The organism is Actinosynnema sp. NPDC002837 (genome assembly GCF_040295345.1).
Taxonomy (GTDB): Bacteria; Actinomycetota; Actinomycetes; order Mycobacteriales; family Pseudonocardiaceae; genus Actinosynnema.
In genome coordinates this window covers 1-40,488 of sequence record NZ_JBEOVG010000082.1, presented here as the reverse complement: position 1 = coordinate 40,488, position 40,488 = coordinate 1, and the positions used below count along the sequence as shown (strand labels likewise).

Below are 40,488 nucleotides of genomic sequence, written 5' to 3'. Positions count from 1 at the left end.
CGGCAGCCAGGGCCACGCGGCCCTGGCTGCCGGCGAACGGTGGACCGCGTCGGCTACGCCAGCGTGATCGCGTACACCTCCACCCGCGGGTCGTCGGGCAGGGTCACGGAGTGCACCGCCTTGGCCGGGTCGAGCGGCAGGGAGAGGCCGAACAGGCGCACCGGCGGGCCGTCCACGCCCTGACCCGCCTTGATGCGGTGGGGCATCTCCAGCACCACCGTGCTGCCGGAGCCTGCCCAGTCGCCGACCGTCATGGCCGCCTCCGCCGTGCTGCCGTCGGCGTACCGGACGGTCACCGCCGTGGTCACCGGGCCGTTGTGCGACGCCGCCACGAGTCGCAGCGCCGAGTGCCGGCCGCCGGGCAGCAGCATCGCCTGCCCGCGTGCCTCGACGAAGTTCGCCGCCGTGCCGGACGCGTCCGGCGCCTGGTAGGTCACGCCGCCCAGCACCACCGGGCCGGGTGCGGGCAGCAGCGCGGCGTCGTAACTCCAGCCCGAGCCGTCGAAGTTGCCCTGGTGGGACGCGGCGACGGTGGCCGTGCCGTCGTGGTTGAGCTCACCGGCCAGGTCGACCGCGCACTGCGCGCCCGCCACCGCGCACGTCGCCGCCTTCCGGACGTCCACCACCGCCTCGCGCACCACGGTGTTCGGCCCCGCGACGGTGACCCGCACCGGGTAGCGGCCGATCGGCGTGCCGGCCGGCACCGTCACCACCACCCCCACCGACCGCTGGGTCGGCAACCGGCCCGACTTGATCACCAGCTGCCCGGTGGTCGTCACCGACCAGCCGTCCGGCGCGGTCGCCGTGATGCCGACCGGCACCGTGCCGGGCGCCTGGACGAGCACGTCCAGGGTCAGCTCGACGGTCTGCGGCGCGTCCGCCGTCGGCACGACCGCCGACGCCTGGCGCAGCGACGCGTCCACGTGCCGCCGCCCGTCGGCCTGCGCGCGGTTGACCGACGGCGGCTCGGCGCCGGGACCGGTGCCCCAGGAGGACGGCGCGGTGCCGAGCCGGTGCGCCAACGTGCCGCCGCCCGCCACGGTGTCCCAGTCCAGCCACGTCTTGCGCACGTCCTGGCCGTTGAACGACACCTGCTGGACGTACCGGTTGGCGTCACTGGCCCCCGGCGCGGTGATGGTCAGCGTCTTCTGCCCCGTTCGGACGGTCGCGCCCGGGAACTGCGGGCTGGACAGCGCGAGGAAGTCGCCGCCGCTCATCGTCGGGTACAGGCCGAGCGACGAGAACACGTACCAGGCCGACATCGTGCCCAGGTCGTCGTTGCCGGTCATGCCGTCCGGACCGGTGGTGAACAACGTCATCGCCGCGCGCACCACGGTCGCCGTCTTCGACGGCGTGCCGGTGGACAGGTAGAAGTACGGCGCGAGCAGGTCGGGTTCGTTGTTCGGGTTGTACGTCGGCTTGCCGTAGTAGTCGTACGGCTGCGTGATCCAGTCCTCGCGCACGGTCCCGGCAGGGTCGGCGAGCAGCTCGTCGTAGGCGAAGAACGCGTCCAGCCGCTGCTCGGTCGCCCGCCGGCCGCCCATCAGCTGCACCAGGCCGTTCGGGTCCTGCGGCACCAGCCACTGGTACTGGAACGCGCCGCCCTCGTGGAACTGGTGACCGGCGTCGACCGGGTTGTACGGCGTCACCCACGTGCCCTCGGCCGTGCGGGGCCGGAAGTGGCCGGTCGAGGCGTCCCACAGGTTGCGGTACCACTGCCCGCGCTCGGCGAGCACGCGCGCGTCGTCGTGCTTGCCCAGGCCGCGCGCCATGATGGCGAGCGACGCGTCGGCCGCCGCGTACTCCAGCGTCGCCGACGCCGGGTGCACGCAGTCGTTGTCGCCGCCCTTGTGCGCGCAGTCGACGCCGAGCTTCAGGCCGGACGGGATGTAGCCGCGGTCGAGGTAGAAGTCCACACCGGACCGCCCGTTGTACGGCGAGTCGGCCGGCGGGACGCTGGTGGCGTTGCGCTTGAGCAGCTCGTACGCCTCTTCCTCGTGCCCGGCGAGCAGGCCCTTCGACCACGCCTCGACCAGGAACGGCGTCACCGGGTCGCCGGTCATGATGTTGGTCTCGCTGTTGACCAGCGCCCAGCGCGGCAACCACCCGCCGTCGCGGCCGCTCGCCACCACCGACAGGGCCACGTCCCGGGCGACCTCGGGTTCCAGCAGCTCCAACAGCTGGTTCTGCGGCCGGTAGGTGTCCCACAACGACAGGTTCTGGTAGGGCGTGAAGCCGTCCGCGACGTGCGCTCGGCCGTCGAAGCCCAGGTACCGGCCGTCCACGTCACCGGCCAGGTTCGGGTGCAGCAACGAGTGGTACAGCGCGGTGTAGAACGCGGTCCGCCGCTCCGGCGCGCCACCGTCGATCTTGATGGAGTCCAGCCGCCGCACCCAGGTCTGGTGCGCCCGGTCCTTCGTCGCGTCGAAGTCGTAGGAGTCGCCGGTCTCGGCGGCGAGGTTCTTCCGCGCGCCGTCCATCCCGGTGTAGGACAGGCCGACCTTGAGCACCACGTCCCGGTCGGCCGTGGCGTCGAAGGTCACCCAGGCGCCGTTGCCGCCCTGGCCCGCCGCGTCCGGCACGCCCGGCGCGCGGGTCGTGCCGCGCCACGTGCCGAAGCTCGCGAACGGCCGGTCGAACGTGGCGGTGAAGTACACGGTGTGCTCGTCGTGCCCGGCGCAGAACCGCCCGGCCTTGATCCGGCCCTCGACGGTCCGGTCGCCGACGACGTGCACCTCGGAGTCCAGCACCTGCTGGTTGGCCTTGCCGGTGTTGAACAGGACGTTCGCCTGCGTACCCGCCGGAAACGTGTGGCGCTGCCAGCCGGTGCGCGGCGTGGCGGTCAGCTCGGCGTTCACCCCGTAGCGGGACAGCCCGACGCGGTAGTAGCCCGGCCGCGCCTCCTCGTCGCCGTGCGAGTACCTCGACCGGTAACCGGCGGTGTCAACGTTGTCCACCGGGCCGGTCGTCGGCATGACCGGCAGCTCGCCCGCGACGCCGCAGCCGACGCCGGACAGGTGCGTCTGGCTGAAGCCGTGGATCTCCTGCTGCTCGTAGTCGTAACCGCCCTGGCCACCGGTGTCCGGGCTGACCTGCACCATGCCGAACGGCAGGCTCGCGCCGGGGAAGGTGTTGCCGAAGTTCTGCGTGCCGACGAACGGGTTCACCAAGGTGGTCGGGTCCACGTCGGCGGCAGCGGCGGGCGCCGCGACCACCGGTGCGCCCATGAGGGCCAGCGCGGCGGCGAGCAGGAGCGTGTTGCCTCGTCTGAGCGGCATCGGCAGGGTGACCTCTCTGGGTGACAACGTTGTCAGGCGACCCGCGTGCCCGGGTCACCGGCCTCGACTCTCGCGCACCACTCCCCCGGTCGTCCAGCCCTGCCGCACACCCTGACCGGTCAAATTCCGAACCGCGTGGCGTGCGGGCACGGCGGCGGTAGCTTGGGCGCGTGGCCGAGGACCGGTGGGACTTCTTCATCGCTTACGCCGGCCCCGACCGGGAGGCCGCGGCGACCCTGCACGACCTGCTCAGCCCCCTGTTCCGGGTGTTCCTCGACCACCGGAGCCTGCTGCCGGGCGACGATTGGGGCGCCCGGCTCTCCGCCGCGCAGGGCCGGGCCGCCGTCACGCTCGTGCTGATCTCCCCGCGCACGGACGCCGCCTACTACCAGCGCGAGGAGATCGCCAGGGCGCTCGACCTCGCCCGCCGCGAGGACGGCCACGAGGACGACCGCGGGCACGGCGCGCACCGCGTCGTGCCGATCCTGCTGGACGAGCCGGGCCTCACCGTCGACCTGCCGTACGGCCTGCGCCTCAAGCACGGCATCTCGGTCGCCGAGTCGGGCGGGCTCACCGGTGTCGCCGATCGCCTGACGAGCGCGCTGCGGTCCCGGCTGGCCATGTCGGCGGCGGAGATCCGGCGGCGGCACGTCGCCCGTGCGGCGGTCCGGCGGGCCGTCCGCCTCGTGCCGACCGCGAGCTTCGACCGGGACGGCCGGCTCGGGCTGCCCGCTCGCGCGTACGTGTTCATCGGCGACCACGACGAACAACGCCACCGCACGCTGCGGCAGGTGCTGTCCAACCTGCTGATCGGCGACGCCTTCGACCGGGTCGAGAACTCCGACGTGCCGTGGACGGCCCTCACGTTCGAGGTCGGCGACCTGAACCGGCGCAAGCTCGACCTGATGCCGGGCACCTGGAAGGCCGCGTTCCGCATCCTGTCCGACCCGAGGCGCGCGGCCCGCTTCACCGCGACCGCGGAGGAGCTCGCCGCCCTCGGCCGCCCGCCGCGCGATTACTACTCCCCCGACCAGTCCCGGTGGTACGGCAGCTGCACGACAGGGGAACGCCGGTACACCCCGCACGGCGCCGACCACTTCCTGTACGACGTGCTCGGCATCGACGACCTCTGCTTCGACGGCAGCGGCATCACGCCGTCGACCGGGACGCCGTCGAGGGTGTTCTTCGTGCGCAACGTGCCGCTGTCCACGATCACCTACCGGGTCCGGCACCTCGGCCGGCCGGGGGACGACGTCGTCCTGGACTAGGCACGACAGGCAAGCCCTCACTTGCAGGCAAGCGGTCACTTGCCTATGGTGGGGTCGTGGCGGAGGAACTCTTCAAGGCGCTGGCCGACCGCACCCGTCGACGCATCCTCGACGAACTGGTCGAACGCGACGGCCAGACCCTGTTCGAGATCTGCGCGCGGCTGCTGACCAAGTACGACCTCGGGCTGACCAGGCAGGCGGTCAGCCAGCACCTGGCCGTGCTGGAGGCGGCGGGCCTGGTCCGGTCGCGGCGCGAGGGCCGCTACAAGTTCCACGAGTTGAACACCGATCCGCTCGAGCTCATCGTGACGCGGTGGCTCAGGCCCGAAGCACCGGAGAACACCCCATGAGGATCCACCTGTCCAGCGTCTTCGTCGACGACCAGGCCAAGGCCCTGAGCTTCTACACCGACGTGCTGGGCTTCGTGAAGAAGAACGACGTCCCGGTGGGCGAGGACCGCTGGCTGACCGTGGTCTCGCCCGACGATCCCGACGGCACCGAACTGCTGCTGGAGCCCAGCGGCCACCCCGCGGTGAAGCCGTACAAGGACGCGCTGGTCGCGGACGGCATCCCGGCCACCGCCTTCGCCGTGGACGACGTGCGCGCCGAGTACGACCGGCTGCGCGGGCTCGGCGTCCGGTTCACCCAGGAGCCCTTGGAGATGGGCCCCGTCGTCACCGCGGTGCTGGACGACACCTGCGGCAACCTGATCCAGATCGCCCAGTACAAGTAGGCCCTGCCCGGACCACGCGACACCGGCCGGTCAAAAGGCAGTTCGGGCCGGTGTCGCGAGCCTGTCCGCGTCGCGGTGTCGATGAGGCCGCTGCGGCCACCACTTCCGGGGGAAGAGCATGACCGAGTACCGCGGCTACGCGGCGAGACAGAGGTTCCGCTCCGACGTCGCCCAGTCGCCGGACGGCGCAACCGTCGCGTACGCCGCCGACATCGACGGGCAGCACCACCCGCACGTGGCGCCTGTGCCCGGCGGGCCGAGCTCGGCGACTTCGAGCACGCGGTGGCACGCCGGGATGGCCCGCCCGGTTGGCGACGCCTCCGAGAGCCGGTCGGCATGACGGCGCGCGGCTTGCTGCTGCTGGACGTGGACGGACCGCTGAACCCGTACGCCGCGAACCCGCACCGCCGCCCCGCCGGCTACCGGACGTTCCGGCACACCCGGCGCGGGACCTGGCACTCCGGCCGTGACGCGCGCCGGTACAAGGGGTTGCGGGTGTGGCTGAACCCCGAGCACGGCGCCCTGCTCCGGGCGTTGGCCGAGGACACCGGCCTGGAGCTGGTGTGGGCCACGACGTGGATGCACCTGGCGAACGCGCTCGTCGCGCCCGCCATCGGTCTGCCCGCGTTGCCGGTGATCGAGTTCCCGGACTTCGACGACGGGTGGCGCCCCGACGGGGACTGGAAGTGGCGGGCCGTCGCGGGTTACGCGGACGGGCGGCCGCTGGCGTGGTTCGACGACGAGCACGACGTCGGGTACGACGACGCTCGGGCGTGGTTCGTCCGGCACCGGGCGGGCGTGCCGACCAACCTGTGCCACGTCGACCCCCGCCGCGGGCTGGGACCCGAGCACCTGGACGACGTCCGGGCGTGGGCCGCGACCATCCGGTAGGTCCACAGTGGACGGCCGGTGGACCGTTCCGCCGGGAGGTAGCCTGGGTGATCGGGACACGACGGGCAGGAAGGGGTTGCCGTGCCGGGACTTCGGCGGATCGCGCTGATCGGGGTGCTGCTGGCGTCCCTCGGAGCGTGCACCGAGGCGCCCACCACGACTCCCACGACGACGGAGCGTTCCACCGGCACGCCGGCCGGCGAGCGCGTGTACGTGTCGTTGGGCGACTCCTACGCCACGGGCTACCGGCCGCCGAACGCGCCCGCCGGCGGCGACGGCTTCGCCTACCTCGTCGCCGAGCGGTCGGACCTGCGGTTGATCAACCTAGCGTGCAGCGGCGCCACGTCCGCGCAGCTGCGCGCCGAGCCGGGCTGCGCGCCCGGCAACCGGGGCCCCGGCGCGCCGGACCCCGCGGGCCGCACCCAGCTCGACGCGGCCGTGCAGGCGCTGCGCGAGCACCGGGGGCGCATCGGCCTGGTGACCGTGGTGATCGGCGGCAACGACCTGGCGCCGTGCGCGCAGGCGCGGGACGCGTTGACGTGCGCGTCCCAGGCGGTGGCCGCCGTCCGGACCAACCTGGCCGCCACCCTGCCCGCCCTGCGCGAGGCCGCCGGCGACACCCCGATCGTGGGCCTGACCTACCCGGACGTGTTCCTCGGCGCGTGGGTCTCCCCCGCGTTCCCGAACGGCCAGGACCTCGCGCGCCTGTCGGTGTCGCTGTTCCGCGACTTCTTCAACGCCGCCCTCAAGTCCGAGTACGAGAAGGTCGGGGCGCGGTTCGTCGACGTCACCGCGACGACCGGCGGCTACGGCCCGTTGACGGAGACCACCCAGGACCCGGTCTACGGCGCGATACCGACCCCGGTGGCGAAGGTGTGCGAGCTGACGTACTTCTGCGAGCACACCGACGTGCACCCCACGCCCGCCGGCCACGAGGCGATCGCCACCGCCGTGCTCGCCGCCCGCTAGCGCTCACGTCCGCCGAACGCGGCGCGCACCCGCCGACCGGCCAACCGCACCGGCTCGACCACCGACTCGCGCACCCACCGCGCCGGAGCGACCACGACGGCGCGCCACACGTGCCTGATCGCGCGGCCGACGGGCGCCAGCACCACCCGGTAGACCCACCGGACCGGCGGCACGACCACCGCGCGGAACACCCGCCCCAGCAGCCGCCAAGCCCAGACCAGGGCGTCCCCGGCCACCCGCGCGACCATCGCCAACCCCCGCCCCACCAGGCGGAACGCCCAGCCCAGCGCCCTCGCGAAGAGCCGCACCAGCCACCAGAGACCCCGCGCGACGCGCACGACCACTTCGCGCCACAACCACCGCGCGGGCCCCACGACGAGCGTCCGCCAGCACCACGCCAGCGGCCGGCGCACCACCACCCGCAGCACCCACCCGACCGCGCCGACGACCCGGCGCACGAAGTCCTCGACGGCCACGTCCGCCGTCCGCAACCACCGGCCGACCGGCGCGAACACCCGGCCCAGCCCGCGACCGGCGGGTCGCAGCACGAATCGCGCCAAGGCCCGGAACACCCACCGCACCCCGGCGCCCACCACCGCGAGCACCCGGTCCACCGCACGGAAGACGGCCCGCAGCACCACCCCGAGCGGCCTGAACACGAACCGCACCAGCGTCCTGCCGACCCACCGCAGCGCGGAGCCGAGCGCGCCCACCACCCACCGCACCCCGGCCCCGAGCGGCACGAGGACCCACCGCCGCACCCACCGACCCATCGCGCGAACGACGGCCCAGACCCACCTGGCCACCGCCGCCAACGGACGCAGCACGGCCCGGCCGACGACCTTCAACCACTCCCACGCCACCCGCACCGGCACCACGATCACCACGGCGACGGCACGTGCCACCCACACCGCCCAACGCGGCGGCTGCGGCTGCTCTTCGATCTCGTTCCCCCCGTTCACACCCACTTGAACGCGCCGCCGCGGCGCGCGGTGCCGTCCCACCTCACCAGAACACGAGCGGTCGTCACCGGTGCGCGGTCCGTCACGGGCGTCCACGTATCGTTGCGCGGTGTTCGATCGCATCAAGGGCAACGCCCGTGCCGCGGAACTGCTGGCGACCGTCTTCGACTTCGACCTCGACCGGGCCGAGCACGGGGAACCCGTGTGGCCGTCGTGGGACGGCGAGTTCCGCCCCGTCGCCGGTGACGCGGCGGGCGGCACGTTCTACGCGTGCGGCGGGCCCGTGCTGTACGCGAGCTCCGAAGGTGAGGCGGGCGTCCTCGCCGCCGACCCGACCGCCGCGATCCAGCTGGTCGTCGGCGTGCCGACGTGGCACGACGTGGTGACGCGGGCACCGGACCTCGACGCCATGCGCGCCGCCTTCGCGTCGACCCTCGCCGAGTTCCTCGAGCACGAGCCGGACCTCGACCGGCACCAGGCCGAGGTCTCGGCGGAACTCGGCCTCGACCGCGTCCCCGTCGACGAGTTGCTGATCCGGCTGCGCGCCGCCCTGACCGAGCTGTCGCCCGACTTCCGGCTGCTCAACGAGGAAGGCGAGGAGTACGACCCCCTCTAGTTCTCTCGACCGGTGGTGTTCCAAGGCCGCCCGGTCACCTTCGAGACCGTCGCCCGCGCTCTCGGGCAGCACCGGGCAGTCGGGGCCGCCCGAGAAAGGAAACCGTTGACCCCACAGGATGATCAAGAGCGTCTTTTGGAAGCGCCACGCCTGCGTCTCGACCGCGCTCGGCGGGACCGCTCGACCTGGGCGGAACTGGCGTTCGCCCCGGCGCGCAACGACCAAGGGCACGCCTACGACCTCAACAGAGAGGCGAGGTTCGGCGTGCTGTGGGCACTGCAGTACGACCGGAGACCGCAGGACCTGCCGCTGCTGAGGTTCCTGCTCCAGCAGGAGATCAGCCGCTACCGGCAGACCGTGCCGTCGGGTCTGGCCCCGGACTTGCAGCTGGCGGGTTTCCTGGTGGCCGAGCACCGCCGACTCGACGACGTGTGGCTGCACTGGCAAGCCAAGAACATCAGCTTCGACACCGCGCTCGGCTACCGCGCCCACCACCTGTTGACGGCAGGTGTCGACGCGACGGTGGAGGCCGTGCGGTCCAGCTCCCACCCGGATCGGGAAAGCATCCTGCACGAGATCGCCAGTCCGCGGAATCCGGACGGCACACCCCACTACACCGACGCCGTCGTCGAAGAGTGGCTGGAGGCCCAACGGGCGCGCTTCCCGTCGGATCCCGCCGCCGAGAGCCTGCGGACCTGGGCCAACCACGCGACCCGCCTCGGCGAGCACGACGCGTCCCGCCGCTTCCTGCTCGCGTGGGCCGACCACCAGCCCCGCACCGAGCGCACCCTCAACACCCTCCAGTTCCACCTCGCCCAGCTCGGGTTCCTCGACGAGGCGATCGAGGTGCAGAAAGAAGCCGTCGCCGTGGCAGGACCGGGCTGGACGAGGGCCGTCGGGTTGCTCACCCTCGTCGAACTACAGCGGAGATCCGGCGACTTCACCCACGCGTGGGAAACGCTGCGCGAATGCGCCGGCGCCATGCCTTCCGACCGGTCCTCGAAGGAAGCGGGGCTCTGGCGGCACTTCGTCAGGGCGCACTTCCAGCTCGTCCCGATGGCGCCCGACCGGGCCACCGCCCGGACGGTCCTGGCGGAAGGCGACCGGCAGATGCACGGCGTCTCCCGGCTGTGGATGGACCGCGTGCTGGACGCCGCGATCACCGCCGTCGAGCACGTCGGAGACCTCCGGATGCGCGCCCGCTACCTGGCGATCCGGGAGGCCGAGCTCCGCGCACGCGAGCAGGAGATGACGAAGGCCGGCAGCCGCGAGACCACCGCGGGGATCGAGGACGATCGCGACACCACCAGCACCTGAAGCTCACGCGGAACAGCCACGCCACCAGAACTCGGCAATGCTGGACAAAGCATCGAGAGGCTGACGATCGGCCGCCGTCCGACACGCGCCCACTCTCAGGGGAACGCGGCCTCGTCGCCGGGCAAGGTCTCAATCGCAGCGGCGCAAGGCATCCTCCACGAGTCGGTCCGCGACCTCGTCCCAGTCGGCCCGCCGGTCCGGCGTGGTCTCGTCGTCGGCCGTCCGGGCGATCTCGTCCAGCACCTCGGGCAGGTCCGCGATCCCGGTGTCGTGCCCGGCGTAGCGGCGCAGGGTGTCCGCGGCGTGGTAGCGGACCAGGTACTCCGGATCGCGGGCCGCCTGGCTGAGGGCCTCGACCAGCCGTGGGGTCGGGGCGAAGTCGGCGAGGGCGGTCGCCGCGTCGAACCGCACGCGCTCGCCCAGGTCCGAGGCCAGGACCGAGACGATCGGGTCGGCCCACGACTCGTCACCGGTCAGCACGCGCAGCGCTTGGGCGACGCGGACCAGGAGAGGTCCTGCCGCACCCGACGCCGCGTCACGCAGCAGCGCCACCGAGCCCTCGGGTGCCTTCCCCCCGGCGGCGAGCACGGCGATCGACCACGCGGCCACCGGGTCACCGGCTCGGACGCCCGTCGTCACCATCCGCGCCACCTCGGCCGGAGCGGTGCCGGCCAGGTCGAGCAACCGGGTGAACCGGGGCCCGTCGTGCGCGACCAGGTGAGGAGCGCCGAACACCCTCCTCCGCCACCGGACCCACGCGCGGACGGCGACCATGAGCAGCCCTTCTCGACCGAGCAGCGGCCGATCCGGCTCATCCCCCCGGCCGGTGGAACCGGATCGTCGGCGCGAGCACCAGGTGGACGAGCACAGCGTCCCACGCCGAGGCCCGCACCGGGGGCACGTCCCGGGCCGAACCCGGCGGCGCGGCGAGGGTGCGCCGCGCCGCCCGGGGTTCAGCCCCAGGCGCCCGCCACCTGCTTGGTGGCCGCGTTGAGGCGGTTCCACACGTTCACCGTGGCGATGGCGACCAGCAGGGCCGAGAGCTCCCGCTCGTCGTAGTGCTTCGCGGCCTCCTGCCAGACCTCGTCCGACACGGGTTCGGGCCGGTCGGACAGCCGGGTCACGGCCTCGGCCAGCGCCAACGCCGCCCGCTCCGCCTCCGTGTAGTACGGCGTGTCCCGCCAGGCGCCGACCGCGAAGATCCGCTCGTCGGACTCACCCTGCTTCCGCAGGGCCTTCCCGTGCATGTCGACGCACACGCCGCACCCGTTGATCTGCGACGCGCGCAGGTTGACCAGCTCCAGCAGCGACTCCGGCAGCCCGACCCGCGTGGCGGTCTCCCCCAGCGCGAGCAGCGCCTTCATCGTGCCGGGCACCGTCGCGGCGGGGTGGTTCATGCGTGGTTCCACGTCGTTCGCTCTCCTCTTCCATCGTCCTCGCTCGCTCTGTCACGCCCTGACGAATGGGACGCGGACGATGTGACCGCGATCGACGACGACCCTGCCGACGCGGTCCCGGCGACCGGTCACGCTGCGGTTGCGGGTGGCAACGGCCTGTGGTCCTCTGGGCGGCGAGTTCGGCGCGCAGAGAGTGGACGAAGCCGGTGGATGATGTGCCTCAGGTCGTCTGGTGGCTGACGATCGCCGCGATCGCCGGCCTGCTCCTGTTCGACTTCGTGGCGCACGTGCGCAAGGCGCACGCGCCGAGCCTGCGCGAGGCGGCGCTGTGGTCGGCCCTCTACGTGGGGATCGCGATCCTCTTCGGAGTCGGGGTGTTCGTCTTCGGCGGCCCCAAGATGGGCACGGAGTACTTCGCCGGGTACGTGACGGAGAAGGCCCTGTCGGTCGACAACCTCTTCGTCTTCCTGATCATCATGTCCAGCTTCAAGGTGCCCCGCGCCGACCAGCAGAAGGTCCTGCTGTTCGGGATCGTCTTCTCGCTGATCGCCCGCACCGGCTTCATCCTGCTGGGCGCCGCGCTCATCAACCTGTTCGCCTGGGTCTTCTACCTCTTCGGCCTGATCCTGCTGATCACCGCCGGCAACCTGCTCAAGCCGGAGGGCGAGGACAGCCACTCGGCGGACAACATCGTCATCCGGGTCGCCCGGAAGCTGTTCCACACCACCGACACCTACGACGGCGACCGGCTGTTCACCACAGTGGACGGTCGGCGGGCCATGACGCCGATGCTGCTGGTGATGGTCGCCATCGGCGGCACGGACATCCTGTTCGCGCTGGACTCCGTCCCGGCCATCTTCGGGCTGACGCAGAACGTCTACCTCGTGTTCACCGCCACCGCGTTCTCGCTGCTGGGGCTGCGCCAGTTGTACTTCCTCATCGACGGGCTGCTGAACCGGCTGGTCTACCTCGCCTACGGGCTGGCGGTGATCCTGGCGTTCATCGGCGTGAAGCTCATCCTGCACGCCCTGCACGAGAACAACGTGCCGTTCATCAACAACGGGCAGCCGGTCCACGTGGTGGAGATCAGCACCGGGCTGTCCCTGAGCGTGATCATCGGCGTCCTGTTCGTCACCGTCGTCGCCTCCATGACCAGCCCGTGGGGCCGGGCGCAGAACGTGATCGCCTCGGCCCGCCGGCACGCCGTCGAGTACCTGGACATCGAGACGGACCCCGCCCGCCGCAGGGAGGTCTTCGACGCGCTGCTCGCCGAGGAAGCGACGCTCAAGCAGCTCCCGGAGAAGTACCGCGCCCGGATCCGGGAAGAGGAGAAGCTGATGACCCTGCTCAAGCGCGCACACGAGGCGCACGCCAGGACCTAGCCCGGTGGGCGGTCACCCTCGCGGTCCGTTCCGCCGTCGGTCCCGCGCGCGTCCCGGCCGCCGAGGCGGTGGGCGGCACGGGCCAGCGCGTGGCCGGCCACCGGCGAGGTGAGCACGACGAACGCGATCGCGAGCACGGCGAAGGTGATGATCGTCGCGTCCTCGGTCGCGATCGAGGACGCCAGGATCGCGATCACCCCGGGTCCGGTGGCCAGTCCCTGGGCGTGCAGCTGGACGAAGGTGTCGGGCAGCCGGAGGACGCCGGCGAGGCTGACCGTGAGCAGCACCAGGCCCAGCAGAAGCAGTGCGCCCCCGAGCACGTCGAGCAGGACCGAGATCATCCGAACGGACCTCCCGAGTCGAGGTAGCGGGCCGCCGCCACGGTGGCGATGAAGGACAGCAGGGCCAGGGCCACCGCCGCGTCCAGGTAGTAGGCCTGCCCGCGCAGGTAGGACAGCAGGGCCAGGAGCGCGATGACGATCGTCGCGAGGAGGTCGAGCGCCACGACGCGCTGGAGCACGTCCCGGGCGCGGACCAGCGACAGTCCGCCGGCGACCAGCAGCAGCGTCACCCAGAAGAGGGCGGGGACGACGATGACGGCGGGCACGGCGGTCAGGGGAAGACGCGGCGCTGGCGCCGCCGGTAGGAGTCGAGCTGGGCGGCGACCACGGCCTCGGGGTCCCGTGCGTCGAGCACGTGCAGCAGCATCCGCCCCCGCTCCTCGTCGACCTCGACCACCACGGTGTCCGGCACGAAGCCGACCCGCACCGCCCAGGCCGCGGCCGGCACGGGCCCGGTGCGGGGTATGGGTACCTCGACGAGCCCGGGGGCGGTCGAACCCCGGCGGACGAGGGTGACGGCGGTCTGCCAGGTGCCGACCACCAGGTCGACCAGCGTCCCGCCGATCAACGCCGGCACCCCCGCGAGCCGGCGGCCCAGCTCCGCGAGCGGGGTCCGCGGCGGCCCGTTCGGGCGGACCCGTCCGGCCACGACGACGAGCGAGGTGGACAGGAGGAGTCCGATGAGGACGTCCCCGGGCCGCAGGCTCGTCAACGCCAGCAGGTAGACCGAGGTGAGCGCGACGACGCGCAGCAGCAGGCTGATCATGGCGACCTCCGTGGTCATTCGGTGCCCCCGGCCAGCAGGGCGTCGACCGCCTGGCCGCTGAGCAGGAGCAGCGGCTCGGGCCACAGCCCGGCGGCGAGCACCAGCAACGCCAAGGCCGCCGTGAACAGCCGCTGGGGCAGTGGGCTCGCCGCACCCGTCGCCCGCGGGTCGGGACGCCAGAACCGGCGCTGGTACACCTGGAACATGTAGACGAGGGAGAGAGCGCTGCCCACCAGGAGCAGCACGACGAGGGCGACGCTGCCGGCCGCGATCCCGGTGCGGAACAGCTCCAGCTTGCCGATGAACCCCGCCGCCGGCGGCACGCCCGCCACGCTGAGCGCTCCGACCGCGAACGCCGCCGCGACCACCGCGCCCCGCACCCCCGAGGCCAGGAACAACAGCGCCTTGTTCAGCGAGTTGATCACGCTGTAGAGCACGGCGGCCATCAGGCCGACGGGCCCGCCGACGCCGAGGGCGACCAGCACGTACCCGACCTGCCCGATCGCGGAGTAGGCCAGCGTCTCGGCGGCGTCGCCGCGGGCGACCGCCAGCACCCCGCCGTAGACGATCGAGGCGGCGCCCAGGACGACGAGCGCGACGCCGGCGAGCCGCAACTGCTCGGGAAACAGGTCGGCGCCGAAGCGCAGCAGGCCGTAGGCGCCGATGTTCGCCACGGCGCCGCTGAGGACGGCCGCGACCGCGGGGCGGGCGCCGGCGTAGACGGTGGGCAGCCAGAAGTGGAAGGGGAACAGGCCGAGCTTCACGCTGAACGCGATGAAGAACCCGGCCGCGATCAGGACCGCCGCGTTGGGGTTGACCGCGAGCATCCGGGCGGCCACCTGGTCCATCGCCAGTGCCCCGGTCACCCGGTAGGCGCCCGCCACGGACAGCAGGAAGGTGAACGAGCCCAGCAGGTTGACCGCGGTGAACACCAGCGCCGCCCGCAGCTGGCGCCGCTTGCCACCGTAGGCGCTGAGCGCGTACGAGGCGGTCATCGCGAGCTCGAAGAAGACGTAGAAGGAGAACACGTCGGCCGTGACGAACAGTCCGGTCAACCCCGCGCCCAGCAGCACGACCAGGCCGGGGAACGTCCGCGACCGCACCCCGCCCGCCGCCTCGTGCGCGGCCGCGGCCAGCAGGACGAGCACCGACAGCAACGCGAAGGCGACACCCAGGGCGTCCGCGCGCAGCACGATGCCCACGCCCGCGGGCCAGCCGCCCGTCACGACCTGCCGATCACCCCCGGCGAACACGTCCGCCGCGAGCACGCCCAGCACGGCGAGGGTGACCGCGAGCGACGCGACCGCGAGCCAGGCGACCGCCCGCCGCCGCCCGTCCAGCGCCACGAGCACGGCGCCCGACACCCAGGGCACGAGGAGGACGGTCGACAGCAGCATCAGCGGGCCCGCCCGCGCTCGGCCCGCAGCTCGTCGGCCAGGAGGGCCTCGGTCTCCTCGCGGTCGGCCTGCCGCTCCCGCTCCAGGCCCGCCGCGTGCCGGGCCTCGGTCGCGGCCAGCTCGTCCTGCTCGGCGGTCCGGAAGACCACGATGGCCCGGTGCACCAGGGCGAGCAGCAGCGCCACCGTGGCGAGCCCGATGACCAGCGCGGTCAACGCCAGCGCCTGCGGCAACGGGTCGCTGACGTCGTCGCCGGGGACCACCGCGATCGCCGCCCGACCGCGGCTCAAGCCGGCGGCGATGATCGTGACGACGGCGCTCTGCGAGATCAGCATGATGCCCGCGACCATGCGGATCAGGTCGCGCTTGAGCAGCAGGTAGGCGCCGGAGCCGAACAGCACGGCCGCGGCGACGGCGACGGCGAGGATCACCGCTTCCCCTCCCCCAGCGGCCGTGCGAGCTGGTGCACCAACGTCGTCAGCACGCCGACGACCAGCATGAACACCCCGAGGTCGAGCAGCAGGGGGGTGAACAGCTCCAGCGCGCCGATCTTGGTGACGTGCTCGCCCGGGCCGGGGCGGTGGGTCACCGGCGGCTCGCCGAGCGCGAGGGGGAAGAACCCGCTCGCGAGCGCCAGGAGCAGGCCGCCGACCGCGAGCTTCGGCGCGTGGCGCAGCGCCGGCAGGGCCGACTCGGCGCCCTCGGCCCCGAACGCCACGTAGATCAGCGCGATCGCCAGCGCGACGACTACCCCGGCCGCGAACCCGTCGCCGACCTCGGCGTAGCCCTTGACGATGAGGGCGGCGGCGACCATCAGGCCGGGGCCGGGCAGCAGCCGGGCGACGACCCGGACCACCGAGTCCGGCGGCGCGTCCACGCCGTCCGCGCTCACCACAGCCTCCCGCGCCGCATCAGGGTGGCCACTCCGACCACCGCGACCAGCAGCACCGTGATCTCGACCAGCGTGTCCAGGCCGCGGAAGTCGGCGACGATCACCGTGACGACGTCACCGCCGTGGGCGGCGGGGGTGAGCCGGACGTGCTCGGCGGAGACGCTGTCCGGCGCGGGCTGGGACAGGAACCCCCACACCGAGGCGAAGACGGCGAGCCCGGCGACGACACCGGCCGGCCCGTCCCGCCGGCGCCGCCGGGGGCGGACCCGCACGACCGCGTCCCGCACCGGTCCCTCGTCGGGCATCCGGGCCAGCGCCGCGACGAAGACCAGGGTGAGCATGGTCTCGACCACGACGGCCACCAGCGCCACGTCCGGGGCGCCGACCAGCGCGTACACCGCCGCCAGCGCGAAGCCGACCACGGCGAGGGCGAGCGCGACGGTCAGCCGCGAGCGGACCCTGGCGACCACCAAGGTCGCGATGACGACCAGCACCAACAACGGGAGGATCAGCCAGTCGGCGCCCGCCACCACGCCGACCGCGTACGCGCCGGTCGTCGGAGTGGCGGCGAACGCGAGGCCGACCACGAGGCCGGCCGGCACCAGCACCGCGGCGATGCTGGTGCGCAGGTCCTTCACCTCCCGGTCGTGCACTGCGGCCGACACGCGGTCCAACGCGTGCAACGTCGCCTCGTAGGCCCGCCGGGGACCCCACCGCTCCCCCGCCGCGGCCACCGCCCGCACCACCGGGTCCACCACCCGCGGCAGGGCCAGCAGCAGCCCGCCCAGCACCCAGGCGGCGACCGCCATCACGTTCTCCGGCCGGAGGTCGAAGTGGTAGCCGGGTGCGATCGTGACCGGTCCGCCGGTCGAGACGCCGGCCGCGTCGGAGGCCAGCCGCGCGAACGGCTCCACGACCAAGCCGCCGAGCACCGCGACCGCCGCCAGGATCACGACCGGTGCGACGAGCAGCCCGGAGGCCGGGCCGACCTGCCCGCGCGGCGGCCCCAGGAACAGCCCCAGCCAGAACCGCCCGATGTAGGCGAACGTCAGGGTCGCCGCGACGACGGCCACCACCGCGGTCACCGGACCGTGCCGCAACGCGGCGGCGTAGAGCAGCTCGTCCTTGAAGAACCCGATCGTCAGCGGCAGCGCGGCCAGCGTCGCCGCCGCCACCCCCGCCGCCACCGCCAGCACCGGCGCCCGGCGCCCGAGCCCGCCCAGCCGGGACAGCCGGTCCTCGCCGGTCGTCATCGTCACCGTCCCGGCGGTCATGAACAGGGCGCTCTTGGCCACCGCGTGCGCCAGCACGTAGAACGCCGCCGCGCCGTTGCCCTCGGCTCCGCCCATCCCGTACAACATGACCAGGTAGCCGTACTGCGAGATGGTGGAGTAGGCGAGGAGCTGCTTGAGCACGTCCTGCCGCAGCGCCAACACCCCGCCCACCACCACCGACACCGCGCCCACGACCACGAGCCCGGTCAGCACCGGCTCGCTCCGGGCCAGCAGCGGGTGCACGCGCCCGATCACCAGCACGCCCGCCGCGACCATCGCGGCCGAGTGCAGGTAGGCCGACACGGGGGTCGGCGCCGCCATCGCCCGCGGCAGCCAGAAGTGCAGCGGGACCTGCGCGCTCTTGGCCAGCGCGGCCACCGCCAGCAACACGGCCGCCGACGTCGTGGTCGCCGAGGAGTCGGCGCGGGCCAGCAGCTCGGGGATCGAGAACGTCCCGTGCACCGAGTAGAGCAGCACCGCGGCGACCAGCATCGCCACCGCGGCGACCACCGTGACCAGCAACGCCATCAACGCCGCGGTCCGCGCCGCCCGCTCGGACCGGTCGAAGCCGATGAGGAAGTACGAGCACACCGCGGTCAGGTCGAAGAAGACGAACACCAGCACGAGGTCCTGCGCGGTGGCCAGCCCCACCATCGCCGCCGCGAACAGCGCCATCCACGGCCAGAACCGCCACCGCTCCACCGCCGAGCGGCGCTGGTGCTCCAGGTGCAGGGTCAGGTAACGGGTGCCGTAGGCGAAGACGAGGGCGCCGACACCGGTGGCCAGCAAGCCGTAGAGCACGGCGAGGCCGTCGAGCGCGAAGCTCAGCCGCAGGTCCAGGCTGGACGCCCAGGGCACCGAGACCGCGCCACCGCCGGCCAGCCCGCCGAGCAGGCACAGCAGGAACCCGGCGACCGCCGCGGCGCACGCCAGCCAGCCCAGCCGGTCCGTGCCCGGTCCGGGGTGCCGCTCACCCGCACCGCGGGTTCCCGGACCACCGCGAACGACGACCACGGGCAACTCCTCCGGCTGGAAGTCGAGTCGTCCGCAACGTACGGGATGCCGACCTGATCCGCAGACGTCGCAAGCCCGCCGGGGTGGGGTGACCAGTCGTCACGCCACCCCGTGTCCACCGAACCGGTGACACGACGCGCACCCGATCGCACCGGAAGTCCAAGGTGGAGGGTCGCCCGAACCACCGGCGGTGCGTGACCGGCTCTCGACGTCCACCCGAACGTGTAGGCCGATCGGACCGACGCGATGGCGGACGACCCGTGCCCGTGCCATCGTGCGACCGGACCCGCTCCGGCCGGCCGCACGACACCCCCGCGCCCGCCACCGCTCCGACCGGAGCCGGGCGGGTGCCGCCGGGTCAGTCCTGAGGAGTGAGCACGACGACGGGGAACTCCCGGTCGGTCTTCTGGGAGTACTCCTCGTACAGCGATAACATGCTCGTCATCCGGGCCCAGAGGGCCTCGCGCTCGGTCGGGGACGCGACCCGGGCGTGCGCGGTGAACCGACGGCTGCCGACCTGCACCCCGACGCTCGGGTCCGCCTGGAGGTTCCTGAACCACGACGGGTCCCGGTCGGAACCGCCGTCGGAGGCGACGACGACGAACTCCTCGCCCACCGTGCCGTAGATGAGGCACGTGCGACGCGGGATGCCGGACTTGCGACCGGTGGTGGCGAGCACGAGAGCGTAGACGCCGTTCATCTCGTGCCCCTCGGCGCCGTCCGAGGCCAGGTACTTGCGCGTCTGCTCGGCGATCAGGTCCGTTGGCGAGTCGGTGGCGCGGTCGAGGTCATCGGCGACAGCCATGGAGAACGGTCCTCTCTGGAACGGAAGTCTGGTGCGAAGCGCTGCGCGGAGATCCACGTCAGTCGATCCGCTCGGCCAGGGTAGCGATCATGAGAGGTCGGCGACGGCGTTCTCCACCGGCCTTCCGGGGAGCGGGCCACGACGGGTCGGGCGAAGGCGCAGCCCACGCACGCGGGATCACGCGGTCGTTCAACCGAAAGGCCTATACGGAGACCCGCAGTCGGCCGAGCCGCGACCGATCGGGAGGTGATCAGCTCCGGTCGTCGTGGCGTGCGCCGTCGCCGAGCGCGGCGGCGAGCAGCGTCCCCTTCGTGATCACCAGCACCCGACCCGGACCGAGGCGCCGCAACGCACGGATGCGTCGGGTGATCCCGACCCGCTCGACGACCTGACCGCGAGGGTCGACGAACACCAGGAAGCCGGCGGCGTCGGCGAGCACGAACCCGTCGCCACGTCCCCGGTCGTCGGCGACGACCTGTCCGAACGGGGCCGGCCGCACCGCGATCCGCCACAGCACGCGACCGTCGTGGGGATCTGCCACGGTGAAACCGGTCCCGCGTTCCCCCAGCCAGAGCAGACCACCGACGTGCCGCGGCGCCGAGGCCACCAGCGGGGTCCCGGCCAGGACCAGTCCGCTCACGGCCCCCGTCGACGGCTCGATCCGCACCACGGCGTCCTCACCGCACCGGACGAGGAAGCGATCACCCCCGACCGCCGTGAACGCCGCTTCATGGTCGTGGTCTGCGAGCGGGTGCGGCAACGACCAGGCGCGCAGTTCCCGCCCGTCGCGTCGATCGATCAACCGGACCCGCGCACCCCCGGGCTCACCGACCAGGAACCCGCCGCCTCCCGCGGCCGGCCGCACCGTGCGCACGTCGTGCTCCGCCTCCCACAGGGTCCGGCCCGTGGCGACGTCCACCGCCCGCAACGGGGTGTACCCGCGCCAGCCACCCACGAGCACCAGGTCGCCGTCCACCACAAGGTGCCCGGTCCACCGGCGCAGACCGACCCTCCAGACGTCCCGCCCGGTGGCGAGGTCCAGGCACGCCAACTCGTCCGTGCTCTGCGGCAGCACCAGCAGACGTTGCCCGGCAACGGACATCGCCCGCAGCCACCTGCCGGTCGCGACGTCCCACCGCACGGACCCGTCCTCCGGGTCGAGGCCGACCAGCCTCGTGTTCCGCTCGTGGACGACCAGCGTGCCGGAGCCCACGGCGACGTCGACACCGGAGCCGGCCTGGTGCAGCGGTCGTTCCCACCCGATCCCCACCACCCCCACAGCCCACCACGCGTCCCCGATGCCCCGCCACCCGTTTCCGCGTCCCACCATCCACAGTGGACACGACGGCCGGGTCACCGCGCTCGGCGGGTTCGGGCGCACGTGGTCGTCGACGCCTCCCGGGCGGGCACCCGACCACCTGGGCGTGTTGATTCCTGTAACCCACAGTTCACTCTTGAGCGACTAGGCAGGGTCCTGTTAGCGTTCACACGGAACGGTGGCGCCCGTCACACCGCCAACCAGGGCCCTCCGCGACAGGCCCACCGCACCGCATCCCGGGCCGAGCCGCCGCCTGCGCCGACGACGTCGGCGGACACACGAGTGGAGACGCCGATGTCGACCGCCCAGTGCCGCGCGCACCCGCCACGGGCCTCGGGTTCCCGAGGTCGCCCGGTCACCGCGCGGCGGCGCGACTCCCGCCGCTGACCGCGGCCGCACGACAGCCCGACCGGCAGCCACAGCGCCCTGCCCGGCGGTCGCCCCGCACCAGGCCGACGTTCGCCCGCACCCCACCTGCGAGGAGATCATCCGTGACCAGACAGCCGAGGGCCAGGCGCCTGCTGGCCCGACTCAGCGTCGTGGCGCTCACCGTCGCCGCCACGGCGGTGGCCGTCGCGGCGCCCGCACAGGCCGCACCCGGCTACGTCTACACGACGTTCAAGGGTGACGCCGCCGCCGACCAGGAGCTCTGGGTGTACTCCTCGGCCAACGGCACGAACTTCAGCGTGCTGGCCGACACCGACTACCGCGGCCCGTCCGGCGTGCTGCGCGACCCGAGCATCATCCAGCACAACGGGCTCTACTACGTCGCGCACACCGTCCAGTCGTGGACCACGAACTCAACACACTTCAACATCGCCTCCAGCCCGGACCTGGTCAACTGGACGCACGTGACCAGCGTCAACTCCGGAGTCGCCAACACGCGGTTCACGTGGGCGCCCGAGTTCTACGTCGAGGGCGGCACCGTGCGGATCATCGTGAGCATCGCCCAGACCACGTGCTCCAACTGCTTCCGCCCGTACGTCTTCACCGCCCAGAACAGCGCGCTCACCTCGTGGAGCGGGCCGGTGCAGATGGGCGGCCTCGGCTACAACTACATCGACACCTACGTGGTGAAGTCGGGCAGCACCTACCACGCCTTCACCAAGAACGAGACCTCCAAGTACATCGAGCACTGGACCAGCACGAGCCTCACCGCCGGGTGGGGCAACCGGGGCCAGTTGTGGAGCTCGGGCTACGAGGGTCCGGCCGTGTTGCGGATGAGCGACGGCTCCTGGCGCATCTGGATCGACAAGTACACCAACGGCGGCATCTGGACGGCCACCAGCTCGAACCTGGACTCCTGGTCGGGCCTGAGCCAGATCACCTGCCCCGGTTGCCGCCACGGCACGATCCTGCCGGTGGCCGACGTGCCCGGCGCGGCGCCGGTCTACCGCGTGACCAACCTCAACAGCGGCAAGGTGATGGACGTCGTCTCCGCGTCCACCGCGAACAACGCCGAGGTCAAGCAGTGGACCTGGAACGGCGGCGGGAACCAGAAGTGGCAGTTCCAGGACGCGGGCAGCGGCTACTTCCGGATCGTCAACCAGAACAGCGGCAAGTGCCTGGACGTGCCGAGCGCCTCCACCGCCGACGGGGCGAACATCATCCAGTACACCTGCGGCAGCGGCGCCAACCAGCAGTGGCAGTGGCAGGCCACCGGTAGCCACTTCCGGCTCGTCGCGCGGCACAGCGGCAAGTGCCTCGACGTCGTCTCCTCCGGCACCGGCGACGGCGCCGACATCCAGCAGTTCACCTGTGGCAGCGGCGCCAACCAGCAGTGGAGCCGCACCCAGGTCTGAGCCGGACCGGCAAGGCGCTCGACACCGCGAACGCCGGGCGTGGTTCCCGCCCGGCGGCTCGCAGCAACCCCAGTGACCCAGGTGGGACGCCCGCGGCATGGGCATCGCACCTGTCGGACCGCCGTGCAGCAGCTCTAGTGATTGGACATCTCATGAGATTGACCATGGCGTCTGACGGCCACTCGTCAGGACCATCCCGGAGCACCCGGTCGTTGCGGCGGTCGCTGGTCGCCTTGGCGGTGACCACGCTGACCGCGGCGACGGGCCTGGTCGTCACCACACCGGCGGCCAGTGCGGCCACGAGCCAGTTCCGCGGCATGAACTGGGCGGTGATGGGTGACAACTTCAGCACCGGCACGCTCGTCGTGCAGGGCCTGAGCCAGTCCGACAGCAACGCGACCGTGCGGGCCAAGGCCAACGCCCTCTACGACGACATGTCCGCGACCATGGGCGTCAACACCGTCCGGCTGCCGATCAACACCCACACGGTGGCCAACACGACCTGGTGGAACGCCTACCGCGGCGCCATCGACGCCGCCACCGAACGCGGGTTCAAGGTCATCCTCGCCTACTGGGAGGACGGCGCCGCGTCCGGCGGCAGGATCACGAACCTGGCCGCGTGGAACGCGATGTGGTCCAGCGTGACCAACACCTACGGCTCGAACAACAACGTCTACTTCGAGCCGATGAACGAGCCGCACGGCTACTCGTCGGCGGACTGGCGCAACGTCGCGGCGAACTGGCTCAGCTACCACTACTCGGCACCGCCGAGCCGGGTGCTCATCGGCGGCACCGGCTTCAGCCAGGACCTGCGGGACATCTGCAACGACAGCCGCTTCAACTCGACGCTGCTGTCCTTCCACCACTACGCCTTCTTCTACAGCCCGATGACCTACGACGCCTTCCGCAGCCACATCCAGACGCGGCTGGGCAACTGCGCCTCCCGCGCGGTCGCGACCGAGTTCGGCGCGCCGATGTCCACCGGCTTGAACTACGGCGACGCGAACAGCAGCGACAACTTCGTGCGCCACATCCGCGCCATGGCCCAGGTCATGCGGGACAACCAGATGGGCGGCACCTACTGGCCCGCGCTCGGTGGCAAGTACAAGGACAACCTCGGTTACGACTGGTACTCGATGTACGCCCTGAGCGGCAGCGGCACCGACCTCAACCTGACCATCCGCAACACCTCCGGCGCCGACCGGATCCGCTACGGCTGGGGCGACAACACCACCACTCCGCCGCCCACGTCCTACCTGATCACCGCACGCCACAGCGGCAAGTCCATGGACGTCCAGCAGCCCAACACCGACAACGGCGCGCGCGTCGGCCAGTACACCTACAGCGGCAACGCGTGGCAGCAGTGGCAGTTCCAGGACGCCGGCAGCGGCTACTGGCGCATCGTCAGCCGCCACAGCGGGAAGTGCCTGGACGTGGTGAGCGCCTCCACCGCCGACGGCGCCGACCTCGTCCAGTACACCTGTGGCAGCGGCACCAACCAGCAGTTCCAGATGGTCGCCAACGGCAACTACTTCCAGCTCCGCGCGCGGCACAGCGGCAAGTGCGTGGACGTCCCGGGCGCCTCGACCGCGGACGGCGTGATCCTCAAGCAGTACACGTGCAACACCGGCACCAACCAGCAGTGGTCCCGGACCACCGTCTGACCGCGGCCCGGCCCTCGCTCCCCGGCGCCGAGCTCGTGCTCGGCGCCGGGGACGCGCCCGTCCGACCGCGCTGCTAGCAGCTGCCGTCCGACTCCTTCAGGCCGGTGTTGGCGCCCGCCGTGCGGCTCACGACGTTCGGCACGCAGGTGGCCTGGTCGAGCCGGAAGCTGTAGGGCACGTTGACCGTCGTCGTGGACTTGACGTCGGGACCGGCGGGCCTGTGGTCGCTGCTGGGCGCCGACCAGGTCACGTTGTCGAAGACGTTGCCGCTGACCTGCCAGTAGCCGGCCTCGGTGGTGTAGAAGGTGCCGAGGACGTCACGGGAGTTCTTGAAGTAGTTGTTGTCCACCTTGGCCTTGGCGCCGACCCGGGAATTGATGCCCGACTCGTTCAGGCTCACGTAGTGGTTGTTGTACATGTGGGCGACGCCGCCCCGCAGCAAAGGCGCCCGGGAGTCGATGTTCTCGTACAGGTTGTGGTGGTAGGTGATGAACCCGTTCGAGACGTCGCTCTCGCTCGACCCGACCAGCCCGCCGCGACCGGAGTTGCGCAGGGTGCTGTAGGACAACGTCACGTACTGCGTGTTGTTCTTCATGTCGAACAGGCCGTCGTAGCCCTCCGACTCACCACCCGACGCCAGCAGGTTGACGTGGTCGACCCAGACGTTGCGGACGTTGCTCTCCATCCCGATGGCGTCACCGCCGTTGGACGTGGGCGAGCCCGACTTCTTGACGTTCCGCACGGTCACGTTGCGGATGATGATGTTGCGGGACTCGCGGATGTGGATGCCCAACTGGTCGAACACCGCGCCACTGCCGACGCCGATGATCGTCACGTTGCTGATCCGCTTGAGCTCGATCACGCCCGCGGCGGTCTCACAGCTGCTGCCCGAGACCTTGGCGGTGTTGCCGTGGTTGATCGTCCCGGAGACCTCGATGACGATCGGCGTGGAGCTGCTGGCCCGACCGCACAACGCCTGGTGGATCTGGGTTCCGGTGGTGGCCCGCACGGTCGCCCCGCCCTGGCCGCCGGTGGTCCCGCCGTTCTGGGACGCGTAGCCGGTCGCGGCGCCGGCCGCCGCCGACGCCGGTGACATCGCCAGCACCACGCTGGTCGAGGTCGCGACGGCCAACGCGGCCACGACCGCGGGGATCCGCCATGCGACTGATCGTTTCATTTCGTCTCCTGCGTCTTCGAAGGGTGGACGACGTGGTCCCACTCGGCGGCGGCAGCACCGATCGCGGCGGCGGACGAAATCAGCGGTGGCAACTCAAGCCTGCGGAAAGCTCCCGGCGAGCATTGCGCAACCTCGTGCGACAGGCAACAAAATTCACGATCATGAACCGCCGGACGCGCCGTGCCCACGCGGGCACGACGCGACTTCCCGGCGAACGTCCGGCCGATTCACGGATCTGAATGGAACAGCGCGACAACCGCCGCGGACCGCATTCCCTTCGCCACATTTCACCCCGGCCGGGGGAAACGCCGACCAGCCGGCCGCGCCCGGCCCGGGTTCGTCACGGCTCGGTGAGGACCTCGACGTGCCCGTCGGTCCCGTTCACCCGGATCCGCTGCCCGTCCCTGATCACGTGGGTGGCGCGTGCCACCCCGACGACGGCCGGCAGGCCGTACTCCCGCGCGATCACCGCGCCGTGGGTCATCAGGCCGCCGACCTCCGTCACCAGGCCCGCGATCGCGACGAACAGGGGCGACCAACTGGGGTCCGTGTGCGCCGTGACCAGGATGTCGCCCGGTTCGACGTCGGCGTCGGCCAGGTCCAGGATGACCCGGGCCCGCCCTTCCACGGTCCCGGCGGACACCGCCAGGCCGACCAGCGCGCCCGCGGGCAGGTCGTCACGCCGGTACGCCCCGTTGAGGGTCTCGCCGTCCGAGGTGAGCACGCGCGGTGGCGTGAGCGCCTCGTACGACCTGAACTCGTCCTTGCGCCGGCTGACGAGTTCGTCGTCGACCTGGCGCGTGCGCACGACTTCCTGGAGTTCCTGGAACCTCAGGAAGAAGACGTCCTCCTCCTCGCGGAGCACGCCGGCGCTCACCAGGCGCCCGGCCTCGGCCAGCAAGGCCTGCTTGTAGACGAAGTAGCGGCGGATCATCCCGTACTTCGGGTACTCGCGGTACCCGGCGAACGTCCGGACGAGATCGATGTTCCGCTTGGTCTCCTCGGCCTTGCGCTCCCCGTCCGGCAGCGCCCGCAGGCGCTCCAGCACCTCCTGCTCCTTCTGCCACGCCTCCCGCCGCCCCTGCTCGAAGCGTCGCGCGCCGGCGCCCGGCCCGAGGTTCTTGACGTTGGACAGGAGCAGGGGCAGCAGGGTGGTGGGCCGCTCGGTCCACCGCGGCCTGGTGATGTCGATCTCGCCGACGCACCGCATGCCGTACCGGTCGAGGTAGGCCACGATGGCGTCACGCGCTTCCCGCCCGCCGTCGAGCCCGGCCAGCTCGTCGAGGAAGTCCTCGTCCGCCGCGTCGCGCAGGAAGGCGACGACCTCGGGGTGCGGGCGGATCACGTCCGCGACGTCGAGGAGCGCCAGTCCCATCTCCGACGTGACGTTGTGGGGCACGGACTGCGAGAGCGCGTCGGCCGCGTCCTTCTCGCCCAGCCACTCGTGCAGGTGCTCGTTGAGCCACCACGTCGCCCGCATCGCCGCCATGATCGGCTTGAGGCCGCGCGGGTCGAACAGGACCCGCCTCAGCTCCTGGAAGTCCGCCAGGATGAAGTCGAGCAGCTCGGAGCCGGACTTCGTCCTGATCTCGCGCTCCAGCGCGGCGACGGACGCCTCGCCCTGCCCGATCAGCTCCGTCACGAGGGCCGGGTCGGCCTCGATCGTGATCGGCTCGGCGCCGGGGATCGGCTGGACGGGACCGTCCTGCGGGACCGACGGGAGGAAGCCGTCGCGCTCGACGACGGTCCGCAGCGCGTCCTCGATCAGCGGATCGGACTTCCCCACCACCTCGAGGAAGCCGGGGCGGCTCGCGGGCGACGCGAGCAGCCGGGTGGCCTCGGCGAACAACCTCCCGCCCGCCTCGGCCATGGGCCGCTGAGTCGTCAACTGCCACACGGACAACCCCAAGGGCTTCATGGCGTCGGTCATCATCTGCTGATGACCGACGGAGACGTAGACGTGGTTCTCCCCGTCGTCGGTCTCCGGGATGGGGAACAGCGTGGTGATCGGCCGGCTCTGCACGACCTGGAAGTCGTCGTCGACCAGGCACCACTCGACGTCCTGGGGATGGCCGAAGTGCGCTTCGAGCCGCCGGCCGAGCCGCACCAGCCGCACGACCTGGGCGTCCGTCAGCGCCGGCTGCTCGCTCCGCTCGGGCTCGACGACCTGCTCCCGCGTCCCGCCGTCGGGCGAGGCGAGGACGGCGAGCTCCTTGGCGGCGACCGACTTGGCGAGGACCTCGTCGTCGCGCACCTGGTAGGCGTCCGCGTTCACCAGGCCGGAGACCAGGGCCTCGCCGAGGCCGAACACGGCCTCCACGGTGGCGACCTTCCGGTTGGACGTGACGGGATCGGCCGTGAACAGGACGCCGGACGCGTGCGGGAAGACCATCCGCTGCACGACCACGGCCATGTGGACCTTGCGGTGGTCGAAGCCGTTGCGCAGGCGGTAGGTGACGGCCCGTTCGGTGAACAGCGAGGCCCAGCACCGGCTGACGTGCCGGACGACCTCCGCCGGCCCCACGACGTTCAGGTAGGTGTCCTGCTGGCCCGCGAAGGACGCGCCCGGCAGGTCCTCCGCCGTCGCGCTCGACCGCACGGCGTAGGCGTCCCGCTCGCCGATCCGGGCGAGCGCGCCGGTGATCGCCGCCGCCACGTCGTCCGGGACGACGATCCCTTCGAGGGTCTGCCGGATCTCCGCGCTGCGCGTGCGGATCGCCTCCCGGTCGTCCGGGTTCAGGCGCGACAGCCCGTCCAGCAGGTCGCCGAGCGACGGCGCCTCCCGCACGATCCGGTGGTAGGCGTCCGTCGTGACGCAGAAACCGGCCGGCACGCGGATGCCGTCGATCCGCGCCAGCTCTCCCAGGTGCGCGCCCTTGCCCCCGACCACGGCGACCTGAGTCCGGTCGACCTCCCGCAGATCGAGCACGTAGTCGCCCACCCGTTCACCTTCCGTCCGCCCCGTCAAAGCTTGCTCGCTCCTCGTCCGCACCGCCGGCCGTTGAACTCGTCCATGTGTTGTCACAGCGTTTACCGACACTCATTTCCGCAGGTTGAGGGCTTCGGCGGGACATTCTGCGGCACCACGGGGGCCTTGCCGCAAGACCCCCGATGAGCTATAAGTTGACAGTGGCGGGAAGGGCGCGATCTCCTCGCCTTCGTCTTTTACCGGAAACCCGGCTCAGTCACCCGGCCGGGCCACGTCCTCCGCATCGCCCGCCGACGGCGCGGTCAACGGCAGGTGGACCCGGAAGCGGGTGTCGCCGGGCTCGGACTCCACCCGGATGTCGCCGCGGTGGCGGTCGACCACGATCCGCCACGAGATGTCCAGACCCAGCCCGGTGCCCTCGCCCACGGGCTTGGTGGTGAAGAACGGCTCGAAGATGCGCCTCTTCACCTCGTCCGGGATGCCCACGCCGGTGTCGCCGACCTCCACAACCGCGTCCTCGCCGGCGCGGTACGTGCGCACGGTCAGCGTGCCGCCGCCGGCCATGGCGGCCACCGCGTTGTCGACCAGGTTCGTCCACACCTGGTTGAGCTCGGCCGGGTACGCGGGCAGCGGGGGCAGGGAGCGGTCGTAGTCCTTGACCACGCGCACCCCGTCGCGGAGCTTGCCGCCGAGCATCACGAGCGTGGAGTCGAGCAGTTCGTGCACGTCGACGACCTGGAACGGCGCCCGGTCGACCTGCGAGTACTGCTTGGCCGCGCCGACCAGCGCGGACACCCTGGTGGTGGCGTCCTCGATCTCGTTCATCAACGTCTCGGTCTCGACCGTGTAGGCCAGCCAGCGCACGGCGGCCTCGGTGGCGGTCTGCGGGCACAACGCCGCGGCGCGGTCGAGCCACTCGACGTCCAGCCCGCCCGCGACCAGCACCGGCGCCAGGTCCCAGCCGCCGGACACGCCGTGCGCGTCCAGCCAGTCGGCGACCTCGTCCTCCAGGTCGGCGGTCTGCATCGGACCGAGCTTCGGCGCCTTCGCCACCTGCTCGACCGCGCTCTCCTGCAGCTCCACCAGCACCGGCAGGGTGGCCGGGTCGAGCGAGCCGCTCGCCAGCAGCGCGAGCTTGTGCCGCATCCCGGCGACCCGTTCGCGCAACGCCCCGGTGGCCCGCACCGCCGCGGCGGCCGGGTTGTTCAGCTCGTGCGTCAGCCCGGCCGACAGCGAACCCAGCGCGAGCAGCCGTTCCCGCTGGCTGACGATCCGCTCGGTGTTGCGCATGCCGAAGAACAGGCCCTCCAGCAGGTGCATGGCCATCGGGAACCACGACCGGAACATCGCGCCGAAGTCGTGCGCGGGCAGCTGGTAGAGCCGCACGTCGGTCACCGCGTCGGCGGTCATCTGGTAGACCGTCCTGGCCTCCACGTCGGAGCCGAGGTAGGCCTGGGTGGCCCCGAAGTACGCGCCGCGGTGGTCGGTGCGGTTGGTCTCCACGCGCTGACCGCCGATGACGCGGCTGAGCGCCACCGTGCCGTCCAGCAGCACGAAGAAGCACGTCGCCGGTTGTCCTTCGCGCAGCACCTGGGAGCCCGCCGCGTGCGTCTCCACCTGGCCGTGCGCGACGAGCCACGCCAGCTGCTCCTCCGACAGGTGCTCGAACAGGAACAGCCCGCGCAGGTCGTCGACCGTCAGGTTCTCCATCACGACCTCTCCAGGTAGCGGTGGACCAGCGACACGGCCATCGCGCCGTCGCCGACCGCCGACGCGACCCGCTTCACCGACTCCGCGCGCACGTCGCCGGCGACGAACACGCCCGGCAGGCTGGTCTCCAGGTGGTAGGGCGGCCGGTCGAGGCCCCAGCCCTCGGGCAGGCGGCCGTCGGTGACCAGGTCCGGTCCGGCGAGCACGAACCCGCGATCGTCACGGGCCAGCGTGCCGGTGAGCCAGTCGGTGTGAGGTGCGGCGCCGATGAACGCGAAGAGCCAGGACGCGGGCACGGTCGTCGTCTCGCCGGTCTTGTTGTGCCGCAACGTCAGCGTCTCCAGGTGCTCCTCCCCCGTGCCGCCGACGACCTCGGTGCACGTGCGCACCTCGACGTTGTCGACCCGGGCGAGCTGCTCGACGAGGTAGTGCGACATGGACCGGGCCAGCGAGTCGCCGCGCACGACCAGCACCACGCGGCGGGCGTGCGCGGCGAAGTAGAGCGCCGCCTGGCCCGCCGAGTTGGCGCCGCCGACGAGGTAGACGTCCTGGCCCGCGCAGCTGGGCCCCTCGGTGGTCGCCGCGCCGTAGAACACGCCCCGGCCGGTCAGCGCGCCGAGGCCGGGCGCGTCCAGCATCCGGTAGGACACGCCGGTGGCGAGGATGACGGTGTGCGCGGCCAGCTCCGTGCCGTCGCCCAGGCGCACCACGCGTGCCGCGCCGCGGGCCTCCAGGCCGACCACGTCGCACGCGGTCAGCACCTCGACGTCGAACTTCAGCGCCTGCCGGCGGGCGCGGTCGGTGAGCTGCTCGCCGGACACGCCGTCGGGGAAGCCGAGGTAGTTCTCGATCCGGCTGCTGGTGCCCGCCTGACCGCCGGTGGCACGCCGCTCGACCAGCACCGTGCGCAGCCCCTCCGAGCCGCCGTAGACCGCCGCGCCCAGCCCGGCGGGACCGCCGCCCACCACGATCAGGTCGTAGAAGTCGGTGGACGGCCGGGTGGTCAGGCCGACCCGGGCGGCCAGCTCCGCGTCCGACGGCTCCACCAGCGCCTCGCCGTCCGCGGTGACGACCACGGGCAGCCGCGCGCCGTCCTCGCCGCACGCGGTGAGCAGCCGCCCGGTCTCCGGGTCGCCGTCGTCCACGGCGTGCCAGCGGAACGGGACGGAGTTGCGGGCCAGGAAGTCGCGCACCTCGTAGGACCGCGACGACCAGCGGTGCCCGACGACCCGGACCTGCCGGGCGGGCCCGCGATCGGCCGCGGACCAGGCGCGCAGCAGCTCGTCCAGCACGGGGTACAGCTTCTCCTCCGGCGGGTCCCACGGCTTGAGCAGGTAGTGGTCGAGGTCGACGACGTTGATGGCGCGGATCGCCGCGTCGGTGTCGGCGTACGCGGTCAGCAGCACCCGCCGTGCGGCCGGGAAGAGGTCCATCGCGGCCTCCAGGAACTCGATGCCGCTCATGCCGGGCATCCGGTAGTCGGCCAGCAGCACCGCCACCTCCTCGCCGCGCAGCTTGATCTCGCGCACCGCGTCGAGCGCCTGCTCACCGGACTCCGCCCGCACGACCCGGTAGTGCTCGCCGTACTTGCGGCGCAGGTCGCGCGCCACGGACCGGGACACGCCGGGGTCGTCGTCCACGGTGAGGATCGAGGGCCTCGCGACCTGAGGAGTCGTCATGTCCACATTGTCGTTCCCGCCCGGACGGCCGTCCCATCGCGGTTACCCTCTGCGGGTGTCCGGCGCGGTGCGGTTCGGGGTCCTGGGGCCGTTGACGGTGGAGCGCGACGGCGGGCGGCCGGCGCTCGGCGGGCCGAGGCAGCGTGACCTGTTGACGCTGCTGGTGTTGCGCGCCAACCGGTTCGTCAGCGCCGACTGGCTGGTCGACGCGCTGTGGGACGGGCGTCCGCCGGCCGGCGCTCAGGTCACCTTGCGGTCGTACGTGGCGGTGCTGCGCCGGTCGCTCGAACCGGAGCGCGGACGGCGTGCGCCCGCGGAGCTGTTGCGCGGTCACACCGGTGGCTACGAGCTGCGCGTGCCACCGGACGCCGTGGACGCCGTGCGCTTCACCGCGCTGGCCGGGCAGGGCGCGCGGGCGCTCGCCGACGGCGAGTGGGAGGCGGCCGGACGCCACTACACCGACGCGCTCGCCCTCTGGCGGGGCGAGGTGGCCGCCGCCGACCTCGCCGCCGTGCGACCGGACGCGGCACGCCTCACGGAGGCGCGGACCGCGGCCGGCGAAGGCCTCTTCACCGCCGCCGTCGCCGCCGGTCGGCACCAGGCCGTGCTGCCGGACCTGCGCCAGTTCGTGGCCGCCAACCCGAACCGGGAGAACGCCCGGGCGCAGCTGATGCTCGCGCTCTACCGGGCGGGTCGGCAGACCGAGGCGCTGGCGGTGTACGACGAGGGCCGCCGGCTGCTGGCCGACGAGCACGGCGTCGAACCGGGCGAGGCCCTGCGCGACCTCCACCGCCAGGTCCTGGCCCACTCCGTGCCACCGGTCGGTACGGGCACCTCCCCGCTGATTCCCACTGCCACGCCCGACCACCGCCGCACCACGGCACCCAACGCCACGCCCGACCTCCACCACGCCGCACCACCCACCAGCCCGCCTGATCTCCCCCACGCCACCGCACCCACCAGCCCGACCGACCGCCTCGACACCTCACCCACCGACACCGCCGGTTTCCTGCCGCCGGACCGACTGGTCGGTCGCACGGCCGAGCTCGCCCTCCTCGCCGACCTCCTCGCGGCATCGGGCCGGACCGGCGGCCGGTTCGCGGCGATCGTCGGCGAGGCGGGCATCGGCAAGACCACCCTGGCCGACGCCATCGCCCGCCGCGCCTCCGCCGCCGGCGTCCCGGTCGCGTGGGGCCGCTGCCCGGACCTCGGTCAAGCGCCGCCGTTCTGGCTCTGGACCCAGGTCGTGCGCGCCCTCGTGCCCCTGGCCGGCGACGCGGGCGCCGACCCGGCACTGGCGGGCTTCCGCGCGGGCCCCACCACCGACACCGACATCGACCCCACCGCCCGCTTCCGCACCTACGACGCGGTCTCGGCGCTCGTGCACGCCGCCGCCCGCGCCACCGGCCTCGTCCTCGTGCTGGACGACCTGCACGCCGCCGACGCCGACTCCCTGCTCCTGCTGCGCTACCTGGCCACCACCGTGCACACGTCCCGCGCGCTGGTCGTCGCGACCCTGCGCCCCTACGAGCACGCCCCCGCCCTGGTCGCCACCCTCGCCGACCTGGCCCGCAGCCCCGGCTGCCGACAGCTCAGACCGGCCGGCCTCGACGCGGACGCGGTCGCCGGCCTGGTCCGCGCGCACACCGGCGCGCCCGCACCGGCCGACCTGGTGCTCGACCTCCTCACCCGCACCGGCGGCAACCCGTTCTTCCTCACCGAACTGCTCACCTCAGCCGATCCGACCGGCACGCCGCCGCCGAGCGTGCGCGACACCGTCCGCCGCCGGCTGCACGCCCTGGACGACCGCACCCGCGACTGGCTCGACGTGCTGAGCGTCGCCGGCCGCGGCCTGGACGTCGACCTGCTCGAAGCCGCCACGGCCGCCGAGGTCCGGCTCACCCCGCACGTCACCCACCTGGTCACCGAGCCCGACGCCGGCGTGGTGCGCTTCCGGCACCCGCTGTTCGCCGAGGCCGCCTACGCCGACCTCACCCCGACCCGCCGTGCCGACCTGCACGCCCGGCTCGCCGACGCCGGCGCGCACGCCCTCACCCCGGCCGAGCTGGCCCACCACTACGGCCGGGCCCGCGGCCGGGAGGGCGACCACCTGCGCTGGACCCTCGAAGCCGCCGGCGACGCCACCCGCCGCCTCGCCTACGAGGACGCCCTGGCGCACCTCGACCGGGCCGCCACCCTGCTCACCTCGCCGGAACGGGAGCTGGCCGTGCAGGTGCACCGCACGTCGTTGCTCCAGATCACGGTCGGCATCGGCAGCGACGCCGTCGACCTGGCCGCTGCCCGCGCCCGCGAACTGCTCACGCGCGTCGACACCGGAACCGACGTGCGCACCGCCCTGTGGACGCTGGGCGAACTGGCCTGCAACCGCGCCGAGTTCGCCATCGCCGCCGACCTCGCGGGCCGCCTCGCCGCGGACGACGGCGTGATCGGCGCCGCGGGCCACTACCTGCTGGGCGTGGTCGGCTACTTCACCGGCCGCCTGGCCGAGGCCGACCGCCACCTCACCGCCGCCATCGACCGGCTGCACGAGCTGGACCCGCGGGAGCTGGTCGGACGGGCCGGTCGCACGCCCACGCTCGCGACCCACGACTTCCGCGCCCTGGTGCGCTCCCTGCGCGGTGACGCGGACGCGGCCCGCGCCGACCTCGCCGCCGCGCACGCCCTCGCCGAACGCGCCGACGACCCGTACGGCCGGGCCAACGCCGCGCTGTTCGCCGCGTGGACCGCGATGCAGGAGCACGACGTCACCGCCGCCGTCGTCGCCGCCCGCCGGTGCCGCGAGATCGGCGCACGTCAGCACATGCCGCACTTCGTCACGACCGCCGACTTCTTCACCGAGTGGGCCGCGGTGCGCGGCGGGGACGACAGCCGCCGCGACGCGATGCGGGCGGCCCGGGACGGCATCCACCGGCTCGGCCTGCGCTCGACCCGCACGATCACCCTCGCCGCGATGGCGGACGCGCACCTGGCGACCGGGCACCACGCCACCGCGGCGGCGTTGGCCGACGAAGGCCTCGCCCTCGCCGAGCGGACCGGCGAACGGGTCCTCGCCGCCGAGCTGCACCGCGTCCGCGGCCTGGCCACCGACGACCGGGCCGACCTGGTCACCGGCGCGCGACTGGCCGAGGCACAGGGCGCGGACCTGGTGCGAGCGCGCTTCCCACGCTGATCCAACAGAACTCCAACAGCCCTCCGCTGACATGTCACCCGACACCAGAGGGAGGACGCATGGAGTTCGACGTCGTAGTGGTCGGGTGCGGGCCGGTCGGCGCGCTCACCGCCAACCTGCTCGGCGGCCGGGGCGTGCGCACCCTGGTCGTCGAACGGGACACCGCGCCGCACCGGCAGCCGCGCGCGTTCTCCTGCGACGACGAGGCGTTGCGGATCTACCAGCAGGCGGGCCTGCGGACCGAGGTGGCCGCCGACATGCACCCGCCGGGACGGGCCGAGTACGTCAACGCCAAGGGCCGGGTGTTCGCCACCATCGCCCTGGACGAGGTCGACTTCGGCCTGGGCGGCCGTCCCCTGCACTTCTTCGACCAGCCGCGCCTGGAAGCGGCCCTGCGCGCCGGGCTCGACCGGTTCCCGCACGTCACCCTGCGCACCGGTGTCGAGCTGATGCGGCTCACCCAGGACGACGAGGCCGCCACCGCCGTCCTGCGCGACCTCGGCACCGGCGCGGAGACCGAGGTGCGCGCGAAGTACGTGCTCGGGTGCGACGGCGCGCGCAGCACCACCCGGGTCGCGGCCGGCATCGCGCTCACCGGCACGTCCTACGCCGAACCGTGGCTGGCGGTCTCCGGTGACGTCGCGCCGGGCGCGGTGCGGGTGCCGCACACGACGTTCGTGTGCGACTGGCGGCGGCCCGCGTTCGTCTCCCCCGGCGCGTTCGACACCTACCGGTTGGAGTTCATGCTGCGCCCGGACGAGGACCCCGCGGACATGACGGATGCCGCGACGGTCGCCCGGCTCGTCGCGCCCTACGTCGACCCGGACCGCTTCACCGTCACGCGCGCGATCGTCTACACGTTCCACCACCTCGTCGCCGAGCGCTGGCGCGACCGCCGGGTGTTCCTGCTCGGCGACGCCGCGCACCAGATGCCGCCGTTCCTCGGCCAGGGCCTGTGCAGCGGGCTGCGCGACGCGGCCAACCTCACCTGGAAGCTCGCCCTGGCACTCGGATCGGACGACGCCGAGTCGCTGCTGGACAGCTACGAGGCCGAACGTCGCCCGCACACCGAGGCGATGGCCCTCACCAGCGTGCGTCTCGGCCGGGTCTTCCTGGTGCGCAACAGGTTCGCGGCCTTACTGCGGGACGTGGTGCTGCGCGCGGCGCAGGCCGTGCCGCGGGTGCGCCGCCTGGTGCGCCACTTCGAGTTCAAGCCGCTGCCCGCGCTGCCGGACGGACGCGTGATGTTCCCCCAGCCCGAGGTGGTCGTCGGCGGGGCGAGGCTGCTGCTCGACGACGTGCTCGGCCCCGACTTCGCGGTCATCGGGCCGGGCGTGGACGCGGGCACGGCGCGGGACTGGTCCGGTCCGCCCGCGCGGTTCCTGCGGGTGGTGGCCGACGGCCAGCCCTGCGCCGAGGACGACCTGGTGGACGTCACCGGCGCGCTCACCGCCTGGTTCGCCCGCCACCGCACCGACGTCGTCGTGCTGCGCCCCGACCGGTTCGTGCACGACCGAGGGACGTCCGCGGCGGCGCGGTGACCGGCTCACCCCGCGCCACCGGGCTCGACGGCGGCGATCAGGCGAGGTCAGGTCAGGAAGACCCAGTAGAAGTCCCAGACGTCCCCGTTCGGCCAGCAGACGTAGTAGTCGACGCCCTCGGGGATCTTCGCGCCCTCCGCTTCGCACTCCTCCTCGGTCGCGAAGGTGGCCATGTACTGCCAGTAGTCCATCGCCGCGGGCGCGGCTTGGGCGGGCTCGGCCAGTGCAGGTGCGGCCAGGGCAGGGGCGGCTTGGGCGGTACCGGCGCCAAGGAGCAGCAGGGTCGCCAGGAGCAGTGCTCGCATCGGGGTTCTCCCTCTCGCGGAAAACGCTTTCCACACGGCGGCGCCCCGATCACAGCACAGCCACCGCACGCCTGGCAACGCGCCGCACGTACCCGCGCTCACCGCGCCGAAGTCCCGGAACCGGCCGGCCGCACGCGGCGACCGCCGCCGGTCAGCCCTCGGTCTCGTCCGCGAGGTCGACGTCGGCGAGGTCGTCCACGCCGACCACGTCACCGCCGTTGAACACCACCACCAGGCCAAGCTCGGTGAAACCGGGCACGCGGCACTCGGCGAACCGGACCAGCCAGTCCCGACCGGGGTGGAAGGTGAACTCCGGGTCGGCCACGGCGTCCGGCCCGTAGCCCGGGTGGTCGCGCAGGTGGTCGGCCACGGCCTCGTGGGCGGTGGCGAGCAGCCGTTGGCGGTCGCGCAGGACCGAGCCGATGAACGGCAGGTCGAGGTCGTCGGTGGTGGCCGGTTCCTCCACCAGCACGCTCACCGACGTCCCGGCGGCGGTCGTGTTCCAGCACGCCACGCCTTCGGGAGCGTGGTCCACCGGGGTCAGTTCGCCGAAGCCGGGAATCGCGATCGTCACCGGGCGATCCTATGCGCCGCTCCCGGACCCGACCGGAACCGGGCCACCGGGCGCGGGAGAACCGGTCCGCCGGTCTCTTGACGGCGGACCGGCGGGTGAAGTTCGCTGTGGGAGAGCGCTCTCCGAGAGTTTGTCGACGATCCGCGGCCGGCGGCACACCGGCCGCGGGTCACCCCTGCCTGGAGTCGCCATGCCCGAAGCGCCCGCCCGGCACCGCCGCCGGGTCCTGCCCCTGCTCGTCGTCCTCGCCGCCCTGATCGCCGGGCAGCTCACCGCGTCACGGGAGGCGAGAGCCGCCGGGGTCCTGCTCTCCCAAGGCAAACCGACCACCGCCTCGTCCACCGAGAACGCGGGCACCGCCGCGTCCGCCGCCACCGACGGCAACGCGGGCACCCGCTGGTCCAGCGCGTTCGCCGACCCGCAGTGGTTGAGCGTCGACCTCGGCGCCACCGCGACGCTGGACCGCGTGGTGCTGACCTGGGAGGCCGCCTACGCGACCGCGTTCCAGCTCCAGACCTCGGCCGACGGCGCCACGTGGACCACGGTCCACACCGCGGCCGACGCCACGGGCGGGACGCAGTCGATCCCGGTGACCGGCACGGGTCGGCACGTGCGGCTGTTCGGCACCGCCCGCGCCACGGGCTACGGCTACTCGCTGTGGGAGTTCCAGGTCTACGGCACGACCGGTGGGCCCGCCGCCGGCACGCCGATCTCCGAGTACAAGCAGGTCGCGGCCTCGACGTGGGAGGGCGGCAACGCGCCCGCCGCGGCGCTGGACGGCCGGCCGAACACCCGCTGGTCCAGCCAGTTCGCCGACAACCAGTGGCTGCGGGTCGACTTCGGCGGCGTCGCCTCGGTCAACCAGGTCGTGCTGAACTGGGAGGGCGCGTACGCGAAGGGGTACCGGCTGGAGCTGTCGAACGACGCGGTGAACTGGACGCAGGTCTACGCGACCACCACCGGCACGGGCGGCGTGGAACGGCTCACCGTCGGCGGCACGGGCCGTTACCTGCGGTTGTTCGCCACCGCGCGGGCCACCGGCTACGGCGTCTCGCTCTGGGAGTTCCAGGTCTTCGGCACCGTGGACACCTCCGCGGCCACGCCGCCGTTGCTGTCGCCGCCGACCAAGGCGCCCGCGGTGACGGGCCGGTTCGCGCTGTCCGCGCCGGCCGACCAGGCGATGATCACGTCCACCCGGCGTCCGGCCTTCTCGTGGGCGGCGGTGCCGGGCGCGGTGCGCTACCAGGTCTGGCTCAACGTCAGCCGCACGGACTACGACTTCACCGCATCGGGCAACCTGATCGACCTCTACACCAAGGTCGCCGAGCCCACCGGCACCGGCTACACGCCGTCGTGGGACATCACCGACCGGTGGACGTACAAGTGGTTCGTGGTCGCGGTGGACGGCTCCGGCGGCACCAGCGCGTCGAACATCCGCACGTTCAGCGTGTACGTGCCGACGCTGACCTCGGTGGACGACGGCGTGCGGGTGGTGAGCGGCAGCCGTGACCTGAACAAGAACGGCGCGATCGAGCCGTACGAGGACTGGCGGCAGCCCGTGGAGGCACGGGTGAACGACCTGCTCGGTCGGATGACGATCGAGGAGAAGGCCTACCAGATGTTCTACAACGCCCAGGTGTTCCCGCGCTCGGGCTGGCACTTCGGGCCGGCGGAGGCGCAGGACCTGCACACCGCGCTGCTCGGGTCGAGCGGCACGCGGCTCGGCATCCCGTTCGTGTCGGCGGGCGACACCATCGCCGGGTACAAGACGACGTACCCGTTGCAGAGCGCGTTGGCCGCGGCGCGGAACTACCCGTTGCAGTACAAGCTCGGCGACATGCAGCGGCGCGAGCAGCTGGAGGTCGGCGCGCGCGGTGTGCTGGGGCCGTTGGCCGAGGTGGGCACGAAGGTGCTGTACCCGCGCATCCAGGAGGGCAACGGCGAGAGTTCCGAGGTGGCGTCGGCGCAGGTCCGGGCACTGGTGGCCGGGTTGCAGGGCGGGCCGGAGCTGAGCCCGGGTTCGGTGCTGGCGACGGTGAAGCACTGGCCGGGCGAGGGCGCGGGCGGTGAGGCGTTGATCGTGTACGACAACGTGACGATCAAGTACCACACCGCGCCGTTCCGGGCGGCGATGGAGGCCGGCGCGGTGAACATCATGCCGGGATACGCGGGCAGTTCACTGCTGGACCCCGGTGGTCCGGGCGCGGGTGACAGCGCGAAGATCCTCGCGTACCTGCGGCAGAACCTCGGGTACACCGGGCTGATCACGACCGACTGGTTGCCGTCGGGGTCGTGGGTCGGCGCGGCGAACGCGGGGTCGGACGTGATGGGTGGCGCGGACCCCGGTGCGCCCGGGTTCACCATCGGCGGGTTCACCTCGGCGGTGCCGGCGGCGCGGATCGACGACGCGGTGCGGCGGGTGCTGCGGTTGAAGTTCAAGCTCGGGATCTTCGAGAACCCGTACGGCGACCCGGTGAACGGGCCGTACCGGTTCCACAAGCCGGAGTACGCGGCGCTGGCGAACCAGGCGTCGCGCGAGGCGATGACGTTGTTGAAGAACACCAACGGCGTGCTGCCGGTGCGGCTCAACCGCGGTGACAACATCGTGGTGGCCGGTCCGCGTGCCGACGACACGGCCGCGTGCTGCATCTGGACCAGCTACTTCCACCAGGAGTACGGGTCGCAGACGATGTTGCAGGCGATCCGCACGCGTGCCGCGCAGGCGGGGGTGAACGTCCACAAGGACACCGGGCCGTCGCCGAAGCTGGCGATCGTCGCGGTGGGCGAGACCTCGTACACCCACGCGACGAGTTGGCCGAAGGAGCAGCCCTACCTGCCCCCGGACCAGCTCGCGGTGATCCAGGACTTCCACCGCCAGGGCATCCCCGTCGTGGTCGCCCTGGTCCTGCCCCGCCCGTACGTGATCACCGAGTGGCACGACCTGGCGAGCGCGATCGTCGTGACGTACCGCGGCGGCGAGGAGATGGGCCCCGCCTTGGCGTCGCTGCTGTTCGGCGACTACACCCCGACCGGCAAGCTGCCGTGGCAGCTGCCGCGTGCCCTGACCGACGTCCTGCGCCCCGGCGGCACCGACATCCCGGCCGACGCCACCGAGCACTGGGACGTCCCGTACGACCTGGGCGCCACCGCCGCCGAACGAGCCGACATCCGCGCCCGGATCGACTCGGGCGCCCCCGTACCCACCACCTACGGCAACCCCCTCTACCCCTACGGCTCCGGCCGAACCACCTGGTGAACCCGCGTGTCCTACCCACCCCGCCGCGCGTGTCCTGTGAC

33 protein-coding genes are annotated in these 40,488 nt (G+C 72.6%); 14 read left to right on the top strand and 19 right to left on the bottom strand.

All coding sequences use genetic code 11. From position 1 onward, the window contains the following. Window positions 1-53: 53 nt before the first annotated feature. Window positions 54-3,278 carry a GH92 family glycosyl hydrolase gene (locus ABTZ99_RS35690; RefSeq protein WP_499617686.1) on the bottom strand — a complete coding sequence of 1,075 codons (3,225 nt, stop codon included), beginning with the start codon at window positions 3,276-3,278 and terminating at the stop codon, window positions 54-56. 170 nt (window positions 3,279-3,448) lie between these two features. Between ABTZ99_RS35690 and ABTZ99_RS35685 the strand changes: the two genes are divergently transcribed. From ABTZ99_RS35685 to ABTZ99_RS35660, 6 genes are all read left to right on the top strand, one after another. After that, on the top strand, window positions 3,449-4,546 hold the full coding sequence (locus ABTZ99_RS35685) for a toll/interleukin-1 receptor domain-containing protein (protein ID WP_499617685.1): 1,098 nt from the start codon (window positions 3,449-3,451) through the stop codon (window positions 4,544-4,546). Between the two features lie 56 nt (window positions 4,547-4,602). Continuing rightward, window positions 4,603-4,896, top strand: a complete 294-nt coding sequence (locus ABTZ99_RS35680; RefSeq protein WP_499617684.1) for an ArsR/SmtB family transcription factor — start codon at window positions 4,603-4,605, stop codon at window positions 4,894-4,896. After that, window positions 4,893-5,279: a VOC family protein gene (locus ABTZ99_RS35675; RefSeq protein WP_498781059.1), complete on the top strand. Its 387-nt coding sequence runs from the start codon at window positions 4,893-4,895 to the stop codon at window positions 5,277-5,279. Before ABTZ99_RS35680 ends, ABTZ99_RS35675 begins: the two co-directional genes overlap by 4 nt. Window positions 5,280-5,397: 118 nt before the next feature. Next, complete coding sequence (locus tag ABTZ99_RS35670; RefSeq protein ID WP_498781047.1) at window positions 5,398-5,619, top strand: hypothetical protein; 222 nt, start codon at window positions 5,398-5,400, stop codon at window positions 5,617-5,619. After that, entirely contained in the window at window positions 5,616-6,170 is a 555-nt protein-coding gene (locus tag ABTZ99_RS35665; RefSeq protein WP_498781045.1) for an HAD domain-containing protein, read from the top strand. Before ABTZ99_RS35670 ends, ABTZ99_RS35665 begins: the two co-directional genes overlap by 4 nt. 81 nt (window positions 6,171-6,251) lie before the next feature. Then, on the top strand, window positions 6,252-7,139 hold the full coding sequence (locus ABTZ99_RS35660) for a GDSL-type esterase/lipase family protein (RefSeq protein WP_499617683.1): 888 nt from the start codon (window positions 6,252-6,254) through the stop codon (window positions 7,137-7,139). Here the strand turns inward: ABTZ99_RS35660 and ABTZ99_RS35655 are convergent. Then, window positions 7,136-8,101, bottom strand: coding sequence for a hypothetical protein (locus ABTZ99_RS35655; protein WP_499617682.1), 966 nt, complete (start codon window positions 8,099-8,101; stop codon window positions 7,136-7,138). The genes ABTZ99_RS35660 and ABTZ99_RS35655 overlap by 4 nt on opposite strands. Before the next feature lie 109 nt (window positions 8,102-8,210). On the opposite strand from ABTZ99_RS35655, the gene ABTZ99_RS35650 reads away from it, so the two are divergent. Continuing rightward, on the top strand, window positions 8,211-8,717 hold the full coding sequence (locus ABTZ99_RS35650) for a hypothetical protein (RefSeq protein ID WP_499617681.1): 507 nt from the start codon (window positions 8,211-8,213) through the stop codon (window positions 8,715-8,717). Between the two features lie 135 nt (window positions 8,718-8,852). After that, a complete protein-coding gene (locus ABTZ99_RS35645) occupies window positions 8,853-10,034 on the top strand; it encodes a hypothetical protein (protein ID WP_499617680.1) in 1,182 nt (393 codons plus the stop codon). Between the two features lie 129 nt (window positions 10,035-10,163). Here the strand turns inward: ABTZ99_RS35645 and ABTZ99_RS35640 are convergent, their stop codons facing one another. Together ABTZ99_RS35640 and ABTZ99_RS35635 are read right to left on the bottom strand one after the other, a co-directional pair. Next, window positions 10,164-10,808: a HEAT repeat domain-containing protein gene (locus ABTZ99_RS35640; protein ID WP_499617679.1), complete on the bottom strand. Its 645-nt coding sequence runs from the start codon at window positions 10,806-10,808 to the stop codon at window positions 10,164-10,166. 179 nt (window positions 10,809-10,987) lie between these two features. Beyond that, window positions 10,988-11,443 (bottom strand): carboxymuconolactone decarboxylase family protein, encoded by a 456-nt coding sequence (locus tag ABTZ99_RS35635; protein ID WP_499617678.1) that lies wholly within the window; start codon window positions 11,441-11,443, stop codon window positions 10,988-10,990. Between the two features lie 194 nt (window positions 11,444-11,637). Between ABTZ99_RS35635 and ABTZ99_RS35630 the strand changes: the two genes are divergently transcribed. After that, window positions 11,638-12,813, top strand: coding sequence for a TerC family protein (locus tag ABTZ99_RS35630; protein ID WP_499617677.1), 1,176 nt, complete (start codon window positions 11,638-11,640; stop codon window positions 12,811-12,813). On the opposite strand, the gene ABTZ99_RS35625 is transcribed toward ABTZ99_RS35630, so the two are convergent. The 9 genes from ABTZ99_RS35625 to ABTZ99_RS35585 form a co-directional block, all read right to left on the bottom strand. Beyond that, complete coding sequence (locus ABTZ99_RS35625) at window positions 12,810-13,154, bottom strand: cation:proton antiporter (protein ID WP_498781031.1); 345 nt, start codon at window positions 13,152-13,154, stop codon at window positions 12,810-12,812. The two genes, ABTZ99_RS35630 and ABTZ99_RS35625, sit on opposite strands and share 4 nt — an antisense overlap. Further along, complete coding sequence (locus tag ABTZ99_RS35620; RefSeq protein ID WP_498781030.1) at window positions 13,151-13,420, bottom strand: MrpF/PhaF family protein; 270 nt, start codon at window positions 13,418-13,420, stop codon at window positions 13,151-13,153. Before ABTZ99_RS35620 ends, ABTZ99_RS35625 begins: the two co-directional genes overlap by 4 nt. 5 nt (window positions 13,421-13,425) lie before the next feature. Next, complete coding sequence (locus ABTZ99_RS35615; RefSeq protein ID WP_498781028.1) at window positions 13,426-13,938, bottom strand: Na+/H+ antiporter subunit E; 513 nt, start codon at window positions 13,936-13,938, stop codon at window positions 13,426-13,428. Then, window positions 13,935-15,317: a complex I subunit 5 family protein gene (locus ABTZ99_RS35610; protein WP_499617676.1), complete on the bottom strand. Its 1,383-nt coding sequence runs from the start codon at window positions 15,315-15,317 to the stop codon at window positions 13,935-13,937. The genes ABTZ99_RS35615 and ABTZ99_RS35610 overlap by 4 nt, the downstream gene beginning before the upstream one ends. Then, window positions 15,317-15,748, bottom strand: a complete 432-nt coding sequence (locus tag ABTZ99_RS35605; RefSeq protein ID WP_498781026.1) for a sodium:proton antiporter — start codon at window positions 15,746-15,748, stop codon at window positions 15,317-15,319. The genes ABTZ99_RS35610 and ABTZ99_RS35605 overlap by 1 nt, the downstream gene beginning before the upstream one ends. Beyond that, complete coding sequence (locus tag ABTZ99_RS35600) at window positions 15,745-16,209, bottom strand: MnhB domain-containing protein (RefSeq protein ID WP_499617675.1); 465 nt, start codon at window positions 16,207-16,209, stop codon at window positions 15,745-15,747. The genes ABTZ99_RS35605 and ABTZ99_RS35600 overlap by 4 nt, the downstream gene beginning before the upstream one ends. Then, entirely contained in the window at window positions 16,206-18,497 is a 2,292-nt protein-coding gene (mbhE, locus tag ABTZ99_RS35595) for a hydrogen gas-evolving membrane-bound hydrogenase subunit E (protein ID WP_499617674.1), read from the bottom strand. The genes ABTZ99_RS35600 and mbhE overlap by 4 nt, the downstream gene beginning before the upstream one ends. Window positions 18,498-18,855: 358 nt before the next feature. Continuing rightward, complete coding sequence (locus ABTZ99_RS35590; RefSeq protein ID WP_499617673.1) at window positions 18,856-19,302, bottom strand: nitroreductase family deazaflavin-dependent oxidoreductase; 447 nt, start codon at window positions 19,300-19,302, stop codon at window positions 18,856-18,858. Between the two features lie 250 nt (window positions 19,303-19,552). Beyond that, entirely contained in the window at window positions 19,553-20,581 is a 1,029-nt protein-coding gene (locus ABTZ99_RS35585) for an outer membrane protein assembly factor BamB family protein (protein ID WP_499617672.1), read from the bottom strand. Window positions 20,582-21,111: 530 nt separating this feature from the next. On the opposite strand from ABTZ99_RS35585, the gene ABTZ99_RS35580 reads away from it, so the two are divergent. Further along, entirely contained in the window at window positions 21,112-22,422 is a 1,311-nt protein-coding gene (locus ABTZ99_RS35580; RefSeq protein WP_499617671.1) for an RICIN domain-containing protein, read from the top strand. 164 nt (window positions 22,423-22,586) lie between these two features. Next, window positions 22,587-24,086 carry an RICIN domain-containing protein gene (locus ABTZ99_RS35575; RefSeq protein WP_499617670.1) on the top strand — a complete coding sequence of 500 codons (1,500 nt, stop codon included), beginning with the start codon at window positions 22,587-22,589 and terminating at the stop codon, window positions 24,084-24,086. Window positions 24,087-24,159: 73 nt separating this feature from the next. On the opposite strand, the gene ABTZ99_RS35570 is transcribed toward ABTZ99_RS35575, so the two are convergent. The 4 genes from ABTZ99_RS35570 to ABTZ99_RS35555 form a co-directional block, all read right to left on the bottom strand. Then, on the bottom strand, window positions 24,160-25,263 hold the full coding sequence (locus ABTZ99_RS35570) for a pectate lyase family protein (protein WP_498781015.1): 1,104 nt from the start codon (window positions 25,261-25,263) through the stop codon (window positions 24,160-24,162). A gap of 340 nt (window positions 25,264-25,603) precedes the next feature. After that, complete coding sequence (rph, locus tag ABTZ99_RS35565) at window positions 25,604-28,204, bottom strand: rifamycin-inactivating phosphotransferase (RefSeq protein WP_499617669.1); 2,601 nt, start codon at window positions 28,202-28,204, stop codon at window positions 25,604-25,606. Window positions 28,205-28,444: 240 nt separating this feature from the next. Beyond that, on the bottom strand, window positions 28,445-29,902 hold the full coding sequence (locus ABTZ99_RS35560) for an ATP-binding protein (protein ID WP_499617687.1): 1,458 nt from the start codon (window positions 29,900-29,902) through the stop codon (window positions 28,445-28,447). Further along, window positions 29,902-31,581 (bottom strand): NAD(P)/FAD-dependent oxidoreductase, encoded by a 1,680-nt coding sequence (locus tag ABTZ99_RS35555; RefSeq protein WP_499617668.1) that lies wholly within the window; start codon window positions 31,579-31,581, stop codon window positions 29,902-29,904. The genes ABTZ99_RS35560 and ABTZ99_RS35555 overlap by 1 nt, the downstream gene beginning before the upstream one ends. 55 nt (window positions 31,582-31,636) lie before the next feature. On the opposite strand from ABTZ99_RS35555, the gene ABTZ99_RS35550 reads away from it, so the two are divergent. Both ABTZ99_RS35550 and ABTZ99_RS35545 read left to right on the top strand, forming a co-directional pair. Further along, window positions 31,637-34,771: an ATP-binding protein gene (locus ABTZ99_RS35550; protein WP_499617667.1), complete on the top strand. Its 3,135-nt coding sequence runs from the start codon at window positions 31,637-31,639 to the stop codon at window positions 34,769-34,771. Window positions 34,772-34,830: 59 nt separating this feature from the next. Continuing rightward, complete coding sequence (locus ABTZ99_RS35545) at window positions 34,831-36,312, top strand: bifunctional 3-(3-hydroxy-phenyl)propionate/3-hydroxycinnamic acid hydroxylase (RefSeq protein WP_499617666.1); 1,482 nt, start codon at window positions 34,831-34,833, stop codon at window positions 36,310-36,312. A 47-nt stretch (window positions 36,313-36,359) separates the two neighbouring features. Here the strand turns inward: ABTZ99_RS35545 and ABTZ99_RS35540 are convergent, their stop codons facing one another. Further along, entirely contained in the window at window positions 36,360-36,617 is a 258-nt protein-coding gene (locus ABTZ99_RS35540) for a hypothetical protein (RefSeq protein ID WP_498781004.1), read from the bottom strand. Window positions 36,618-36,768: 151 nt separating this feature from the next. Continuing rightward, window positions 36,769-37,191: a hypothetical protein gene (locus tag ABTZ99_RS35535; protein WP_498781002.1), complete on the bottom strand. Its 423-nt coding sequence runs from the start codon at window positions 37,189-37,191 to the stop codon at window positions 36,769-36,771. A 190-nt stretch (window positions 37,192-37,381) separates the two neighbouring features. Here ABTZ99_RS35535 and ABTZ99_RS35530 point away from each other — a divergent pair, with 190 nt between their 5' ends. Continuing rightward, window positions 37,382-40,447 (top strand): discoidin domain-containing protein, encoded by a 3,066-nt coding sequence (locus tag ABTZ99_RS35530; RefSeq protein ID WP_499617665.1) that lies wholly within the window; start codon window positions 37,382-37,384, stop codon window positions 40,445-40,447. Window positions 40,448-40,488: the final 41 nt, after the last annotated feature.

Bases quoted from the DNA above. Each gene is read 5' to 3' on its own strand.
- ABTZ99_RS35590 (WP_499617673.1), bottom strand. From the start codon at position 19,302: ATGGCTGTCGCCGATGACCTCGACCGCGCCACCGACTCGCCAACGGAC.
- ABTZ99_RS35670 (WP_498781047.1), top strand. From the start codon at position 5,398: ATGACCGAGTACCGCGGCTACGCGGCGAGACAGAGGTTCCGCTCCGAC.
- ABTZ99_RS35690 (WP_499617686.1), bottom strand. From the start codon at position 3,278: ATGCCGCTCAGACGAGGCAACACGCTCCTGCTCGCCGCCGCGCTGGCC.
- ABTZ99_RS35560 (WP_499617687.1), bottom strand. From the start codon at position 29,902: ATGGAGAACCTGACGGTCGACGACCTGCGCGGGCTGTTCCTGTTCGAG.
- ABTZ99_RS35545 (WP_499617666.1), top strand. From the start codon at position 34,831: ATGGAGTTCGACGTCGTAGTGGTCGGGTGCGGGCCGGTCGGCGCGCTC.
- ABTZ99_RS35675 (WP_498781059.1), top strand. From the start codon at position 4,893: ATGAGGATCCACCTGTCCAGCGTCTTCGTCGACGACCAGGCCAAGGCC.
- ABTZ99_RS35625 (WP_498781031.1), bottom strand. From the start codon at position 13,154: ATGATCTCGGTCCTGCTCGACGTGCTCGGGGGCGCACTGCTTCTGCTG.
- ABTZ99_RS35610 (WP_499617676.1), bottom strand. From the start codon at position 15,317: ATGCTGCTGTCGACCGTCCTCCTCGTGCCCTGGGTGTCGGGCGCCGTG.
- ABTZ99_RS35530 (WP_499617665.1), top strand. From the start codon at position 37,382: ATGCCCGAAGCGCCCGCCCGGCACCGCCGCCGGGTCCTGCCCCTGCTC.
- ABTZ99_RS35665 (WP_498781045.1), top strand. From the start codon at position 5,616: ATGACGGCGCGCGGCTTGCTGCTGCTGGACGTGGACGGACCGCTGAAC.
- ABTZ99_RS35555 (WP_499617668.1), bottom strand. From the start codon at position 31,581: ATGACGACTCCTCAGGTCGCGAGGCCCTCGATCCTCACCGTGGACGAC.
- ABTZ99_RS35640 (WP_499617679.1), bottom strand. From the start codon at position 10,808: ATGGTCGCCGTCCGCGCGTGGGTCCGGTGGCGGAGGAGGGTGTTCGGC.
- ABTZ99_RS35540 (WP_498781004.1), bottom strand. From the start codon at position 36,617: ATGCGAGCACTGCTCCTGGCGACCCTGCTGCTCCTTGGCGCCGGTACC.
- ABTZ99_RS35570 (WP_498781015.1), bottom strand. From the start codon at position 25,263: ATGAAACGATCAGTCGCATGGCGGATCCCCGCGGTCGTGGCCGCGTTG.
- ABTZ99_RS35575 (WP_499617670.1), top strand. From the start codon at position 22,587: ATGGCGTCTGACGGCCACTCGTCAGGACCATCCCGGAGCACCCGGTCG.
- ABTZ99_RS35615 (WP_498781028.1), bottom strand. From the start codon at position 13,938: ATGACCACGGAGGTCGCCATGATCAGCCTGCTGCTGCGCGTCGTCGCG.